57 protein-coding genes (1 of these 57 only partly in view) are annotated in these 55,423 nt (G+C 62.6%); 36 read left to right on the top strand and 21 right to left on the bottom strand.

The window, feature by feature from the left end; all coding sequences use genetic code 11:
- The first annotated feature begins 70 nt into the window (after positions 1-70).
- The 7 genes from BLT65_RS22025 to BLT65_RS21995 all read left to right on the top strand — a co-directional run bounded on the left by BLT65_RS22025 (position 71) and on the right by BLT65_RS21995 (position 5,488).
- Positions 71-1,183 (top strand): BMP family ABC transporter substrate-binding protein, encoded by a 1,113-nt coding sequence (locus BLT65_RS22025; RefSeq protein WP_042304432.1) that lies wholly within the window; start codon positions 71-73, stop codon positions 1,181-1,183.
- Positions 1,184-1,217: 34 nt separating this feature from the next.
- On the top strand, positions 1,218-1,760 hold the full coding sequence (locus BLT65_RS22020; RefSeq protein ID WP_091780894.1) for a nucleoside deaminase: 543 nt from the start codon (positions 1,218-1,220) through the stop codon (positions 1,758-1,760).
- A 166-nt stretch (positions 1,761-1,926) separates the two neighbouring features.
- Entirely contained in the window at positions 1,927-2,496 is a 570-nt protein-coding gene (locus BLT65_RS22015) for a cytochrome b (protein ID WP_091780892.1), read from the top strand.
- 54 nt (positions 2,497-2,550) lie between these two features.
- Positions 2,551-3,117 carry a YceI family protein gene (locus BLT65_RS22010; RefSeq protein ID WP_208545790.1) on the top strand — a complete coding sequence of 189 codons (567 nt, stop codon included), beginning with the start codon at positions 2,551-2,553 and terminating at the stop codon, positions 3,115-3,117.
- A gap of 36 nt (positions 3,118-3,153) precedes the next feature.
- On the top strand, positions 3,154-3,732 hold the full coding sequence (locus tag BLT65_RS22005; RefSeq protein ID WP_042304428.1) for a YceI family protein: 579 nt from the start codon (positions 3,154-3,156) through the stop codon (positions 3,730-3,732).
- 267 nt (positions 3,733-3,999) lie between these two features.
- The gene (locus BLT65_RS22000) at positions 4,000-4,188 is read left to right on the top strand and encodes a hypothetical protein (protein ID WP_091780889.1); all 189 of its coding nucleotides are present in this window, start codon (positions 4,000-4,002) and stop codon (positions 4,186-4,188) included.
- A gap of 79 nt (positions 4,189-4,267) precedes the next feature.
- The gene (locus tag BLT65_RS21995) at positions 4,268-5,488 is read left to right on the top strand and encodes an FAD-dependent oxidoreductase (RefSeq protein ID WP_091780886.1); all 1,221 of its coding nucleotides are present in this window, start codon (positions 4,268-4,270) and stop codon (positions 5,486-5,488) included.
- 4 nt (positions 5,489-5,492) lie between these two features.
- Here the strand turns inward: BLT65_RS21995 and BLT65_RS21990 are convergent, their stop codons facing one another.
- Together BLT65_RS21990 and BLT65_RS21985 are read right to left on the bottom strand one after the other, a co-directional pair.
- Positions 5,493-5,864, bottom strand: coding sequence for a nucleotide pyrophosphohydrolase (locus BLT65_RS21990; RefSeq protein ID WP_042304426.1), 372 nt, complete (start codon positions 5,862-5,864; stop codon positions 5,493-5,495).
- A 32-nt stretch (positions 5,865-5,896) separates the two neighbouring features.
- Positions 5,897-8,386, bottom strand: coding sequence for a penicillin acylase family protein (locus BLT65_RS21985; RefSeq protein WP_091780883.1), 2,490 nt, complete (start codon positions 8,384-8,386; stop codon positions 5,897-5,899).
- Positions 8,387-8,523: 137 nt separating this feature from the next.
- Here BLT65_RS21985 and BLT65_RS21980 point away from each other — a divergent pair, with 137 nt between their 5' ends.
- From BLT65_RS21980 to BLT65_RS21960, 5 genes are all read left to right on the top strand, one after another.
- Entirely contained in the window at positions 8,524-9,114 is a 591-nt protein-coding gene (locus tag BLT65_RS21980) for a helix-turn-helix domain-containing protein (RefSeq protein ID WP_042304424.1), read from the top strand.
- A complete protein-coding gene (locus tag BLT65_RS21975) occupies positions 9,111-9,638 on the top strand; it encodes a GNAT family N-acetyltransferase (RefSeq protein ID WP_091780880.1) in 528 nt (175 codons plus the stop codon). Before BLT65_RS21980 ends, BLT65_RS21975 begins: the two co-directional genes overlap by 4 nt.
- A gap of 136 nt (positions 9,639-9,774) precedes the next feature.
- Positions 9,775-10,239 carry a hypothetical protein gene (locus BLT65_RS21970; RefSeq protein WP_091780877.1) on the top strand — a complete coding sequence of 155 codons (465 nt, stop codon included), beginning with the start codon at positions 9,775-9,777 and terminating at the stop codon, positions 10,237-10,239.
- A gap of 203 nt (positions 10,240-10,442) precedes the next feature.
- Complete coding sequence (locus BLT65_RS21965; RefSeq protein ID WP_042304421.1) at positions 10,443-10,970, top strand: ankyrin repeat domain-containing protein; 528 nt, start codon at positions 10,443-10,445, stop codon at positions 10,968-10,970.
- Positions 10,967-11,833 (top strand): S66 peptidase family protein, encoded by an 867-nt coding sequence (locus BLT65_RS21960; RefSeq protein WP_091780875.1) that lies wholly within the window; start codon positions 10,967-10,969, stop codon positions 11,831-11,833. Before BLT65_RS21965 ends, BLT65_RS21960 begins: the two co-directional genes overlap by 4 nt.
- On the opposite strand, the gene BLT65_RS21955 is transcribed toward BLT65_RS21960, so the two are convergent.
- Together BLT65_RS21955 and BLT65_RS47265 are read right to left on the bottom strand one after the other, a co-directional pair.
- The gene (locus BLT65_RS21955; protein ID WP_091780872.1) at positions 11,830-12,360 is read right to left on the bottom strand and encodes a hypothetical protein; all 531 of its coding nucleotides are present in this window, start codon (positions 12,358-12,360) and stop codon (positions 11,830-11,832) included. The genes BLT65_RS21960 and BLT65_RS21955 overlap by 4 nt on opposite strands.
- The gene (locus BLT65_RS47265) at positions 12,353-12,583 is read right to left on the bottom strand and encodes a hypothetical protein (protein WP_167306518.1); all 231 of its coding nucleotides are present in this window, start codon (positions 12,581-12,583) and stop codon (positions 12,353-12,355) included. The genes BLT65_RS21955 and BLT65_RS47265 overlap by 8 nt, the downstream gene beginning before the upstream one ends.
- Positions 12,584-12,592: 9 nt before the next feature.
- Between BLT65_RS47265 and BLT65_RS21950 the strand changes: the two genes are divergently transcribed.
- The 3 genes from BLT65_RS21950 to hpnR all read left to right on the top strand — a co-directional run bounded on the left by BLT65_RS21950 (position 12,593) and on the right by hpnR (position 16,300).
- Positions 12,593-13,894 carry a sugar efflux transporter gene (locus BLT65_RS21950; RefSeq protein WP_042304417.1) on the top strand — a complete coding sequence of 434 codons (1,302 nt, stop codon included), beginning with the start codon at positions 12,593-12,595 and terminating at the stop codon, positions 13,892-13,894.
- 126 nt (positions 13,895-14,020) lie between these two features.
- The gene (locus tag BLT65_RS21945) at positions 14,021-14,503 is read left to right on the top strand and encodes a cupin domain-containing protein (protein WP_042304416.1); all 483 of its coding nucleotides are present in this window, start codon (positions 14,021-14,023) and stop codon (positions 14,501-14,503) included.
- A 255-nt stretch (positions 14,504-14,758) separates the two neighbouring features.
- Positions 14,759-16,300, top strand: a complete 1,542-nt coding sequence (gene hpnR, locus BLT65_RS21940) for a hopanoid C-3 methylase HpnR (RefSeq protein WP_091780869.1) — start codon at positions 14,759-14,761, stop codon at positions 16,298-16,300.
- Between the two features lie 29 nt (positions 16,301-16,329).
- On the opposite strand, the gene BLT65_RS21935 is transcribed toward hpnR, so the two are convergent.
- A complete protein-coding gene (locus BLT65_RS21935) occupies positions 16,330-17,070 on the bottom strand; it encodes an SDR family NAD(P)-dependent oxidoreductase (RefSeq protein WP_091780866.1) in 741 nt (246 codons plus the stop codon).
- A 424-nt stretch (positions 17,071-17,494) separates the two neighbouring features.
- Here BLT65_RS21935 and BLT65_RS21930 point away from each other — a divergent pair, with 424 nt between their 5' ends.
- The gene (locus BLT65_RS21930) at positions 17,495-19,084 is read left to right on the top strand and encodes a diguanylate cyclase domain-containing protein (RefSeq protein ID WP_091780864.1); all 1,590 of its coding nucleotides are present in this window, start codon (positions 17,495-17,497) and stop codon (positions 19,082-19,084) included.
- A gap of 21 nt (positions 19,085-19,105) precedes the next feature.
- Here the strand turns inward: BLT65_RS21930 and BLT65_RS21925 are convergent, their stop codons facing one another.
- On the bottom strand, positions 19,106-19,387 hold the full coding sequence (locus tag BLT65_RS21925; RefSeq protein WP_007732825.1) for a DUF6723 family protein: 282 nt from the start codon (positions 19,385-19,387) through the stop codon (positions 19,106-19,108).
- 318 nt (positions 19,388-19,705) lie between these two features.
- On the opposite strand from BLT65_RS21925, the gene BLT65_RS47260 reads away from it, so the two are divergent.
- Positions 19,706-19,855: a DUF6496 domain-containing protein gene (locus tag BLT65_RS47260; protein ID WP_167306517.1), complete on the top strand. Its 150-nt coding sequence runs from the start codon at positions 19,706-19,708 to the stop codon at positions 19,853-19,855.
- A 71-nt stretch (positions 19,856-19,926) separates the two neighbouring features.
- On the opposite strand, the gene BLT65_RS21920 is transcribed toward BLT65_RS47260, so the two are convergent.
- Positions 19,927-20,328, bottom strand: a complete 402-nt coding sequence (locus BLT65_RS21920; protein WP_042304412.1) for a GFA family protein — start codon at positions 20,326-20,328, stop codon at positions 19,927-19,929.
- Between the two features lie 173 nt (positions 20,329-20,501).
- Here BLT65_RS21920 and BLT65_RS21915 point away from each other — a divergent pair, with 173 nt between their 5' ends.
- Positions 20,502-22,289 carry a hybrid sensor histidine kinase/response regulator gene (locus BLT65_RS21915; protein WP_091780862.1) on the top strand — a complete coding sequence of 596 codons (1,788 nt, stop codon included), beginning with the start codon at positions 20,502-20,504 and terminating at the stop codon, positions 22,287-22,289.
- A 393-nt stretch (positions 22,290-22,682) separates the two neighbouring features.
- Positions 22,683-23,669, top strand: coding sequence for a zinc-dependent alcohol dehydrogenase family protein (locus BLT65_RS21905; RefSeq protein ID WP_091780855.1), 987 nt, complete (start codon positions 22,683-22,685; stop codon positions 23,667-23,669).
- Positions 23,670-23,684: 15 nt separating this feature from the next.
- On the opposite strand, the gene BLT65_RS21900 is transcribed toward BLT65_RS21905, so the two are convergent.
- The 4 genes from BLT65_RS21900 to BLT65_RS21885 all read right to left on the bottom strand — a co-directional run bounded on the left by BLT65_RS21900 (position 23,685) and on the right by BLT65_RS21885 (position 26,760).
- The gene (locus tag BLT65_RS21900; protein WP_054933261.1) at positions 23,685-24,554 is read right to left on the bottom strand and encodes a LysR family transcriptional regulator; all 870 of its coding nucleotides are present in this window, start codon (positions 24,552-24,554) and stop codon (positions 23,685-23,687) included.
- 334 nt (positions 24,555-24,888) lie between these two features.
- Entirely contained in the window at positions 24,889-25,416 is a 528-nt protein-coding gene (locus BLT65_RS21895) for a hypothetical protein (protein ID WP_091780852.1), read from the bottom strand.
- A 212-nt stretch (positions 25,417-25,628) separates the two neighbouring features.
- On the bottom strand, positions 25,629-26,105 hold the full coding sequence (locus BLT65_RS21890) for a nuclear transport factor 2 family protein (protein WP_042304409.1): 477 nt from the start codon (positions 26,103-26,105) through the stop codon (positions 25,629-25,631).
- Between the two features lie 22 nt (positions 26,106-26,127).
- On the bottom strand, positions 26,128-26,760 hold the full coding sequence (locus BLT65_RS21885) for a TetR/AcrR family transcriptional regulator (protein WP_091780849.1): 633 nt from the start codon (positions 26,758-26,760) through the stop codon (positions 26,128-26,130).
- 118 nt (positions 26,761-26,878) lie between these two features.
- Between BLT65_RS21885 and BLT65_RS21880 the strand changes: the two genes are divergently transcribed.
- On the top strand, positions 26,879-27,517 hold the full coding sequence (locus BLT65_RS21880) for a YceI family protein (protein WP_091780846.1): 639 nt from the start codon (positions 26,879-26,881) through the stop codon (positions 27,515-27,517).
- A 30-nt stretch (positions 27,518-27,547) separates the two neighbouring features.
- Here BLT65_RS21880 and tdh read toward each other — a convergent pair whose 3' ends face one another.
- Both tdh and BLT65_RS21870 read right to left on the bottom strand, forming a co-directional pair.
- Positions 27,548-28,576: an L-threonine 3-dehydrogenase gene (gene tdh, locus BLT65_RS21875; protein ID WP_091780843.1), complete on the bottom strand. Its 1,029-nt coding sequence runs from the start codon at positions 28,574-28,576 to the stop codon at positions 27,548-27,550.
- 18 nt (positions 28,577-28,594) lie between these two features.
- Positions 28,595-29,794: a glycine C-acetyltransferase gene (locus BLT65_RS21870; RefSeq protein WP_091780840.1), complete on the bottom strand. Its 1,200-nt coding sequence runs from the start codon at positions 29,792-29,794 to the stop codon at positions 28,595-28,597.
- A 143-nt stretch (positions 29,795-29,937) separates the two neighbouring features.
- Here BLT65_RS21870 and BLT65_RS21865 point away from each other — a divergent pair, with 143 nt between their 5' ends.
- The 3 genes from BLT65_RS21865 (at position 29,938) to BLT65_RS21855 (ending at position 32,248) form a co-directional block, all read left to right on the top strand.
- A complete protein-coding gene (locus BLT65_RS21865; RefSeq protein WP_042304405.1) occupies positions 29,938-30,552 on the top strand; it encodes a helix-turn-helix domain-containing protein in 615 nt (204 codons plus the stop codon).
- An 86-nt stretch (positions 30,553-30,638) separates the two neighbouring features.
- Complete coding sequence (locus tag BLT65_RS21860; RefSeq protein WP_091780837.1) at positions 30,639-31,037, top strand: DUF2471 family protein; 399 nt, start codon at positions 30,639-30,641, stop codon at positions 31,035-31,037.
- A 152-nt stretch (positions 31,038-31,189) separates the two neighbouring features.
- A complete protein-coding gene (locus tag BLT65_RS21855; RefSeq protein WP_091780833.1) occupies positions 31,190-32,248 on the top strand; it encodes a tyrosine-type recombinase/integrase in 1,059 nt (352 codons plus the stop codon).
- A gap of 81 nt (positions 32,249-32,329) precedes the next feature.
- On the opposite strand, the gene BLT65_RS21850 is transcribed toward BLT65_RS21855, so the two are convergent.
- Entirely contained in the window at positions 32,330-33,535 is a 1,206-nt protein-coding gene (locus tag BLT65_RS21850) for a DNA-binding protein (protein WP_091780830.1), read from the bottom strand.
- A 1,950-nt stretch (positions 33,536-35,485) separates the two neighbouring features.
- On the opposite strand from BLT65_RS21850, the gene BLT65_RS21845 reads away from it, so the two are divergent.
- Complete coding sequence (locus BLT65_RS21845; RefSeq protein WP_042304401.1) at positions 35,486-36,838, top strand: replication initiation protein; 1,353 nt, start codon at positions 35,486-35,488, stop codon at positions 36,836-36,838.
- A 66-nt stretch (positions 36,839-36,904) separates the two neighbouring features.
- On the opposite strand, the gene BLT65_RS21840 is transcribed toward BLT65_RS21845, so the two are convergent.
- The gene (locus BLT65_RS21840) at positions 36,905-37,969 is read right to left on the bottom strand and encodes a ParB/RepB/Spo0J family partition protein (RefSeq protein ID WP_091780828.1); all 1,065 of its coding nucleotides are present in this window, start codon (positions 37,967-37,969) and stop codon (positions 36,905-36,907) included.
- Positions 37,970-37,993: 24 nt separating this feature from the next.
- Positions 37,994-38,656 (bottom strand): ParA family partition ATPase, encoded by a 663-nt coding sequence (parA, locus tag BLT65_RS21835; RefSeq protein WP_042304399.1) that lies wholly within the window; start codon positions 38,654-38,656, stop codon positions 37,994-37,996.
- 696 nt (positions 38,657-39,352) lie between these two features.
- Between parA and arsC the strand changes: the two genes are divergently transcribed.
- Positions 39,353-39,724, top strand: coding sequence for an arsenate reductase (glutaredoxin) (arsC, locus tag BLT65_RS21830; RefSeq protein WP_091780825.1), 372 nt, complete (start codon positions 39,353-39,355; stop codon positions 39,722-39,724).
- Between the two features lie 54 nt (positions 39,725-39,778).
- Here arsC and BLT65_RS21825 read toward each other — a convergent pair whose 3' ends face one another.
- Positions 39,779-40,744 (bottom strand): sulfonate ABC transporter substrate-binding protein, encoded by a 966-nt coding sequence (locus BLT65_RS21825; protein WP_042304397.1) that lies wholly within the window; start codon positions 40,742-40,744, stop codon positions 39,779-39,781.
- A 257-nt stretch (positions 40,745-41,001) separates the two neighbouring features.
- Between BLT65_RS21825 and BLT65_RS21820 the strand changes: the two genes are divergently transcribed.
- Positions 41,002-41,292, top strand: coding sequence for a DUF1272 domain-containing protein (locus tag BLT65_RS21820; RefSeq protein WP_091780822.1), 291 nt, complete (start codon positions 41,002-41,004; stop codon positions 41,290-41,292).
- Positions 41,293-41,548: 256 nt separating this feature from the next.
- Positions 41,549-41,680 (top strand): hypothetical protein, encoded by a 132-nt coding sequence (locus tag BLT65_RS48450; protein ID WP_007732872.1) that lies wholly within the window; start codon positions 41,549-41,551, stop codon positions 41,678-41,680.
- Positions 41,681-41,752: 72 nt separating this feature from the next.
- On the opposite strand, the gene BLT65_RS21815 is transcribed toward BLT65_RS48450, so the two are convergent.
- Positions 41,753-41,959, bottom strand: a complete 207-nt coding sequence (locus BLT65_RS21815; RefSeq protein WP_035998753.1) for a hypothetical protein — start codon at positions 41,957-41,959, stop codon at positions 41,753-41,755.
- Between the two features lie 361 nt (positions 41,960-42,320).
- Between BLT65_RS21815 and BLT65_RS21810 the strand changes: the two genes are divergently transcribed.
- Positions 42,321-42,872 carry an NADPH-dependent FMN reductase gene (locus BLT65_RS21810; protein WP_091780819.1) on the top strand — a complete coding sequence of 184 codons (552 nt, stop codon included), beginning with the start codon at positions 42,321-42,323 and terminating at the stop codon, positions 42,870-42,872.
- An 82-nt stretch (positions 42,873-42,954) separates the two neighbouring features.
- On the opposite strand, the gene BLT65_RS21805 is transcribed toward BLT65_RS21810, so the two are convergent.
- Both BLT65_RS21805 and BLT65_RS21800 read right to left on the bottom strand, forming a co-directional pair.
- Positions 42,955-44,046, bottom strand: a complete 1,092-nt coding sequence (locus tag BLT65_RS21805; protein ID WP_091780816.1) for a hypothetical protein — start codon at positions 44,044-44,046, stop codon at positions 42,955-42,957.
- 219 nt (positions 44,047-44,265) lie between these two features.
- A complete protein-coding gene (locus tag BLT65_RS21800) occupies positions 44,266-46,548 on the bottom strand; it encodes a hybrid sensor histidine kinase/response regulator (protein WP_091780813.1) in 2,283 nt (760 codons plus the stop codon).
- A gap of 724 nt (positions 46,549-47,272) precedes the next feature.
- Between BLT65_RS21800 and BLT65_RS21795 the strand changes: the two genes are divergently transcribed.
- The 3 genes from BLT65_RS21795 to BLT65_RS21785 are packed head-to-tail and all read left to right on the top strand — an operon-like array spanning position 47,273 to position 49,192.
- Positions 47,273-47,641, top strand: coding sequence for a response regulator (locus tag BLT65_RS21795; RefSeq protein WP_042304392.1), 369 nt, complete (start codon positions 47,273-47,275; stop codon positions 47,639-47,641).
- Positions 47,634-48,257, top strand: coding sequence for a chemotaxis protein CheC (locus tag BLT65_RS21790; RefSeq protein ID WP_007582916.1), 624 nt, complete (start codon positions 47,634-47,636; stop codon positions 48,255-48,257). Before BLT65_RS21795 ends, BLT65_RS21790 begins: the two co-directional genes overlap by 8 nt.
- Entirely contained in the window at positions 48,254-49,192 is a 939-nt protein-coding gene (locus BLT65_RS21785) for a GGDEF domain-containing protein (RefSeq protein ID WP_091780810.1), read from the top strand. Before BLT65_RS21790 ends, BLT65_RS21785 begins: the two co-directional genes overlap by 4 nt.
- Positions 49,193-49,248: 56 nt before the next feature.
- Here the strand turns inward: BLT65_RS21785 and BLT65_RS21780 are convergent, their stop codons facing one another.
- A complete protein-coding gene (locus BLT65_RS21780) occupies positions 49,249-49,671 on the bottom strand; it encodes a nuclear transport factor 2 family protein (protein WP_091780807.1) in 423 nt (140 codons plus the stop codon).
- Positions 49,672-50,194: 523 nt separating this feature from the next.
- Here BLT65_RS21780 and hpnD point away from each other — a divergent pair.
- From hpnD to BLT65_RS21755, 5 genes are all read left to right on the top strand, one after another.
- Entirely contained in the window at positions 50,195-51,043 is an 849-nt protein-coding gene (gene hpnD, locus BLT65_RS21775; RefSeq protein ID WP_091780804.1) for a presqualene diphosphate synthase HpnD, read from the top strand.
- Positions 51,043-52,338: a hydroxysqualene dehydroxylase HpnE gene (gene hpnE, locus BLT65_RS21770; protein ID WP_091780801.1), complete on the top strand. Its 1,296-nt coding sequence runs from the start codon at positions 51,043-51,045 to the stop codon at positions 52,336-52,338. The genes hpnD and hpnE overlap by 1 nt, the downstream gene beginning before the upstream one ends.
- Positions 52,335-54,368 carry a squalene--hopene cyclase gene (gene shc / locus BLT65_RS21765; protein ID WP_091780798.1) on the top strand — a complete coding sequence of 678 codons (2,034 nt, stop codon included), beginning with the start codon at positions 52,335-52,337 and terminating at the stop codon, positions 54,366-54,368. Before hpnE ends, shc begins: the two co-directional genes overlap by 4 nt.
- Positions 54,368-55,081, top strand: coding sequence for a phosphorylase (locus BLT65_RS21760; RefSeq protein WP_091780795.1), 714 nt, complete (start codon positions 54,368-54,370; stop codon positions 55,079-55,081). The genes shc and BLT65_RS21760 overlap by 1 nt, the downstream gene beginning before the upstream one ends.
- 145 nt (positions 55,082-55,226) lie before the next feature.
- On the top strand, positions 55,227-55,423 hold the 5' end (the start) of the coding sequence (locus BLT65_RS21755; protein WP_091780793.1) for an acyl-CoA thioesterase. The gene runs 286 nt beyond the window's last position; 197 of the gene's 483 nt are visible here — the first part of the coding sequence; its start codon is at positions 55,227-55,229; the stop codon falls past the right edge of the window.

Below are 55,423 nucleotides of genomic sequence, written 5' to 3'. Positions count from 1 at the left end.
TTTCAATTTCGACCTCGATATTGGCTTACGACCATCTCCGCTGACTCCCCTTCCCGTCTCCGGAGATTTCATGAAAACAAGAATGGCCCGCGCAGTCATGCGTTCGCTGCGCGTCCCGGCTACGCTCCTCGCCACGCTCGGCGTCGCCGCCGCCCTTAGCACGTCTGCCACGGCCGCGGAGCCACTCGGCGTCGCCTTCGTCTACCTCGGCAATCCCGGCGACGCCGGCTGGACCTACGCGCACGAGCAAGGCGTGAAGGCGATCGAAACGAAGTTCGGCGACAAGATCAAGGTCACGCGCGTCGAGAACGTGCCGGAATCGGCGGATTCGGAGCGCGTATTCCGCGACCTCGCGAGCAAGGGCAACAAGATCATCGTTGGATCGAGCTTCGGCTTCCAGGACTTCGAACTGAAGACCGCCAAGGACTATCCCGATATCGTCTTCGAACACGCCACCGGCTACAAGAAAGCCGCGAACTTCGCTACTTACGATGTGCGCACCTATCAGAGCGCCTATCTCGCGGGGCTGGTCGGGGGCTATACGACGAAGACCAACACGCTCGGCTTCGTCGCGTCGGTGCCCGTGCCGGAAGTGGTGCGCAACATCAATGCATTCACGATGGGCGCGCGCTCAGTCAATCCGAATGCAAAGGTGAAGGTGGTGTGGATCAACACCTGGTTCGATCCGGGCAAGGAGAAGCAGGCAGCCGAAACGCTGATCGGCCAGGGCGCCGACGTGCTGATCCAGAACACCGATTCGACGGCCACGATGCAAACGGCCGAGCAGAAGAAGGTTCACGCGTTCGGCTGGGACTCGGACATGAAGCAGTTCGGCCCGAACGCGCAACTGGGCGCATGCGTGAGTTACTGGGGCGTCTACTATTCGCATCTGATCGAGCAGGTGCAGTCGGGCAAGTGGACCAACACGCCGACGTGGTGGGGCCTAAAGGAAAAAGCGATCGACCTCGCGAGCATCAATACGCAAGCCGTGTCGCCTACCGCGCAGAAAGCGCTGGCGCAAAAGCGCGACGACATCATCGCAGGCAAGTTCGACCCGTTCTCCGGGCCGATCAAGGATCAAGGCGGCGTGATCAAGGTGGCAGCGGGCAAGTCGCTGTCGGATGCGGATCTGTTGCGGCTGAACTGGTTCGTGCAGGGCGTCGACGGATCGCTGCCGAAGTAAGCGCGAACGCGAACATAAAAGGAGGGGACACCGTTTGACCCTAACCAATCCCTCGAAACAGAACGCGTCGGACTTCCCCGAGCAGGGGCTTGCGCCGACGCGCGAACAGATCGTGCGTCATCTGCGGCATGCGAGCGTCGTCGCGGAACGCGCGACGCTGATGGGCCATCATCCGTTCGGCGCGATTCTCGTCGGCCCGGATCAGGAGAGCGTGCTGATCGAACAAGGCAACGTCGATACCGTCAATCATGCGGAATCGGTGCTTGCGCGCATTGCTGCGCTCAACTTTACGCCGCAGTATCTATGGAGCTGCACGCTCTATACGACCGTCGAACCGTGCTGCATGTGTGCAGGTACAGCGTATTGGGCGAACATCGGCCGCGTGGTGTTCGGGATGACGGAGGAGCGCTTGCTGCAAGCCACTGGTAATCATGCTGAAAACCCGACAATGAGCGTGTCATCGCAATACGTCTTCGATCATTGTCAAAAGCGCGTCGAGCTGATCGGGCCTGTCGCCGAAGTCGAAGAAGAAATCATGCAGGTGCAGCGCGAGTTCTGGGCCTCGCGTTCGAACTGAATCGCATCGCATTGTTAAACGATTGCTCGCACCACCGCAACGATCTGTTCTCCCGCACATAGCTATTCATAGGCATATTCGCCCACTACCATTCGCGTCAATCGGAAGCGGCGTCATTACGTCGCACTCCACAGTGAACTGAACACGCGAAGGTCCTCGATTGCCTATGACGTCCCACGCTTCTTCTCCAAGCGCAGGTAAGAGTCTGCGCTACAGCCGCACGGCCATTGCGCTGCACTGGCTGATCGCGCTGCTGATGATCTGCGGCTTCTATCTCGGCTGGATCATGACGGACATTCCGGGCTTCACGCCGACGAAGCTCAAATACGTCTCGTGGCACAAGTGGATCGGCGTCACCGTGTTCGCGCTGGCCGTGCTGCGCGTCGTGTGGCGCGCAACGCATGCAGCGCCGCCGATGCCCGCTGCAATGCCCGCCTGGCAAAAGGCCGCCGCGCACGCGACGCACGCGCTGCTCTATGTACTGATGCTTGCCATTCCAATCACCGGCTACTTGTTCAGCTCGGCGGCGGGTGTGCAGGTCGTGTATCTCGGCGTGCTGCCGTTGCCGACTTTCATCGGCCCCGACCAGGCGCTGAAGGCGATCTTGCGCACCACGCATATCGCGTTGAATTACACGCTGCTCGTGCTGTTCGCCATGCATGTGCTCGCGGCGCTCAAGCATCAGTTCGTCGAACGCGACGGATTGCTGGCACGCATGATTCCCTTCCTCAAATGAGCGCGCTTTTCAGGGCGCTTTCACGTTGACCTTACGCTGGATCATCGAATGAACATGAAGAACAACTGTTATCGCCGCGTGCTGGCGGGCGCCGCCGCCGCCGTTCTGTTCGCCGCCGCGTTGCCGGCCTTCGCGCAGGTCGATGCGGGCAAGAGCACGGTAGTCGCGACATCGAAGCAGATGAACGTGCCCGTCGACGGCACGTTCAAGAAGTTCAACGCACAACTGACGTTCGATCCCGCGAAGCCAACGGCAGGCAGCGCGAATCTGTCGATCGACACCGACAGCTACGACCTCGGCGACCCCGAATACAACAAGCAGGTGCGCGGCAAGGAATGGTTCGACAGCGCAACGTTCCCGAAAGCGACTTTCGTTTCGACGGCGATCGCACCCGCAGGCGGCAATCAGTACAAGGTCACGGGCAAGCTGACCATCAAAGGCAAATCGCAGACGGTCACCGTGCCTGTTTCCATCACGCAGCAGGGCGCGACGCAGACGTTCGACGGCTCGCTGCCCATCAAACGCACGCAGTACGACATCGGCTCGGGCGAATGGAAAGATACGTCGGTAGTCGCCGACGACGTCGTCATCAAGTTTCACATCGTCGCCGCAAAGCATTGAGCGCGCGGGGCACACTCATCAACTTAGGAGAATAACGTGAAGAAACAACTGTTGATCGCAGCGGGCGCGCTGATCGCGGGTATGTCGTTCAATGCAATGGCAGCCGATACGTACCAGCTCGATCCGAACCACACGTACCCGAGCTTCGAAGCCGATCACTTCGGCGGCATCTCGGTATGGCGCGGCAAGTTCAAGAAGTCGAGCGGCACGGTGACGCTCGATCGCGCAGCGAAGACGGGCACGGTCGACGTGACGATCGACACGACCTCGATCGATACGGGCAACGACAAGCTCGACAAGCATCTGCAAACGCCGGAGTTCTTCGACGCAGCGAAGTACCCGACGGCGACCTACAAGGGCACGCAGATCCGCTTCGACGGCGACACGCCCGTCGAGGTGATCGGCACGCTGACGATGCATGGCGTGACGAAGCCGCTGAACCTGAAGATCGAATCGTTCAAGTGCTTCATCAACCCGATGCTCAAGCGCGAAGTGTGCGGCGCGGAATCGACGGCGACGTTCGACCGCGCGGACTTCGGCATCGACTGGGGCAAGTCGTACGGCTTCAATACGAAGACCGTGCTGCATATCCAGACGGAAGGCGTGAAGCAGTAAGCGCTTCTCGCGACGACTGCTATGCGAGCCGCCTTCGGGCGGCTTTTTTTATTGCTGCGACCCTGGCCTTGAACCAACACGAACCGCCCCCGTAAACGCTCACCTATGGACGGTTTGCGCCGACATGCGGTGAGCTTCTGTTGGTCCGCTTCCATCACTTCTGCGCTGACACTCCGGTCACGGCGTGATTGACGCGCCTGGCATGCTCTCTGCCTCTGAATGGTCATTCCCGCAAGCAAGCGGGCTTCGCGCCGAAGGAGCAAGATGATGAACACGCTCACCATCAAAGATCTGTCCGTCAACGCAACCCTCGACCGCGCCGCGCTCGCGAACGTACGCGGCGGCATCGGCAGAACGCCGCCGCAGATCGCCGCGTGGGAACTGTCCGGCAAGCCCGCGACATGGCAAGGCCTCGTACTAGGCGACGACGGTCGCCTGCATCCGCCGTCGCCGTAATCGCCCGATGCCCACGGTTGCAAAACGCGCGACGGATGTCCGTTCAACTGATAGCGGCTACCGTCGAGGATCGTCGAACATGGCACAAAGTCACTGGGATGTCGTGATAGCAGGCGGCGGCCTGGGCGGCGCAACGCTCGGCCGCGCGCTTGCGATGCACGGCGCTCGCGTGTTGATCGTCGAACACGAACTGGCGTTCAAGGACCGCGTGCGCGGCGAAGGCATGCTGCCGTGGGGCGTCGCCGAAGCGCGCGCGCTCGGCATCGACGCGCTGATGCGCGACAGCGGCGCGTGCGAAGTCCGCTGGTGGAAACGCTATCTGAACGGTACAGCCCGCGACACGCGCGATCTGATCGCCACCACGCCAACGAACAACGGCTGCTTCAACTTCTATCATCCGTCGATGCAGCAGACGCTGCTCGATGCGGCCTGCGATGCGGGCGCCGAAGTCCGGCGAGGCGTAACAGTGGTTGGACTCGAAACGGGCGACGCGCCGGCTCTGGTGATACACACGGAGAACGGCGACGAGCGCCTACGGGCGAAGCTCGTGGTCGGCGCGGATGGCCGCCGTTCCGTCATGCGACGGCTCGCACGCTTCACGCCAAATCAGGACGCGTCGCGGCTCATCATAGCCGGGGTGCTGCACGAAGATCTCGATGCGCCCGATGACACCGTGCAGTATTTCCAGCAGCCATCCATTGCACGAAGCGCGTTGATCTTTCCACTCGGCGAGCGGCGCTATCGCTCGTATTTCGTTTACGGCGCGGGGACGCGTGAGCATCCGTTGAGCGGCAGTCACAACGCGCAGACCTTTATCGACCTATCCGTCGAAACGGGCGTGCCGCGTGAATGGTACGCAGACGCACGCACGACGGGACCGCTCGCGGCTTATCCTGGCGCCGATTGCTGGGTCGAGCATCCGTATCGCGATGGCGTCGCGCTGATCGGCGACGCGGCGGCGACGTCCGATCCGTCATTCGGCTGCGGGCTCGCGTTGACGCTGCGCGACGTGCGCGTGCTGCGCGACTGCCTGCTGTCGAACGACGACTGGCACGCAGCCGCCGACGACTATGCGCGTCAGCACGATGCGTACTATGCAGCGCTGCATCGTATCGAAGACTGGCTGACGCAATTGATGTACGAAACAGGCCCACTCGCCGATGCGCGCAGGGCGCGAGTCTTCCCGCATCTCGCGAAAGAGCCGCAGCGCGTGCCCGACCTGCAGGGCCGCGGCCCCGACAATCCAACCGACGAACACGCGCGCCGCCGCTTCTTCGCGGAAGACATCGCGACGGTATAAACCGCTAATCGCCGCCGTACTCGGAGTACTTGCGCGAATCGCCGCGCACCTTGTGCGCCGGATACTTCGCGCGATTCAATTCGATCTTCTCCAGCACCGCCGCATACAGATCGACGTCGAGCCGGTCGGCGAGCATCACGAGATACGCGAGTACGTCGGCCATCTCGTGACGGATTGCGGTGAGCTTGTCGTCTGCGAGTTCGCTCTTTTCGCCCGACTGCAGCCATTGAAACGGCTCCAGCAATTCGCTCGCTTCGACGCTCAATGCCGTCGCGAGATTCTTCGGCGAATGAAAGCGCGACCAGTCACGCTCGTCGACGAACTGCCTCAACAGATCGCGCACCGCGAGCAGATCGCTGCTGCGTTCCTTCTCCATACGGACACTCCACTCAAACCTTCAATACGGAATCATTGCCCCGTCCGGCCAAGTATCAACCGATGCACGGGCGCGCCAGGCAGGAACGACGTCTTCTCGCCGCGCACCCATGCTTCATGACCGGCGAGAAAGTATGGCGACAGCGGATGGCCCGACTGTCCGCCCGGCATTTCGAAGATGCCGCTCTGCTCGCGTCCCGGCGACACGATCATCCGCTCCGATGCGCCGAAGCTCGGCCCCTGCACGCGCGGCATGTTGATATCGCCGGGCAACGGATCGTGCGGCGCGCCGAGCCAGCCGCGCACCCACGGCAGCCACGCCGGCACGATGCGCGCAAACGGATGCTCGATGGCCGCACGATTGCGCTCGCCCCAGCGCGCCTGTTCGATCGGCGTATCGGGTGGCAACTGGGCAATCGTGCGATCGACGCGGTCGAGCACGAACGCGCGCCAGTCCCTGAAGCCTTCCGGCATCCACGCGTGATGCTCGGCGAGCGTCTCCATCACGGCTTCATAGCGCGAGTTTGCAACGCGCAGACCAAGCGGCGGACTACCGTCTCCGCCGCCCGGCACCGCGCCCGCAAGTTCGGCGTCGAGCCTGCCGAACCACGCGTCGTACAGCGAGAAGAAGAAACCGCGCGTGAGCCGATAGCCGACGGCGTCGACATCCGCGCGTCCATTCCATGCGACCAGTTGCTGCCGGAACGCCGCGCGCTGCGGATGACCTTCGAGCGCACCGGCATCGAGCGCTTCGAGCGCCACGCGCCGCCAGACCTCGATCCATTGCGCGCGGTCGTCGGTCTGGATCGACAGCATGGCGTGTTCGTCGGGGCTCGGCGCGGCGAGCAGATCGTCGCGAATCTGCGACGCGCGCGCTCCGAGGTCCGCGCCCGAGTCGCCGATCAGCGCGGCGTCGCGCGACATCACCACGCGATTGTTCGCCGTCCACAGACGGCCGAGCGGCGGATCGACGCGCTTCGGATACGACGCAGGCGGCAGATAGTGTTGCCAGCCTTTATACGTCGCCGAATCGTACGGTGTGTCGCTGTCCGGGCCGTTTTGCACGTCAGCCGGATCGCGCTGCGGCAGCGGGCCCGCCAGCGTCCAGCCGATCTTGCCGCGTGAGTCCGCGACCATGATGTTCTGGGTCGGGAGGCCGCTGGTTTGCGCGACGCGCAGCGCTTCGCCGATCGTCTTCGCGTCTTCGAGCTTTTGCAGATTGAGGTTCACGGCCTCGCGATCGTGCGCGACCCAGCGCAACGCATACGCGCGCGCGCCGATCGTCAGTTCCGGTCCCCAGCGCGTTTCTGCCACCGGCAAGTCGACGCTCGCGCCGCCCTTCACGTCGATGCGCTCGTGATAGACGGTCGCACGCGCCCACGCGCCATCGGGCGTGCGGTACTGCAACCGGTCGGCAGCATTGCGATGCAACTCGATCAGGTCGATATAGCGGCCGTAGCTGTTCGTGAAGCTCCACGCGATCTTGCCGTTGCTGCCCGCAATCACGAGCGGCGCGCCGGGCAGGCTCACGCCCGTCAACGCGTGCATCGGCAATCCGTCGCCGGCGGGCCACATCAGCGATACGCGATACCAGATGTTCGGCAGCGACAGCCCGAGGTGCATGTCGCTCGCGAGGATCGCGCCGCCATGTGCGCTGTGCGCGCCGTCGACGACCCAGCCGTTGCTGCCCACGGCCGACTCGCTCACGTCCTCAGTCTGCTCGCTTGCGACGCTCGCGGGCTTCGGTGCCGCGAGCCAGTCGGGGCGCGTCGAAGGAATGCGTGCGGGTTCGACGGGCGGCGTCGATGCGCTGTCGAAAGGCGCATCCCAATGGCTCGCGGCGGGGAGCAGGAACGTATACAGATCGGCGTCCACACGGTCGCGCAACACGGCGCGTGCGAGGATGCGGCGCGTTTCGGACGACTGCAGATCGAAGTACATCGCGTAGACGACCAGCAGCGAATCTTCGGCACGCCACGGCTCGGGTTGCGTGCGCAGCATCCAGTATTCGAACGGCCGCGACGACAACGCGGCGAGCCCCGCATTGACGCCCGCCGTGTAGCGCTCGAGCAGTTGCCGCTGATCGGCGGGCATGGCTTCGACGATCGCATGCGCGCGGGCGCGAAAGCGGTGCAGCCGGTTGCGCCTGTCGAGTTCGAGCGCGTTCGGGCCGACCAGCGCCGACATTTCGCCCGCCGCGACGCGCCTGAGCAGGTCCATCTGAAGGAAGCGGTCCTGCGCGTGCAGGAAGCCCGTCGCGTACGCGACATCGTCGCGCGTCGCGCCGTGAATGGTCGGCACGCCGAGCGCGTCGCGCTCGATCGTCACCGCCGACGACAGCGACGGCGCACGCTGCGTGCCGTCCAGCTGCGCAAGACTGCCGCGCAGCAGCAGCCAGCCACCGAGCAGCGCCGCGCCCAGCAACACGACGATGAGTCCCGCCAGCACGGGCGCGACGAGGCCGACGGTTTTACCGATCGATCTGCTTGACGATTGACTTGCGACGACGGGACGACGGCTCATCGTTCGGGTTCGTAGTGGTTCAGGGAATCGGGACGTCCGGGCATTGTGCCCGAAGCAGTTTGCACGCTCGCATTCGACTGTAACGAAAGCGCTGCTCATCCAGCATTCTGGAATTTTGATCCAGTATGCTAGACGCCATGGATATCAACGCACTGATTGCGCGCCGCGTGCGCGAACTGCGCGACAGCCACGGGCTGTCGCTCGAAGCGCTCGCCGAACGCAGCGGCGTGAGCCGCTCGGCTATCTCGCTGATCGAGCGCGCACAAAGCAGCCCGACGGCAGCCGTGCTCGACAAGCTCGCCACCGCGCTCGGCGTCGTGCTCGCGTCGCTGTTCGAAGCCCCCGCGACGCCCGCCGAGGCGCCGTCGCCGCTCGCGCGCGCCGCCGAGCAGGCCGTCTGGACCGATCCGGGGTCTGGCTATGTGCGGCGCAATCTGTCGCCCGCGCTGCCGTCGCCAATCCAGTTAGTGGAGGTTCACTTTCCCGCCGGCCAGCGCGTCGCCTACGAGACCGGTGCGCGCGACGCCGAAATCCATCAGCAGATCTGGCTGATCGAAGGCGCGATGGAAATCAGCGCCGGCGACGCGCACTGGCGGCTCGAAGCGGGCGACTGCGTGGCAATGCGCCTCGATTGCCCGACCGTGTTTCACAACCCGACGCGCAACCCGGCGCGCTATCTGGTGGCGCTATCGGCGCTGCCCTTTTCATCTGTGAGGAGAAACGCATGACGGAGACGATCAGCGTGCGGCGCGTCGGCGCGCACGAGGCTGCGCAGTGCATCGACGGCCTTGCCGACGTGCTGATCGATTGCGTCGCGGGCGGCGCTTCCGTCAGCTTCATGTGGCCGCTCGCGCGCGACAAGGCGGTCGCCTTCTGGCAGATGGTGGCGGCGGGTGTCGAACGCGGTGAGCGCGCGCTGCTGGTCGCCGAAGATGCGGACGGACGCATCGCCGGTACGGTGCAGCTCGTGCTCGCGCAGCCCGACAACCAGCCGCATCGCGCCGATGTCGCGAAGATGCTCGTGCATCGCCGCGCGCGTCGGCAAGGCGTCGCGCATCGGCTGATGGCAGCCGCCGATGCCGTGGCCCGCGACGAAGGCAAGACCGTGCTCGTCCTCGACACCGTGACGGGCGGCGAGGCGGAGCGCGTGTACGAGCGTGCGGGTTGGCAGCGCGTCGGCGAAGTGCCGAACTATGCGTTGATGCCGGATGGATCGTTTTGCGGCACGACCTTCTATTTCAAGCATCTTTAATGCGGCCGTTCGACCGCTATGCAAAAGAAGGAAATATGAGATTTGACAAACGTTTGCGGTTTAGGGAAATCAGCCCTTAATCTTTTCCGCCTTGCGCCGTTATCGCTAGAGCATTCCCAATTTTTTCTCAGGCGATATGGCTAAGACCATTCCGTTTCCCGGCAGCAATCAGGCAGCGCGCGCGCGGCAGGCAAAAGCGATGCTTCTGCCCATCCCGCGCAGCATGGCTGTCGAACTGATCCTGCCCGTACACATTGCCCTCGACGCGCTGCGTCGCGGCGCAGGCAGCATGAGTGCCGCGCAGACGCTCACGCAGACGATGCTGCTGACCGGCTTTCTGTGCGATCTCGGCTACGGTGAGATGACATACGATCAGCTGCGCACCGCCGATCAGGCGCTCGCCGTCACGTTCGAGCGCGGCCGGTCGAGCGACGAGTGGCGTATCGACGAAGCGCATGTCGAACTGCTCTCGCACATCGTCAGCACTTACGACGCGCAATTGCAGCGCGCGCCGCTCAGCGCGCTGACGGATGCGAGCGCCCGGCTCGACCGCATCATGGCAAACGGCGACGCGGAGCCGACCATTCGCAAGCAGGCGTAACGGTTGCGGGATACGGCTCCCGAAAATCCTCACCGCTACTGAAGCATCTCAGCAAACGCTTTTGCTTATCCTCGTTGCGCATCTCTTTGCCGGGCAACGTGAGTCCCGGCCAAGGACAACATCAAACAGGCATTGCCTGTATCCTCTGCTGTACCTGACGCGCCGTGCGAATGGCGACGTTCGTTCGACAGTGGAGAAGCTTCATGACAGACGACAAGCGCAGCCCAGACGACATCGATCCTGATCTGCTCGAAGTGGCGCGCGAAATATTCGACGCAGCCCGGCGCGGCGAAGCGAACATGCTGGCTGCCGTCATCGAGAAAGGCGCGCCGCCGAATCTGCGCAACGAGAAAGGCGACAGCCTCGTGATGCTCGCCGCCTATCACGGCCATGCGGATGCCGTGCGCGTGCTGCTCGAGCGCGGCGCGGACCCGAACCTGCGTAACGACAACGGACAGACGCCCCTCGCGGGCGCGGCATTCAAGGGCTTCACAGATGTCGTGAAGACGCTGCTCGCGCATGGCGCGGATGTCGAAGGCGCGTCGCCGGACGGACGCACGGCGTTGATGGTTGCCGCAATGTTCAATCGCACGGAAATGGTCGAGCTGCTGCTCGCGCATGGCGCAAATCCCAACGCGCGCGATGCGAACGGCGTGTCGGCCGCCGACGCCGCAAGCCGCATGGGCGCACCGGAAACGGCCGCGCTGCTCGCGAAAAAGGCGGGCGCATGAAGCTGGAAGGCAAGACAGTCGCCGTCGTTGCGCCGGCGGGCGTGCCCGACATGCAGCACGTCGAGGAAAGCATCGCATTGCTCGAAAGCTGGGGCCTGCGCGTGCAGGTCGGCACGCATGTGCGCGACCGCTATCGCTATCACGCGGGCAAACATGAAGATCGCGCCGCCGATCTGCATCGCGCGTTGACCGATCCTTCCGTCGATATCGTCTGGGTGGCGCGCGGCGGCTACGGCAGCATTTATACGCTGCATGCGCTGCCCGATGCCGTGCCGTGCGCGAAAACGCTCGTGGGTTTTTCCGACGCGACTGCGCTATTCGGCGCGCTGCATGGCATGCCGAACGTGCGCGTGATTCACGGTCCGACGTTGAACGGGCTCGCGACCAAACTCGACGACGCTTCGCGCGCAAGCATGCTCGCAGAGCTGCACGAAGAGCGCGCCGCGCCCGAGCCGTTGCAGCTTCTGTATGGCTCGGATGCACGTCGTGTCGAAGGGCATCTTGCGGGCGGCAACATTACCGTGCTCGCGAGTCTTGCGGGCACACAATGGCAGGCGGGCTGCGACGGCGCAATCGTGCTGCTCGAAGACGTGACCGAGCTTGCCTATCGGATCGACCGCAGTGTCATGCAGTTGCGCGAAGCGGGCGTGTTCGACGGTGCGCGCGCCTTCGTGCTCGGCGACTTCATCCGCTGTCCGCTGCCTGAAAACGCGGACTTCACGTTGCACGACATGATGGTCGATCTGTTGAAGCCGTATGGCGTGCCGATTTACGCGGGTTTTCCGATCGGCCACGGTTCGCGCAATCATGCGTGGACGTATGGCGCGCCGGCAGCGCTCGAAGGCGACCAACTGGTGCGTTAGCGCGTCAGTTGCGTAACGACGCGCTGAACGGTTTCGATGCCGGGCGCGTCTTTACTCAGCGCGTCACGCGCGCACCACGGGTATGGCAAGCGGCTCGCCCACCGCAATATGCTTTCGGCAAACTCTGCGGGGAGTGTTGCCATTTCTTCGATCGTGATGTGCAGCCGCGTCACTCGCGACGATGCCGCATCGCTCGTCCATTCGTAGCGGCCATAACCGACGCGCGCCGCGCCAGTCGCCTTTTCCGTCATGCAGACGAGCCAGTCGCACGAGAACTCGCTTTGGTTAGCGGCGGGTATCGCGCCGACGCAAAACGTGTACACGTTCTCGTACTTCAGCGCGAAGTCGCTCACCAGCACGGACGCAATCGCATCGCGCCCGTGCGTTTCTTGCGGAAACGCGATGGCGGCTGTTTTCACGGTCATCGCCAAAGACGCATCGTGCGCGAATGCATCCGTCAACAGATGCGGACGGTTGCCGTCCTTCGCCAATATGTAGGATTCGATCGAGCCTTTGAGTTCAGTCATCTGTCAAAGCGTGCCAACGTAACGAGCCAATCAGTCTAAGCGCTTCACGTCGCTCATTTCGCTTGCCCTTGATGCCGGGCGGGCTTCTGCTGTTTTCACGCATGCGGCGCGCATTCTTTGCACAAGATGACGAAACTGCGTTGCGCGCGATGCGCTTTGCGTTCGACAATGCCCCTTGCGTGCGCGATTCCCCACTTGCGCCCGCATCCCACAGTTCGAACACGCGCCCTCGATGAACTCCCGCTTCGCCAGTCTCACGCGCATTCATTCTTTCATGCCGCTAGCCGGCGCGACGCTGATGCTGGGCATCGCGATGTCGTTCACCGCGCCGTATCTGTCGTTGTTCGGCGTCGAGCAGACGGGCATGTCGCCGTTGCAGCTCGGTCTGTTCATGACGCTGATTGCGGCGAGCGGCGTGGTCGCAAGCGCGTGGGCGGGCAAATGGTCCGATAAACATGGACATCATCGCGCGCTGTTGCTCGCGGCGTTGATCGCGGCCTCGCTCGGCTTTCTGCTGCTTTGTTTCGTGCGCAACTATCTGGCGCTGCTCGTGATCGGCGTGGCGTTTCTCGGCGCGGGCGGCTCGGCGATGTCGCTGGTGTTCTCGTTCGGTCGCGCGGCGCTGCCCGTGAACGACGAAGCAGAGCGCTCGTTCGCGCTGGCGACGCTGCGCACGGTGCTGTCGATGGCGTGGGTGTTCGGGCCGTCCGTCGGCGCGCTGGTGCTGGCGGGCGCAGGCTTTTACGGGCTCTTTCTGTTCGCGGCGGCGTGCTTCGCGGCATGCGGCGCGATCGTGTGGCGCATGCGCGAATCGCCCGCTGGCGATCCGCACAGCACGCCGGCGCACTATGCGGGCGACCCGGCTTCGTCGCTCGAAGTGACGACCGTCACCGAGCCCGCCGAGCCGCCGCCGCCCTCGCCGCCTCATGCGCCCGGCACGCAGCGGCAGATCTGGCGTTCCGTCGTCGCGCTAACCCTGATCGGCCTTGCCGCGAACGCGACGATGATCGTGCTGCCGCTTTACGTCGTGCATGGCCTGAAGGGCACGCGGCTCGATGTGTCGATCATGCTCGGACTCGGCGCGTTCCTCGAAATTCCGATGATGCTCGCGCTCGGCGCGCGCGGCTCGACGCTCAACAAGCTGAACTGGCTCGCGGCATGCGCGGCCGTTCATGTGGTGTATTTCATCGCAGTCGCGGCAGCGGGCACTGTCAGCGTGCTGATCCCCATGCAGGCTTTCAATGCATTCGTCGTGGCCGTCACGTCGTGTCTTGGCATGACGTATATGCAGGACCTGAATCCGCGTTCGCCCGGCGCGGCGACTGCGTTGTTCTTCAACGCTTCGCGCGTTGGGTCGATTCTGTCGGGCGTGTTGTCGGGCGTGCTGGTCGCGGGCCTTGGCTATCGGGGGACGTTTCTCGTCTGTGGATGCCTCGCGCTTGGGGCGCTGATTCTGTTTGCTGATCCGCCGTGGAAGCGTATTGCGCTGCGGGTGCGGGATGCGTGGGAGGACTGGCGGCATCCTGCTCAGTGAGGGAGGGAACTCTGTGCATCGCTTGCGATCTTGCTGCGAATGCGTAAAGGCGCCAATAGAGGCGAACGCGTCTCGTCCTCCCCCCAAGCCGCTATTATCGATTTTCAATCCAAAGGAGAGCAACTGATGAGCCGACCGGATTTCATCAAACACTGGACTGAACTCGAACAACCGGATGCGCACTCCTATCCCGGCGATACCGAGCCAATGGCGCTGGACGCGCCGCTTTCCGCCGCGCTCGGCATTACGCGCATCGGCATTCATCACATACGGCTTCTGCCTGGCCGAAGGACGTCGTATCCACATGCCGAAAGTACCGAGCAGGAGTTCGTGTACGTGCTCGAAGGCAAGCCCGACGTATGGATCGACGGGACGCTTTATCCCATCGCTGAAGGCGATTCCGTCGCGTTTCCGGCAGGCACTGGCATCTGCCATACCTTCATCAACAATACGAAGGAGGACGTCAGGCTGATGGTGATCGGCGAACGTCCGCGCGACGATAACCGTATTCGTTATCCGCTCAACGAAGCCTATGAACTTACCCGCCCCGATCGCTGGGTGGACTGGCCGACCAGACCGCTCGGCGACCATGACGGGAGGCCGGACTGAGTTTGACGCGAAGGGTTGCCCCGCCGGCGCCCGCCACATGCAAGCCAGCCTTTGACTCCCGAAAACCCTCACCTCCCCACTACGCCCCCCACCGAGCACACCCACCCGATGACAAGTAGAATCGTATAGAGCCCACTGCGGTGAGGTCCGGCAGGACGCACAGGCTCAGCAGTCGACCCGTACCAGGGATACCAGCACGAAAGCCCGGCACGCAGCGTCCCAGCGCGCGCGCCCTTTCCGCCGCAAGGAGATCTCATGAAGGTGCTCGCTGTTCACCCCAGTGGCCTGATGTACACCCGCGTATATCTGCGCCTCGAGCCGCTCGGTCTCGAAACGGTCGCCGCCGTGATACGCGAAGCCGGCCACGATATCCGCCTGATCGACCTGCAGGTCGAATCCCATCGCGCGCTGCACAATCTTGTCCGCACGTGGCGGCCCGACGTGGTCTGTTTCTCGGCCAACTATCTCGCCAATATCCCCGAAATCATCGATCTGTCGAAGGCGATCAAGGCGCATTTGCCGGGCTGCTTCGTGTTCGTCGGCGGACATAGCGCATCGTTCACCGCACGCGACATGCTGAAACACGCGGAAGGTGCGATCGATTGCATCCTCAAGGGCGAAGGCGAAGCGAAGGTCGTCGAGCTGCTCACTGCCGTTGCGCGCAAGGACGAACTGTTGCGCATTCCGGGCGTCGTCACGAGCAAGGGCGAAGGGCCGTCGCCCGGCTTCACCGAAAGCCTCGACCAGATTCGCCCCGCGCGCGATCTGCTGCGGCACCGGCGCAAGTACTTCATCGGCGTGCTCGATCCGTGCGCGTCGATCGAGTTCGCGCGTGGCTGCCCGTGGGACTGCACGTTCTGCAGCGCGTGGACGTTCTATGGACGCAGCTATCGTTCGCGCAGCCCCGAGGTCATTGCCGACGAACTGGCGTCGATTCGCGAGCCGGGCGTGTTCATCGTCGACGACGTCGCCTTCGTGCATGCCGATCACGGCATGGCGATCGGTCGTGAAGTGGAGCGGCGCGGCATCCGCAAGAAGTATTACCTCGAGACGCGCGGCGACGTGCTGTTGCGCAACAAGGAAGTGTTCGAGTATTGGCGCACGCTCGGTCTGCAATACATGTTCATCGGACTCGAAGCCGTCGACGCCGAAGGGCTGAAGGCGTTTCGCAAGCGCATCGACGTCGACAAGAACTTCGAGGCGCTCGCGTTCGCGCGCTCGCTCGGCATCACGGTCGCGATCAATCTGATCGCCGATCCCGACTGGGATCACGAGCGCTTCGAAACGATCCGGCAATGGTGTCTGGAGATTCCAGAGATTGTGAACATCAGCGTGACCACGCCGTATCCGGGCACGGAAATCTGGTTGCGCGAACAACGGCGACTGACGAGCCTCGACTATCGGCTCTACGACATCCAGCATGCCGTGCTGCCGACGAAGCTGCCGCTAGCCGAGTTCTACGCAGAACTGGTGCGCACGCAGCAGGTGCTCAACCGCAAGCATCTCGGCTGGGGTGCGTTGTATCGCGCGGCGGGCGAAGCGGCTTCACTGCTGATGCGCGGACAGACGAACTTCGTGCGGATGCTGTGGCGCTTCAACTCGGTGTTCAATCCGAATCTGCAATTGAGCGATCACGCACGCGAAGTGCGCTACGAGATGACGCCGCCACCTGCGCAACCGCCGGAAGAGAGCAACGTCAAGGTGCTGTACGTGCATGGTCCGGCGGGACGCAAAGGCCGCAAGATCGACGACGCAACCGAAAAATTCGTCGATCAGACCCGTATGGGTACGGGCTGATCGCAACTGCGCGCGCCTCGTCCGTACGGTCAGAACGGCTCTTTAAAAGGACGCAGATCGATCTCGTGCGTCCATGCGGACGGATGCTGAAGATGGAGTTGCCAGTACGCTTCGGCAATGGCGTCGACATTCAGCAGTCCGTTTTCGCCGCGCTCGGCGGCAGCCTGCGGACGCGACACATGCAAGCGCTCGCCGTCAATGCCGCCGTCGATCACCACATGCGCGACATGCAGCCCGAGCGGCCCGAACTCGCGCGCCATGCTTTGCGCGACCATCCGCAGCCCGGCTTTTGCCGCGGCAAAATGCGCGAAGCCGGGCTTGCCGCGCAGGCTCGCCGATGCGCCCGTGAAGATCACCGTGCCACGGCCGAGCGGCGCGAGACGCCGTGCCGCTTCGCGCCCCACCAGAAAGCCGCCGACCGGCCCGGAGCGCAAAAAGTCCTGCATCTGCGCTTCCGTCAGGTCGCGAAACGGAACATGCCGGTTGTTGCCGACGTTATAGACGACGAGCGATGGCACATCGATATCGTCGGGCGGCGACATCGCCCGGTCGAAAAGACGCATGATGTCCGCTTCCGATGTGCCGTCCATCGCGAACGATTCGGCCGATCCGCCGCCGCCCGTAATGCCGTTCGTCACGATGTCGAGTTTGGCCTGCGTGCGGCCCGCGACATACACGTGATACCCGTTCGCGGCGATCTTCCTGCACAGCGCCGCGCCCAGTCCGAGTTCGGCGCCGACGCCGATCACCAGTGCGCTGTTTCGCTTCATCGTGTGTCTCCGTTGTCCTCTCGCGCATGCGGCGCGGGAATCGTCGCGTGATTATAGGCAGCGGATGCAAGCGGCTGCCCGTGAACTGCACGCTCGCATAAGCGCCTCGAATCTGACCTGTGTCTGCGAGAGCGCACCGCGTATGCACGCAGTGTCCGCGAAGGTGACAAAAATCATTGAGCGCTGCCCGATTTTTCGTCAATCTCATGTTCGCTCGATGCCGTCCGCGCCTGTTCGCGGGGGGAATGAAAGGGTCAGCTCGCAAAGACCCTCGTAAGCGGCACGATCGCGATGCGAACAGCGACGCCTCTCGCGGCCTTGCACCACACGCACTGACACTCTGGCCTTTTCGACCGTACCGACGCAAGCCGTGAGCGGACTGCGCGCCGCCGCGCACCGTATTGCCCTCGCCTTTAGACATTGCATGAAAACCATCACGCGTCTCTACCGCTTCCGGATTGCCGGCATATTGTTCGCCAGCGTCGCCGTACTGATTGCGCTCGCGAGTTGCGGCCTGGCGGGGCTCTCCAGACTCGACGCGTACACGGACACGCTGTATCGGGGGAACATGCTTCCCATCGCGCAATTGAACGAACTCCGCGCGGCCTCGCTCGATGCGCGCCGCGAATTCTGGAAGGCGAACCAGTTTCGCGATCCCGTGAGGACGGCCGCATCGCTGAAGGTGGTCCAGGCAGACGAGGTGCGCATCGAGAACGCATGGAGGGCGTATTTTCCGTCCGGCGTCAGCTCCCCGCCCGAAGCATTGCTCGCTGGCAAGATCGCGAACAGTCTGCCGACGTTCCGCGCGATTCTCCGGAAAGCTGTCGCGTTGCTGGAACGAGGCGATTACGAAGCGGCGGCTAAGTGGTTCGATGGCAATATCGAGTTTCTCAACGGTTTCGATGTGCTGATAGGCAAGTGCATCGACACCAACACGTTGCAGGCGACGGAGCTTGCAGGCAAAAGCGAATCCATCTTTCGCGCGATGTTCTGGGCGACGTTCGCGTGCATCGTGATCTGTGTGACGGGCGCGGTCAGCGTGTCGATCTGGCTCATGCGCCAGCGCGACGACGCATTGAGCGAATCGCGCTATCACTTGTGGCTGGCCAATCGCGTGTTCGACCTGACGCGCGACGGCGTGATGATCACCGACTCGCACGGCAATATCGAGCGGGTCAATCCTGCCTTCACGCGGGTCACGGGCTACACGCAACAGGAAGTGCTGGGGCGCAATCCGAGGCTGCTGAGTTCGGGCCGTCAGTCGCCCGAGTTCTATCGCGCGTTCTGGCGAAGCCTGAAAGAAACGGGCCACTGGCATGGCGAAGTGTGGAACCGCAAGAAGAGCGGCGACATCTATCTGGAGGCGCTGTCCATTGCAGGCGTGCAAGGACGCGATGGCGGACACACACATTACGTCGCGATTCTCAGCGACATCACGCAGCGCCATCAGCACGAGCAGCGTCTGCGCAACCTCGCCACGCACGACGTGCTAACGGGACTGCCCAACCGTGTGCTGCTCGACGAGCGTCTGAAGCACGCCATCTCCCGCGCGAAACGCCATGGAATGCACGTCGCCGTCATGTTCATCGATCTCGACGGCTTCAAGCAGGTCAACGACACGCTCGGGCACGCCGTCGGCGACGACGTGTTGAAAGCCGTCGCCGAGCGGCTCGTGCATAGCGTCCGCGAAAGCGATACGGTCGCGCGGCTCGGCGGGGATGAGTTCGTCGTCATTCTGGAAGAGGTCGGGAGCATGCTGCAGATCGAACCCGTGGCGCGGGCAGTTCTCGATGCAGTCGGCCGGCCGATTGCGCTCCCCAGCGAAGCAGTGAGCGTCACGCCGAGCATCGGCATCAGCCTGTATCCCGACGACGCTGCCAACGCGGAACAGTTGCTACTTCGGGCGGACCGCGCGATGTATGTGGCGAAGAACATGGGCAAGAACAACCTCTGCTTTTTCTCGACCCTCGAAGCGGCCAGCCATCCACAGCCGGCGATGACTGCGACGGCCTAGTGGCCGTTTAGTGCCGGGACCTCACGGTTCAGGATTGTCGAGATCCGACTGAACGACGGTTTCGCCGTGACGTTGCGCGGCTTCGCGCGCCTGGTCGCCGTCTGTGAACGGGCCGATGTCGGGTGCGCCCGTGAACGGAAACAGCAAGCGGCCATCCGTCTTGCGCACGACCTTCAACTGGCCCATGTACGAACCTTCCGTCGTGCGGCGGTAGGTGGCGTAAATCTGATAGTCGTCCGTCGACTCGGGTTTCGAGGCCACAGCATTGCGCGCTTTCGGGAAAATCATCCGTGGCCTTGTCATCTTGCAACTCCCCTCCTGTGGATGCCGGGCTCGGCGCTTTCGCCGGCATACCGGTTGAAATGACGCATTCCTTTGCGCAGTGAATGCGCACGAATGCGCGACCGTTCCTACCAACGCGGCAAAAATTGCCGCTGTCGCAACGCCGCGAGTCGCTCCTGTGCTCGACGTCCTCGCATTCCCTTTCAGCAAGCGACGTACCGCTTTTCGGCCGACGCTTCACGAGCGCGATGCGCGGCACGCGTCGGGAACGGCGCATGCTGAAATACACGAGCCGCGGCGCAAGGCCACGCGTCTTTGCAATGGGAAAAGGAGAGCGACATGCCACTCAAGCGAGGCACATCGAAGGAAACCATCGGGCACAACATCAAGGCCGAAAAGAAGGCGGGCAAATCGCAGAAGCAATCTGTCGCCATCGCGCTGAATCAGGCGCGCAAGTCAGGCGCAAAGATTCCGAAGAAGCACAGCTAGATATCGACGGGACGCTGCGCGGGCGGATCGATCGCGTCGCGCAGCGCCTGCGTGAAGTGGTTCCGCACAGGCTAGTGCGCACGCTCCTCGTCGTATTCGGGGCGCACGCCGCGCGGCAGCCACGGTTCCTTGTGCTTGCACCAGAGTTCATACGTGGGCTCGAACAGTCCCGTCTCGTCAAAAGCGCCAAGCGGTAAAGCGATTTCCTCGCGATCGGCATACCTCATGAACGCCACCGATCCGCACAGCGGACAGAAATGACGCCGGCCCTGCTCCGAGCTTTGCCATTCGCGCGTGTTGCCCGTCAACGTGACGGCGCTGCGGTCGAATATCGCGTAAGAGCTGAAGGCCGATCCATGCACCTGCCGACACGTCATGCAATGACACATCCCGACGCGCATCGGCGAGCCGATCGCGCGGAAACGCACGGCGCCGCACGCGCACCCGCCTCCATACGTCTTTTGCTGGTTCATCGCGTCTCTCCATTGAGGTTGAGCTTTGTTGACACGCAGGGAACATACCAATGATGATGCCGCGAAATTCCGCAGCAATCATCCCGGACGCAACGCCTATACTGCATCGATAAACTCCGGTTCGCCGGGTGCCGGCGCGACGGCACGCTGCGAACCATTCTCCATCGATCAATATGAGTGACGGTATCGAAAGCGCCCGCCGGGCGGGCGTACTGCGCACGGACGATCTGAAGGACCGGCCGGCGCGCGCACCCGATCATGCCGCCGAAGTCCGCACGCTCGTCACCGTCGCAAGCGCGCAAACGGGACGCCGCGACACCTTGCTGCAAGCCATCGCCGATGCGGCGCTCGGCGCGTGCCGCGCAGGCAGCGCGGGCATCAGCCTGCTTGAAACGACGAGCGAAGGCGCGGCCGTGTTCCGCTGGCGCGCGGTCGCCGGCGCGTGCGCGGCGTTCGAAGGCAAAACCACGGCGTGGGCCGAATGTCCGTGCGGGATGACGCTCGAACTCGGCGCGCCGCAGCTGTTCGTCGAGCCGCACACCTTCTTCAAGAGCCTTCGCGATGCGGGCGCGGTCATCACGGAAGGCATCATCACGCCGATTCCGATTCGTTGCCCCGCGTCGAAGCCGCTCGGCGCGATCTGGGTCGCGTCACACGATACACATCGTTTCGATCGCGAGGACCTGCGCCTGCTCGGCAATCTTGCCGTTCTCGCGGGCGCGGCGCTCACGCTGCTCGACGCGCAACAGGCCGCCGAAGCGGAAACCGAGGCCGCGCAACAGGCGCGGCGCGCGCTCGAAGACGCGGCGCATCGGCGCGACGAATTCATCGCGATGCTCGGCCATGAACTGCGCAATCCGATGGCGCCCATCGACAGTTCCATCGCCGCGCTCAAGGTGCTCTGCGCAGGCCAGGAGCAGGCCAACGATGTCCTCGCCATCGCGCAGCGGCAGATGCGCCAGTTGCGCACGCTCGTCGACGATCTGCTCGATGCCGCGCGCCTGCGACACGGCAAGCTCGCGATCAAGTACAGCCGCACGTCGCTGAACGAAATCGTGTACGACGCGATCACGGCGCTCAAGCATCACATCGACGCACGCAAGCATCGCCTCGTAATCGAAGGGCTCGACCAGCCCGTTTATGTGCGCGCCGATCATGTACGCCTGAGCCAGGTGGTCGGCAACCTGCTGTCGAATGCGGCCAAATACACGCCTGCGGGCGGCACGCTGCAACTGCGCGTGCAAACGGACACGGACAGCGCCGCCGATGAGGCAGCGCACAGCGGCATGGTGTCGATCGTCATCGAGGACAACGGCGTCGGCATGAGTCCCGACGCGCTCGAGCATGTGTTCGAACTGTTCGCGCAGTCGCCATCGAGCGCGCGCCGCTCGGAAGGCGGACTCGGCATCGGGCTCGCGGTCGCGAAGCGGCTCATCGAACTGCACGACGGCACCATTACGCTCGACAGCCAGGGCGTCGGGCTCGGCACGCGCGTCGTTCTGCGGCTGCCGATACTCGACCGTGAGACGCGCATCGCGCCCGATGCGACGGCGGCGGCGGCCGCGGCGAGCGCCGAGCCGAGCCGCATCCTGCTCGTCGACGACAACGCCGACGCGCTCGACGCGTTGCATCTGCTGCTCGAACTCGAAGGTCACGATGTGATCGTCGCGCGCAGCGGCCGCGATGCGTTGAAGGTCGCGGCGCAGGCGTTGCCCGAGGTGGGCATCATCGATATCGGCATGCCGGAGATGGATGGCTTCGAAGTGGCGCGCGCGATCCGCTCGAACAAGGCGCTGGCGCACATGTTCCTGATCGCGCTGACCGGCTACTCCTCCGAATCCGATAAGTCACGCGCGCTCGCGGCAGGCTTCGACTATCACCTGACGAAGCCTGTTTCGATGGAACGGCTCGCCGACGTGCTGTCGCATCGCGACGGCCGGAACATCAGCGGTCTTGTCTGACGTTAATCCCGCTTGCGCTAAAGGTGAGCCGGGACGTGCGCACCGACGTCACTTTGCAGAGGTCCCGCAAACTCTCACCATTGATCGCTCCGCACTCGTCACGGCATCTTTGACGATGCCCGCAAAGCCTTATCCATCAAGGGCTTGCGCTTTGTGGCGGTGCGCGTTCAGAGGGCTTTCCGCTCACTCCCGTAAGTTCTCACCTTTACGCCACACGGCGCGCTTGCCGCTGTCTTCTGTTCGTAGACCCAGGTAACGAACTGCGCTTCCACCTGCTTGTCCACGGCCATGCATTTCTGTTTGGTCGTCGTGCTAAATCGTTGATTTACCAGGGTTCTGCATTCGTCGATCATGTCTTCCGTCAACTGCGTTCATCTTCTGCCGGAGCACACCATGTCCATGCAAGCCCTCGTTCTCAGCCAGTACAAAGGTCCCCTCGTACCGACCATGATGCCCATTCCCGAACCGGCACGCGGCGAGGTGCTCGTGCGGATCAGCGCAAGCGGCCTCAATCCACTCGACACGAAGATTCGCGCGGGCAGCGCCGCGCATGCGCGTCATCCGCTGCCGCTCGTGCTCGGCATCGATCTCGCGGGCGTGGTCGTCGCGCTCGGTGCGGACGTGACGCGCTTCAAGATCGGCGACGAGGTCTACGGGATGACGGGCGGCGTCGGCGGCATTCAGGGTTCGCTTGCGCAATACGCGGCCGTCGACGCGCAACTGCTCGCACACAAGCCGTCCAATCTGTCGATGCGCGAAGCCGCCGCGGTGCCGCTCGCGTTCATCACGTCGTATGCGGGTATCGTCGACCGCGCGCACTTGCAGGCGGGTCAAACCGTGCTCGTGCAAGGCGGTGCGGGCGGTGTCGGGCATGTATCGGTGCAGTTGGCGCGCGCGCTCGGCGCACGGGTCTTCGCGACGGCGAGCGCGCGCGATCAGGATCTCGTCGCGCGATTCGGCGCGACGCCGATCGACTACGCGGCGCGTACCGTCGAACAGTATGTTGGTGAACTGACCGCGGGCGAAGGTTTCGATCTCGTCGTCGATACGGTTGGTGGCGCAACGCTCGATGCATCGTTCGCGGCCGTCAAGCATTTTGGGCATGTCGTGAGCGCGCTCGGCTGGGGCACGCATGCGCTCGCGCCGCTGTCATTCCGCGAGGCCACGTATTCCGGTGTGTTCACGCTGCATCCGTTGCTCACCGGTCAGCATCGCGCGCATCACGGCGAGATGCTCGCCGAGGCGACACGCCTTGCCGAACAGGGCAAGCTTGCGCCGTATCTCGATCCGCGCCACTTCGATCTCGCATCGGCGGAACGCGCGTATGACGCGATCACGGAGCGGACTGCACGCGGCAAGATCGTGGTTGAAATCGAATGAGAGTGGTGGGTCGGCTCACACGTTCGCGAGCCGCTCGATCACGACATCGAGCAACGCGCGCAGACGTGCGAGACGTTTGAGGTCGCGATGGTAGCCAAGCCAAACGTCGCGGCCCGGCGGCGCTTCGCCCAGATCGATGCGCCGCAGGCCCGGCGTGTTGTCGCCAAGCGGACATGGCAGCACCGCGAAACCGCCGCCCTCGGCGCACATGCGCGCCTGCACGCCGCGATTGTTGCTTGCGTACGCGATGTGCGCGTTCGGCAGCATCTGCCGGATCCACGCGACGTCGGGCAACTCGCCGAACGCGGTATCCATGGTGATGAGCGACTGGCCTGCGCCATCACCGCGCGCGGGCGCGACGAGATCGATGCGCCCATAGAGCGCGTAGTCCATGTGCATCAGCTTGCGCTGAATGACGTCGGGTTCGTCGAACGGCGTGATGCGGAACACCAGATCGGCTTCGCGGCGCGCGAGGTTGTAGCGGCGCGAATCGGTGATCAGTTCGATCGACATCTGCGGATGGCGCGCAAGAAAACCAGCGAACACCGGCGTCAGCACATGAATGCCGTACCAGTCCGACGACGAGACACGCAGCGCGCCCGTTAGTTGCTGCTCGTTGCCCGCAAGCGAACGCATGAACGCGTGCGCTTCTTCTTCCATGCGCTCGGCGTACGTGAGTACGGCATGACCTTCGTCGGTCAGTACGAAGCCTTCCGCCGTGCGCTGAAACAGCGTATGACCGACGGCTTCCTCGAGCGCGCGCAGACGCCGGCCCATGGTCGGCTGCGTCTGTCCTAGCTGGCGCGCGGCCGCGCCCAGCGTGCCGCAGCGCGCGACGGCAAGGAAGATCCGCACGTCGCTCCAGTCCAGTTTCGAATCGTTCATAGACGCCTTCAGCCGCATGCGATAGGTCGCGTTGCCTGCGATTATGAACGGCGTCGGCGGGCTTGCGGTGATCGTCGTGCTCGCTGGATTTGCACAGTTGCCTCGTGAAGGTGAGAGGTTTCAGGAGCGCGTCGGACGCGTATCTGACATCCCGCAAAACCTCACCTTTGATGAGCGCAGGCTCGTTGCGAGGCCACCTGTTTGAATGCCGCGCGTGCTTTTCCAGCCTTTATAGCGGGGTTTTGGCGCTTCAGGTGATGCAACGACTGCATCTCCGGTTCACCGCACGCGTGACTCCCGAAAACCCTCACCCATCACGACGAGTGAACCGATCTCAGAACTTCACCTTCACCTGAAACCCGATTGTGAACGGCAGGTTATCCGAAGGAATAGGCGGAATCAGAATGAAGTTCGCACCGACGCGCTTGTACTCGACCATCACGATAGGCGCGGCGACTGGCCCGATCGTGTGATCGTGGCCGAGTCCCCAGTTGCCGTAGTTGTAGCCGGAGATAATGCCGCCCATCACGGCAAGGCGGATGAAGCCCCAGTGTACGAACTCGGGCGCCCACACACCGCCGCCGTACCACGATGGACGACGCAACGAATTGCGGAAGCCGCCCGCCGTCAGCGCCCATTGCCCGTTGAGCCAGCACTCGACGCCAAGACCAGGATTGAACTGCTCGAAGTCGGTGCCCGGGTCCGGATCGATATGATATGAGCCGAGCATCGCATCGACCCACACGCCGCCGCTGCACCAGTCGGCTGCCTGCGCACCCGACGCTCCCATCAAACCAATGCCTGCTACCGCTGCCGCCACGCATGCTCGACGAATCTTGTTCTTGATCTTTCCAAACGGCATGTGCTCTCCGCAACCGGTCGCGCGCCGGCGTCTGAATGTCGCGATTAGTGTCGAATTCCTCTCCAGTCGCGCACTCTACCCCACAAATCTTGCAGTGAGATGGAGTGTGCGCTCGGAACGACAATACGCGCGCAGATGTCGACGATAGCGGACAAACGGTTACGGTCCGGTGAACGCGCCGCGCGCGCGTTCACCGTCAATTTGACTGCGGATTACAGGCCCAGCTCCGACAGCCCCGGATGATCGTCCGGACGGCGGCCCAGCGGCCAGCGATAGAGCCGATCTTCTTCGCGGATCGGCTTGTCGTTGATGCTCGCGTGGCGATACGCCATCAGTCCGTTCTCGTCGAACTCCCAGTTCTCGTTGCCGTACGAACGGAACCAGTTGCCCGAATCGTCGTGCCACTCGTAGGCGAAGCGCACCGCGATGCGATTGTCAGTGAAGGCCCACAGTTCCTTGATCAGCCGGTAGTCGAGTTCCCTCGCCCATTTGCGCTGCAAGAACGCGACGATTTCCGGACGCCCCGTGGGGAAATCCGCACGATTGCGCCATTTGCTATCCGGCGTGTAAGCCAGCGACACGCGCTCGGGCTCGCGCGTATTCCATGCATCTTCAGCGGCGCGCACTTTCTGGATGGCCGTCTCGCGCGTGAACGGCGGGACGGGAGGGCGTCTTTCGATATCAGCCATGATGGTTCCTCGTTGAACTGCGTCAGGTGGACGCTCGCCCGTTGGACGAGCGGGTGCTTGCACTATTGGAATCGAGCAGATGCCCGGCTGCGGCGCGCGCGTCGAGCGCGGCATCGGCGTCGCCGCTCACGAGCGCGACACTGATCGCGCCGTCGATCAGGATCAGCCACTGCCGCGACAGCCGCGCCGCGCGCCGGCTATCGCCGCCCGTCGAGGCGACGTATTCGTCGCATTGCGCGCGCACGAACTCGAGCAGGCGCTCCTTGTGTTCGCGCGCAACGACGCGAATCGGATCGTCAGGCGAAGCGATCTCGCCCGCGGCGTTGAGAAACGCGCAGCCATGAAAATCTTCCGATACGAACCATTCGCGCAATACGTCGAACATGGCGAGCATGCGCGCGCGCGGATGCTTGCCACGGCGTAAGGTTCCTTCGATAAACCATTTCATCCAGCGTTCGTCGCGCCGCTCGAGCGCGGCCGCCACCAACGCATCTTTCGATTCGAAATGCGTGTAGAAACTTTTGCGCGCCGTGCCCGATTGCCGGACGATCGCATCGACGCCCGTTGCGTGAATGCCGCCCGCGTAAATCAGTGCTTCCGCGGCGTCGAGCAGCCGCTCGCGCGCGCTGCCAGTCGTGTCGTCGAGAGTAGCCATGCGCGAAGGGTAGAACGATCATTCTCCTTCGTCAAGTATTCACTCGCTTCGCATTTGCGGTCACTTCGGCGCTTCAGGCATTATCGTGTTGGAGAATCGTTTTAAAAGGATGAGTGTCATGAGCATCATTTTTCGCCGCGCCGTGGCCGCGATTGCGATTACGGCGGCGTTAGGCGCATGTACGCCGTTGCAGGTCGTCACGCATACCGTCACGCAAACGGAAGCGCGCGTGCCCGTCGGCCAGTACAAGCTCGATCCGCATCACACGAGCGTCACGTTCAACGTCGATCACTTCAAGTACACGCGCTTCACGATGCGCTTCGATCGCGTGGCGGGGGAGATCGACTGGAAGGAAGGCGGGCTCGACAAGAGCCAGGTCGCGGTGACGATCGACGCGGCGAGCATCGACACGAATGTCCCGCAGCTGGACAAGATGGTGAAGGGGACGGATATGCTGGACGCGGAGCGCAATCCGCAGATCCGCTTTGTCAGCACGCGCTTCGAGCGCACGGGCGATGCGCGCGGCAAGCTGACGGGCGATCTGACGATACGCGGCGTGACGCAGCCCGTGACGCTCGATGTGACGTTCAATGGCTACGGCGTCGATCCGCTGACGAAAGCCGATACGCTCGGCTTTTCAGCGGACGGCCAGTTCAGCCGCTCGAAGTTCGGTCTGACGACGTGGTATCCCGCAGTGGGCGACGATATTCACGTCATCATTCAGGCAGAGGCTGAGCGGCCGCGCGCTGCGAGTTGATTCTATTTGTATGCGCGCGGCGAGACGCGGTCATACGGTCCAGTCGAGGATCACTTTGCCGCTTTCGCCCGACAGCATCGTGGCGAACGCCTGTTCGTATTCGTCGACGGCGAAGCGGTGCGTGAGAATCGGCGAAAGATCCAGTCCGCTTTGCAGCATCGCGACCATCTTGTACCAGGTCTCGAACATCTCGCGGCCATAAATGCCCTTGATTTCGAGGCCCTTGAAGATGACCTGGGTCCAGTCGATCGCCGTTTGCGCAGGCGGAATGCCGAGCAACGCGATCTTGCCGCCGTGGTTCATCGCTTCGAGCATCGACGTGAACGCGCTCGGCACGCCCGACATTTCGAGGCCCACGTCGAAGCCTTCCGTCATGTGCAGATCGCTCATCACGTCGCGCAGCGATTCGCGCGACACATTCACCGCGCGCGTCGCGCCCATCTTGCGCGCGAGTTCCAGGCGGTAATCGTTGACGTCGGTGATCACGACGTTGCGCGCGCCCACGTGTTTCGCGATCGCGACGGCCATGATGCCGATCGGTCCCGCGCCCGTGATCAGCACGTCTTCGCCAACCAGATTGAACGACAGCGCCGTGTGCGTCGCGTTGCCGAACGGATCGAAGATCGCGGCGAGATCGTCGGAGATTTCGGGCGGAATCTTGAACGCGTTGAACGCGGGAATCACGAGATATTCCGCAAACGCGCCTTCGCGATTCACGCCAACGCCAACGGTATTGCGGCACAAATGACGACGTCCCGCGCGACAGTTGCGACAGAAGCCGCACGTGATATGCCCTTCGCCCGACACGCGGTCGCCGATCGAAAAGCCGCGCACTTCCTGGCCCATTTCGACGATTTCGCCAACGTATTCATGACCGACGTGCATCGGCACGGGAATGGTTTTCTGCGCCCAGTCGTCCCACTTCCAGATATGGATGTCGGTACCGCAAATGGCCGTGCGCGTGATGCGGATCATCACGTCGTTGTGGCCCACTTCGGGTTTCTTCACGCGGGTCAACGTGAGTCCCGGTGCGCGTTCGAGTTTTGCCAGTGCTTTCATTGCTAGTGATGCCCCGTTTCAAATCACGCCAAGCGAACGGCCGACGCGCGCGAATGCATCGACGGCCCGATCGATCTGTTCCGCCGTGTGCGCAGCGCTCATCTGCGTGCGAATGCGCGCGCGGCCTTTCGGCACGACGGGATACGAAAAGCCGATCACGTACACGCCTTCCTTGAGCAGCGCGTCGGCCATGTTCGATGCCAGTTGCGCATCGCCGAGCATCACGGGAATGATGGGATGTTCGCCCGGCACGAGCGTGAAGCCGTGCGCGCTCATCGCCTGACGGAAATGCGCGCCGTTTGCGCGTACGCGTTCGCGCAACTGCTTGCCTTCGTCGCTGGCGAGCAGGTCGAGCACCTTCAGCGATGCGGCGGCAATACTCGGCGTCAGTGTGTTCGAGAACAGATAGGGACGCGAGCGCTGCCGCAACAGATCGACGACCTCCTGGCGCGCCGCGATGTAACCGCCCGATGCGCCACCCAGTGCCTTGCCCAGCGTGCCCGTGATGATGTCGACGCGTTCGAGCACGCCGCAATGCTCGGGCGTGCCGCGCCCGTGTTCGCCGATAAAGCCGACGGCGTGCGAGTCGTCGACCATCACGAGTGCGCCGTAGCGGTCCGCGAGATCGCAGATGCCCGCGAGATCGGCAATGATGCCGTCCATCGAAAACACGCCGTCCGTCGCGATCAGCTTGAAGCGCGCGCCCGCTGCATCGGCTTCGCGCAGCTTCGCTTCGAGATCGGCGAGGTCGTTGTTCTTGTAGCGGTAACGCTTCGCTTTCGACAGACGCACGCCGTCGATGATGCTCGCGTGATTGAGTTCGTCGCTGATGATGGCGTCGTTATCGTCGAGCAGCGTCTCGAACAGGCCGCCGTTTGCATCGAAGCAGCTCGAGTAGAGGATGCAGTCGTCCGTCTTCAGGAATGCGGACAGCGCGCGTTCGAGTTGTTTGTGTACGGTCTGCGTGCCGCAGATGAAACGCACCGACGCCATGCCGAAGCCGTCCTGGTCGAGCCCGTCTTTCGCGGCGGCGATCAGGCGCGCGTCGTTGGCGAGGCCGAGATAGTTGTTCGCGCAGAAGTTCAGCACGTCGGCGCCGCTCTCGAGACGAATGTCGGACGATTGCTGGCTCGCGATCACGCGCTCGGTCTTGTGGAAACCATCGGCGCGAATCTGGTCGAGCGTGCTGCGCAGATGCGCGAGAAATGGGTCACGCATGAAACGGCTCCTTGAATGGGCGGCTTTGCAGCGCACCATGCGGCGCGGCGGCCTGTTATAGTCGGCTTCAGTTTTATCGGAAATTTTCGTTTTTTCGAACTAAAGTTCGATATGTCGAACAACTCTAAACGATAGGTCAGGAAATGGCAAGTTCGGGAACGCGCAGGAGTTCGTCGTCTACGGCGGCGACGGCAGCGCAGTCGGTTGCGGCGCCGCCGCGCGTTGGTGAGCAGATTCAACGATTGCGCAGTGAACGCAAAATGACGCTCGACGATCTGTCGCGCGCGGCCGGGGTGTCGAAATCGATGCTGTCGGAAATCGAACGCGACAAGGCGAATCCGACGATCGCCGTCGCGTGGCGGCTGACAAACGCGTTGGGCGTCAGTCTCGATTCGCTGTTTGCACCGCAGAAAGCGCCGGAGCCGATTGCCGTGTCCGGCCCGCATGAAATTCCGACGCTGAGCGGCCACGACGCGCGATACCAGTTGCGCGTGTGGGGGCCGATCGATCTGGCGGGGAAATTCGAATGGTACGAACTGACGCTGCAAGCGGGTGGTGCGTTGGTGTCGAGCGCGCACGAACCGGGGACGCGCGAGCATCTGACGGTACTGCACGGCGCCATCGATATCGAAGCGGCAGGAACCACGAAGCGCCTGAAGGTGGCCGACACCGCACGCTACGTCGCCGACGAGCCGCATGCGATCCGCAACGCGGGGAAAGGCGAGGCCAAAGCCTTGCTCGTCGTCATTCACGGCTAGCCTGAATCGCAATTCTTCGGCGTACAACCGGCTTGCAGCAACTACTGTATGTTTGTACAGTATACGCAGTCCGATGGAGCCGAAGAATGAACGAACTGAGCAAGGAACAGGATCTGGCTGCGCTGCGCTTCAAGTCCGCGGCGCGTGACCTCGAACACATCGTCCGGCACGTTGCGGCGCGATACATCGTTCAGGAGGTGCCGCTCACCTGGCGGCTTCTGCATGCGATCGAAGCGGAAGCGCTCGCGGATCTCGGTTTTGCCAGCCGGCACGATCCCGTGATGCTTGGGTTGTTTCAACGGCCCGACGACTTTCAGTTCCCCGAGACCGATGATCCCGTCAACTTTGGCCGGTCGAATGCGTTGCCGGCTGTGTTTGCGTTCGCTGTCGCGGCTTACGACGCTGCGGAGAAGTCGAAGGCTTCAACGACCAGAAGTCGAGTTGCGAGCGATGAGCGCGGCGCTGGGCGAGCATGGGGCGGATGACGCGTTGATTGGACGTCACTGCAGGCGGCGGGAGTTTATGCGCGTAAAGTCTGCGCGGTCGGCCGAACCGGGACGCCGGCAGTTTCCAACACAAAGTGTTCCGCCCGTTGACCGACTACAATCGTTCCATGCAACTAACGGAAAAACAGACTATGGTCTCCACCGATCCTGTTGGCCCCACTGGTCTATCCGCAGCTGGCGCCGATCTATTCGATAGCGAACGTCAAGACTGGCTGATCGATCCGCGCGCCGCGTTCGATGCATGGCTCGCCGGACAAAACTTTCGCCATTCGTCGGCGGAAGTGTATCGGGCGCAGTGGGGGCTTTTTCTCGAATGGCTACAGGCGCGTCACAAGAATCTCGTGACGGTCGACATGCGATCGATAGCGGAATTCGTCGGCGGACTGTCGATCCGAAAGCCGCAACGCGCCCGATATCTCCGGTTGATCGAGCGCGTACTCGACCACGTGCGCGAGATCGAACTTGCATCGACCAACCCCGCCCGATTCATTGCTCAGGATGGCGAAGCCGAATGGCGTAACGCGCGCGACAACGAGCCGACAGGGTTTCTGACCGTCGCCGAGCGTTCGGCCTTAATCGCTTATCTTTCTTCGCCCGTGACAAATCTGACGTCGGCCCAACGCTGGCGCGAGCGCCGCGATCGCGCGTTGATTGCTGTTTTTCTTGGCGGCGGTATCAAGACAGGCGAAGCCCGCACGATTTCGGTTGATTGCATGACAGCGGGTTCGCCGTGGGTGGTGATCGAAGCGACCAATCCATTGTTCACGCGGAGAACACGGCTCGCACCATTTGCCGTGTCCGTTCTGGACGCCTGGCTCGACGAACGCAAGCAAGCGGAGCTGCCCGGCGAACTGGTTTTCCCCGCGTCGCCATCGGGTCGTCCAATGCATAAGGCGACGATGCTTCGCGCCGTCGACGCTCTTGTCGAAGCGGCCGGAATCAGTCGATCGCGCGAAGCACGTGCAAGTCCGCACACTTTGCGTAACTCGTTCGCTGCCGATCTGTTCGAAAGCGGGGTGGAACCGGAGGTCGTCGGACAATGGCTTGGATTCGCGCAGGCTGTTTCCGCGAACCGATTGTATCGCGCGTGGAAGATGTGGAATGACCAGGAAAAGTTTGACGCTGAAACGCGCCTCGCAGAAACACCTGCGTCTTCTGAAGATCCCGAGCAGACGCAGGACCGCGGCTAGACGGCTCCCGTAAACCTTCACCTTGGAAGCCCCGTAAACCCTCACCTCGAGCGCTTTCGGAGAAACCAGTTCGTTTTGCGATCAGGTCAACGCCGACGTTTGCGTCGTAGACATAAAGCGGGTCACCGCCGCCAACCGCGAACCACCCGTTCCCGACGAGTGCTCGCATTCGGGACAAAGGAGCTCGTAGCGGTGATCGACCTGCGAAAGCTCCGGCTCACCTTCGGCGCATTTCGGACAGCGTGTCGGCACCGCAACATGCCCATCGGCGGCCGTTCCGATCGACTCCAATTCCTGCGTGCTCAGCCTGCCGGCACTTGCCAGCTGACAGAGCAATTCCGCGACGGCGGGGTCGATGCCTTGCTGGGCGCGCAGCGCAGTCATCTGGCGCGTCAGCAGATCGAGTTCGTCCGATTGTTCGCGCCATTGCGCCTCCAGCCTGTCGCCACGCGCCTTGGCAGCCGCTAGTTGCTGGATGAAATCGAATTCCTTCCGGCTCGCATCGCGTACTCCCGTCTGATACGTCGCAGCCGTCGCACGCAGGGAGTCCAGTTCCACGAGCATCGGCTTGACGCGACGCTCGGCCTCGGCCACGGCATCCTTGATCTGTTGCGCGTAGTGTTCGGCGTTTTGCCGCATTTCGGCATGCAACCCATCGAGACGGTCACGCAGGCCCGCGTTCGTCGACTGTTCGGTATCAAGACGCTTGTGCAACGATTCGTTCTCGGCTTCCAGGCGCCGGACGGACGCCTTCAATCCTTCCTTATGAGCCGATCCACTGGTATTCACTGCGGCAAGTTGAGTCTCAAGAAGACGGACGCGTTCCCAGGCGGCGTCGGCGCGTGCCTCGCTGCGCTGTATAGCTTCTTCGGAAACTTCTTTTCGAATTTTGCCTTCGTGAGAATCGCGCTCGGCCGCAGCGCGCAATGCATGGAGCTCTTTGCGCTCTTCGTCGAGCGATGCCTTCGCGTGTAACAGCGCATCTTCGAAAAGCGCACCCAATAGTTCACCCGCTTTTTCTTCTAACGCTTTGGGAATTACGCCGGCGCCGACACGCACGCGCGAGGCGGAGCGAATGCGCTCCCAGAAACTGTCGATGTCTTTTGGGATGTCGCTCGCACTGCCCGTTTGCGTCAAGTCACGCACCGCAGCCATGGACGGGCGGATACCGAGGTCGAAGAAGAGCCGTTTGCAGGCATGAAGCGACAGTTCCTGGCGACGCGCCCCATTGGCACGCAGTGTATCGAGTTCTTTTCGGATGGCTTGGCGTTCTTCGTCCAGGTTCATGATTGTCTCTACGCTACGTGAGTTCGACGAATCATAACAATTTACGTAGTGTTTGATACGTTTTTAGGGCTTGATGCGTCTTTCTCGCCACAGACGGTGGGATCAAGCCAAATTTGGTGCGTAGGTATCAACGACGTGGGTTGATCCGTGAAACAAATCGAAGAATACCTGCTAAGTCGTTGTTAACAAATATATTTATGTGCTAGCAGGATGTTTTGGCACTGTTTCACGATGCAGTGCGGGAGCTTTCCCGATGTTGGTGTGATCGTTTTTTTGGAAGCTCGCGGGGCCCGTTGTTGAGAGTAATAAAAGTAAACACCTTTGAACCTTAGTTAAAAACGTTAACGCCAGGCGGAAGCCTTACTGGATATGGCGTAGCGCCCGATCAGGTGAAGGTTTACGGGACGGATGGTGAGCTTCGGCAGGATACCGCAGTGATGGAGTTCAGGGACACGGGTGAGCAGGCTCGGGAAAGATCGTGAGTGCCTTCGGGAGCACCGTGAAAGTGGCCGCTGATTATAGGTGAAGGTTTTCGGGAGCCATCGGTTGATTGCGGCCCGTATACGCTGGCTGCCTCGATTTCGCACTCGCCGAAGGGTGGTGAGGGGATTCAGGAGAGGGAATCGAGGGCGATTTGAGTCGATTTTAAGAGCTCGAAGAGTGCTTGGTGAGCGCTCACGGGAGAAAACAGGAGTCGAAGGTGAGACTTTTCGGGGCCGGGAAGCCGTTTTGAGGCGATTTTTGACGCGCAATGCACAAAGGTGAGGCTTTACGGGAGCGCAGAGCGCGCTTCTTTTTTAGAGCAGGAGAAGAAAAACGACGTTTGCACCAACCCAAGTATCAAAGGTGAGCGGATTCAGGATTCGCAAAATGCACGCATATCTTGCGCCAGAATCGTCACGGAAAGCCGAAAGGTGAGATGTTACGGGAGGGATTAAGCGTGCATCGGAGCAAAAAGGTGAGGAAATGCGGGACTCGCCCTGCAAAAATCGCCGCCGCAGGCAGTTCCGGTGCGGCCCGATGCGAGCCGTCGATCACCCAGCGTTTTTGCTTAGGTGAGGATTTTCGGGAGGGCTGTTCGTCCAGTTTTTAGGCATCGTTTCATGCCGCCACTAGCTAAAGGTGAGTCTTTTCAGGAGACTAACGTCTTGCCCGCGGACCAGCCGGGCAGATAGACATGAGCTAAGTGCCTAAATTGATTAGGTTTTTGTCGATTGTTGTCAAAAGGTGAGCGTATTCGGGGGCTGACGGGCTGGTGCTGAGCGATCCATTCATTACGAGCGATCGCCGTTCAAGGTGAGAACATTCGGGAGCATTTTTCCGTCGGCAATTTATCGATGGGGCGTGAAATGCCGCCAGACCTCGGCTTGCGCGCGGCCAAAGGTGAGGATATTCGGGTATCAGTGCTTGTGTCGAGGTCTGAAGACCGCTCGTCAGAGTTGCGATGCGGTGCTCGGATTTAACATTCCGCCTTCTGGGTGCCATTCATGACGGGTGGAACGCTCCGCGTTGTGGATCGGAGCACGCAGATCGGACGTCGCGTTGAACCGCGCGACGTACATGTGTGGATCCTCTGTTCCTACAGCTTCGGACGCGTCAAGGGAAAGGCACGTCTTACAAGAGTGCGCGCGCGTTTGTCCGCGCTGTGCCCCGGTGATGCTGGCAGCCCAAACCGGCGTCGCGGATTTGCGACGCTCGCAATGGTGAGAATCTTCGGGAAATCATTCGGGACCTTCTGGATCGGCCGGTTCGATGCCGTTTACGCCTGGTCCGCGACCATCAACGCAGCCGGAAGAGGCTTCTCGCCGCGAACGGTGAGGGTTTTCGGGACCCGCGCCTGGTGAGTCAGGCAGGGTAAACTGATTTCACCCAACGTAGGTGAGAGAGGTGCTATAGACGCGCATCACCACAGCCGGTATGCTTTCGCGAAATCTCTTCCTGACTCGACGCATGGCCACGACGAAGCGCGCGAAAAAAACCGATGTGGTGAGCCCAAGCTCCGCCGAATTGCGCAAAGCCGTCGAGGCGATCGCCATTCAGCCCAAGAGCGGCAAGATCACGCTGCTCACACGCAAACTGTTCAACGTTCTGCTCACGGTTGCCCAGCAAGCGGACGAATCGGGCGACACCTATCGTGCGCTGCTGTCGGACATCGTTGCAAACTCGGCTTTCGATTCGAACGACACCGCCCTCGTCAAGGAGCACTTGCGTCGTATGGTCTCCGTGCAGGTCGAATGGAGCCAGGGAACGTCGAGCCAGAAACCCGGCCGCAAATGGGGCATTTCCACCCTTATCGCCGACGCCGAAATTCTCGAAGATCCGACGACGCGTCGCGTCTGGGTCGAATTCTCGTTCGCGCCGAAGATCAAAAAGAAACTGCTCGATCCCGTGCAATACGCGCGATTGAGCTTGCAATTCCAAAGCCAGTTGCGCAGCAGCGCGGGTCTCGCGCTCTATGAAATCTGCGTGCGTTACCTGACCAATCCGAGCCATCTGACCATGCGTGAGGCGTGGGAATGGTGGCGGCCCATCCTGTCAGGCACGCCCGACACGGAAGCCGGCGATGAAGCCAAGCGCGAGTACAAGTATTTCAAGCGCGACTACCTGCGTCCCGCGATCGCGGAAGTGAATGCCGTCACCAATATCTTCGTCGAACTCATCGAGCATCGCGAAGGTCGCCGGGTCGCCGAAATCCAGTTTCGGGTGACTGAGCGCAAGCAGCCGATGCTCGCGCTCGATGAGCATCCGAATGTGTTCGACAGCACGCTCGTCGATCGGATGGTGAAGATCGGCATTCCGCTCAAAGAGGCGCAAACGCTGTACGCCGATAGCGAGGAAAACCGGATTCGTGCGGCGCTGCAAATGACCGAGCAGCGGATGCGCAGCACGACCCTGCCGCCCGTGCGCAGCGCGCCGGCGCTGTTCAAGGACGCGCTGAAGAAGGGCTATGCGCCGCCCGTCGATGCATTGCCTTCAGCGGCGGCTGGCAAAGGTTCGGCGGGCGCGCCTGCCGACGATCCGAAGGCGAGACTCCTGGACGAGTACATGGCGCATCGGCGCAAGGAAGCGCAGGCGCTGTACCAGGAACAGGGCGAAGCGGAGCGCGAGCTGGCTCGTCGTTCGTTCGAAGAGGATGAATTGCCGGGTCTCGGCGCTCACATGCGCGACGATTGGCGACGACGCGGCCTCGAGTCGAAGCTGACGGAAACCGCATTCTTTGACTGGCTCGCGCGCAAGACCTGGGGCGAGCCGACGGACGGCGATTTGCTTTCGTTCACGCTGAGCCAATCGCGGGCCGCTTGACTCCTGCTTAATTCCTGTTTGATTCTGTGAAGCGCGCCATCGTCGGCGCGCTATTCCTTGCGTAACTTAGTTCTGCTCCGACAGCATCTGCTCGATCTGTCGGAGAATTTCATCGCGCTTGTCACGCGTCAATCCCCGCAATTTCAGTTCGAGCCTGTCTTCTCCATATGACTTCAGGTCGCCGACCGATACCCCGGCTAGCTTGATGTCGAGCCGCTGCGCGTAACGCTGACGTCCTGCCGGCTTCGCGCTTTCCTGTGCTGTCGCCCTTCCCTTCACGATGTCGGCGACCTGGCGCGTACTCAGATCGTCGGAGAGGATTTTGTTGATAAGACGCAGCGTCGAATCCGTGCCCCGCGCCGAGTGATACCGGCCGACCTGATACGCCATATTCGAGCCGAAGCGATCCGGCCGCGCGACCATCTCCTGCATCACCGTCTCCGGCAGTTTCGCGATCGAGAGTGCCACGGCGATCGTCGATTCATCGAGACCAAGATGTTCAGCGAGTTCCTTCTGGCTCTGAAAGTGTTTTTCGTCCAGAAAGCGTCGCCACACGATCGCGTTATCGAACACCGTCTGTGAATCGCGCTGGACGTTGAGATCGTAGCCAAGTTTGTAGCTCTGAATGCCGATCGGGAGATCGATGACGATCGCCTTTACCGTCTCCTTGTTCGCTTCTTTCAATGCCCGGACACGTCGGCCGCCATCGCTGACGAAATAGCTTCCTGGATTGTCGTAGTCGGGAATGACGTGAATGGCTTGCTGCTGCCCCTGCTTTGCGAGGTTGACCGCGAGCTCGGCAATCGACGACTTCAGATAGAAATACCGTGGATTGAATGGACTCGGCTTGATCGCCTTCAGTGGAAGCTCAACGATCTGTCCGGTGCGATAGCTGTGCTCGGCTCGCCACGCGCGGTATTCAACCGATTCGTTCGTGGATTCGGCCGGCTCCGCTTCGCTCGGCGAAGTTGGCGCTACAACGGGGCTCTTGAATGCGGCGACGTTCGTGCTCTTCGCTGCGTTTTGCACCAGCCCGTCGATCGCGTTCAGCCGATCGAGCGCCGTGCGCTTTTCGCTGCTGGTCGTATCGGGACGTGCCTGGAAGCCTTTGGCGAATTGGGATGGTTTCATTCAAGTACCTTTATGCGCATAAATTCAGGGGAGCAGAGCGGCGATCTCGTCAGCGCAGGCGCGAACTTCGAGAGCGGCCAGCTTCGCGCCTCGATCGTTCATCTGCAAGACTGTCTGACCAAGCGCCATCGCCTGTTTATAGGCCTCGCGCGTGGGCATCTGGGTGCGCAGAAGCGGGAAGCCGAGTTCTTCCAAGGCTCGCTTTAACTCACGCGTCAGCATTCGCTTCTCTTCGGTCTTGTTGAGGAGAAAGACGGCACGAAGATCTTCGTTCATGACTTGCGCCTGCTGGACCAGCTTGACGAGACCCACGCTCGACCAGTAATCGGCTGGCGACGAGGACGTCGGCATCACGGCGACCGTTGCCGCGAGAAGGACCACGCCAGAGACCTTTTCCGTGATCGACGGCGGGCAGTCGACGACGATCAGATCGTAGTCCGCAACGAACTTCTTGATCTCGCGATGGATCTGCGAGCCCGCCTCGGAGAGATTGACGACTGGGAATGGAATGCCGGACTCACTATCCGAAGATGCGCTCGCCCAGTGAATGAGGGTGTTTTGACCATCGGCGTCGACGACGAGGACGCGCTTGCCTCTTTCATGGAAGGCCGCGCCGAGGTGCATCGCAATCGTGCTCTTACCGACTCCGCCCTTCTGCTGTGTCACTGCGATGATTTCTGCTGCCAATGTTCACCTCCTCTTTTTGGACGCCGCTGAATTTTACCTTGGCGTTTTTCTAATTCAAACATTTTTGGTTACATGCAACGGTTATAAGCCGTTTGACGTGGCTTTATGCGCATAAAGCCGAAGAGTGGAATGGCGAATGCGGATGCGTCGCAGGAGGCTGTGCGGTTTTTGCTGCCCGCAGGTCACCAGGGTTCAGTCGATAGGAAGGGGGTGTTGCGTAACAGGTGCGCGCAAGCGATCAACCATCGAGTCTTTGGCGGACCGTGGAGCGGTAGCTAACTACTGGCAGCAGCGTGACGGAAACGACTGTGGGTTTATGCGCATAAACCTGGTTGGGCACCAGCATGCCGTCGACTGGATACGACGCACCGCTACCGCCGCGCGGCAGAGGCATATCGAAGTTATGCGCATAAACTCGACCGGGTAATGAGATGCGTGGCGGTGGAAGCGCCGCCCATGCGAATCTGCACGTCCATCAGCATTAGTCCCCACGCCGCTGGCATGTTCGCGAAGGCCGCGATGGCGAAGATCAGAGTTGCTGTGACTGAACAGCACGTGCATGCGGCGCAGCGCCTCGAACCTGTCCTCAAGCACAAGCCGCAATCATCGGCCGCTAGTTGAGCGACAACCGCCACGCCAGGCAAACGCAGCAGCTAAAATCCTCAACCTCACCCGGTCACTTCCTGCATAACGCCCATGATCACCGTCTACCACAACCCACGCTGCTCGAAATCCCGCGGCGCTTGCGAACTCATTAGCGACGTCTACAACCCGTCGAACGAACCAGTGGAGGTGGTCGAGTACCTTCGTACGTCACCTTCCGTGGCGCAGTTGAAGGAGCTGAATCAAATGTTGGGGTGCCCCGTTCGCGAGATGATTCGCGACTCAGAAGCCATCTATAAAGAACTGGGTCTAGCTGACGCCTCGTTGACCGACGATCAGTTATACGAAGCGATCGCTGCGAATCCGATCCTGCTTCAACGTCCGATTGTCGTTCGCAATGGACGCGCGGTGATCGGTCGGCCGCCCGAGAATGTCAAAGCGCTGTTTCCCGATCTGGCGAAGTAACGTGACGCGCGCGACAACGGGAGGCCGTATCGCGCGCCGGCATTAGGCGGGCACTTACGCTTTCACTCCGAGAACCGCTTCCTTCGTGACGATCTTCGTCGGGATGATGCGAAGCTCGGTGAACGCATCGGCAATCCTCTGCTGCTCGGCGAGTACGCCTGCATCGATGGGCTTATAGACGTGTGCATAGTGTCGCAGGCTCGCTTCGACCACGCTGGCGTCGAGTCCCTGAATCGGTGCGAGCTGCGCAGCCGCTTCCGCGTAGTGATCGCGGACCCAGACGCCCTCTTTGCCAACCTCGGCAACAACGGCATCGATCAGCTCAGCGTTTTGCTGAGCAAACGGGCGCGCGCTGAGAAAGAACTGGTGATGGCTGACGATGCCCGCACCGTCGGTCAACAGTCTCGCGTTCGATTGGCGCTTTGCAGCTTCGAGAAAGGGATCCCAGACAGCCCAGGCATCGATTGCGCCGCGCTCGAATGCGGCGCGCGCGTCAGCGGGCGGCAAGAACACAGTTTGAATATCGGTGTATTTCACACCTGCTTTCTGAAGCGCGGCGACCAGGAACCAGTGCACGTCGGAGCCCTTGTTCAACGCCACCCGTTTTCCCTTCAGATCCGCAACGGATTGAATCGGCGCATCGCGATGGACAAGAATGCCTTCGGCTTGCGGCGTCGGGATTTCGTACGCGGTGTACACGAAGTTGGCACCAGCAGCTTGCGCGATGACAGGCGGCGCCTCTCCGACGTAGCCGAAATCGATCGAACCGACGTTCAGTCCTTCCAGCAATTGCGGGCCCGCCGGAAACTCCGTCCACTTCACCCCCACCCCCAGTGGTGCGAAGCGCTTTTCAAGCGTCCCATGTGCTTTCAGCAACACGAGCGTGCTTGCGGCCTTTTGATAACCGATGCGGATTTCTTTTGCGCGCGTCTGCGCGAATGAGGGCAAAGCAGTCGACGCGAGGAGTGCGCCGGCTCCGGCCAGGAATGCGCGGCGTGTGAAATTGGAATGTTGAGACATATACGGATTCGATGTAGCGAATACGGTCGCAACAGGGACCGATTGCGCTCAACGATAAGCCGATGACGGATCTCCGCGAACCGATAAATTCGCATAAGCAAATCACACCGAGTCTGTGCGGTAGTTCGGTTCATCCCGCGTGGCAGGAATTGACGCCGCGCTGACACATTTGCCGAATCCGGCTTCCATAGACTTCAATCATTCACCGCTCCCCCAAACGGGCGGAACGAACGCCAAATCGATTATGGAGGCAGGACATGCTCGAACTAAGACCGTCATGCGAAGGTTGTGGCAAGGCACTGCCACCTGACTCGAAAGACGCGATGATCTGCAGTTTTGAATGTACGTTTTGCGAAGTCTGCGCGCTGACCGCGCTGCGCAATGTGTGTCCGAACTGTGGTGGAAATTTCCAACATCGGCCGATTCGTCCCGTGGCAATGCTGGAGAAACATCCCGCCTCGTCTGCACGTCATGCTGTCAGCGTGGACGAGGCCGCACACGGTGCATACCTGGCGCGTTATCGCGAGATCCCTCCAGCAGAGCGTTAGGCGGCCGGAAACGTCATCGCAATCCGCAATTGATTGTTGCTAATCCTGAAAGACGCAAAACGGATCGAACTCGTCCGTCGGCGAACCTGCACGCCGTCTACATCCCTAGTCCGCCACCTGAGCCGTTCGTCGATTATTACAGTCGACGAAAAAATCTCTTGGCAATCCGGCTATTCCAGGACGCGCGCTCCGTGGATATTCTCCGCCTCAACGATCGCGAGGCGATCGCATCAACGCTGAGAATCCAGGAGTCATCATGAAACGCCTTCTTTCCGCCCTCGTTGCATCCATTGCGCTTTTGGCCGGTGCGACGGGAGTTGCCCATGCCGACAGCAACCAGAAGTGCGAAGGTCCCGCCTCGTATTGCAACGTGTTCTTCGGCAACTAACGTTCGCAATTGCAGTCGATTAAAACGAAAGGGCGCTCCGATGCGCCCTTTCTTATATGCGGCCCGCGCGGATCAGACCTTTCCACCTCCATCGAGTCCGCTGCCCGTCCGCCAGACCTGCTTTCCGCGCTCGGAAAGTTCGCCGCAACTGTGTGTTTCATCCGCTTGTGTGCCTTCGACGGCCATTTCGCCGCCCGGCTGTTCCAGTGCGCGCGGCTTGTGCTCCTTTCGCGCGGCCACCGCTTCATCGTGAGATTTGCCAGAGTGGTGCAAAGTCATGATCTATCCCTCCTGGTTGATCCTCAAACGTCCGATAGCGCGTGTACGACGCCCAGCACGTCGAAATCGCTATCCACCGGCTCAACGCAAAGCTGTAACGGCAAGTGAGGTTGCACGCCGTTTGTTGCGTATGGCGACAGCCCGACGACGCGCTTGATTGATAAGGCAAAGATTCGACCTATCCACAGGGTTATCCAGAAAATCTGTGGATAACTTTTGCGTACCCCGGTTTATCCACTGCAGGTAACAAAAACGTCACATCAAGGGCACTAACGCCGTGTTTCGGGACGGCCGATCGGCCGTTATGATTGACAGGCCGCATCCCCTTTTGCGCGTTTCGCGCCAACCGAGGAAGGAACATATGGCCTATCAAATTGCAGTGGTCGTCGGCAGCTTGCGCCGCGACTCGACCAATCGCCAGCTGGCAACGGCGTTGATTTCACTTGCGCCCTCAGACTTTTCTTTCGAGTTTCTCGACATCGGTTCTCTCCCGCTCTACAGCCAGGACTACGACCACGATTTCCCAGAAGTCGCGCGTCACTTTAAGCAGCAGATCCACGCTGCCAACGGGCTGCTGTTCGTCACGCCCGAATACAACCGCTCGATGCCCGGCGTACTGAAGAACGCGCTCGACTGGGGTTCACGCCCTTGGGGCCATAGCGTCTGGGGCGGCAAGCCGGGTGCCGTAATCGGCACATCGCCGGGGGCGACGGGCACGGCGCTCGCGCAACAGCATCTGCGCAACGTGCTGGCGTATCTCGACGTGGAGACGCTTGGTCAGCCCGAGATGTTCATCAAGCACGCGGCTGGCCAGATCGATGAGAACGGCAACATCGCGAGCGACGACACGCGCAAGTTCCTGCAGAAATTCGTCGATCGATATGTCGACTGGGTGAAGCGGCACGCGGGCTGAATCCGCACCGTCTACATACACAGCGGCGCCCGATCAAGGGCGCCGCATCATTTCCGGTCCTTTGCCAGTCGAAGCACGACGACTAGTGATGGTGATGCCCCGTCACGCGATCCCACCCATGCTGCACGGCGGACTTGAAACGCTCCCAGCTACCGACAGCCTTGTCGCGCTCCCAATCCTCCCGCACTTCCGGTTCGACCTCGTCCCACGATTTGTCCTGATAGCGGATTTCGCGGGCCATCGTCGCGCCGTAGTGATAGGCCGGAACGTACTCGTCATAGCGCAATCCTTCGTGCGCGTATTCCGCGTCATAGTGGGTGCGGAAATCCTCTTCGTATTCGAGATATTCATCCGGCACCTGTTGGGGCATCGCTCGCGCGGGCGCGGCGGTGTCGGGCGTCATCACGGCGCCTGAGCCGGCGATGCCTGCTGACGCAATCGCCGCGGCCGCGGGCGTATCGCCCTGAGGCGCGGCCGGCCGGCTGGCGGATGTGGGCACACCGTAGTCGGGATACTGGGCCGCCTCGCCGGGAAGCGCCGTCGAGGGTTCCGGCGGCGGTACATCTGGCCGCATCACCGCTCCGGCGCCCGGTGCGGCTGCGGCGGCAAGCGCCTGCGCCGACGGTTCGTCGACGGGCGGCACGCCGTGCAGCGCATCCATGCGCGCACGGTTGCGCGCTTCTTCCTCAGCGAGTAACGCCGCGCTCGACGACTGCGCCGCCGTCGTCGGCGTGACGGCCGCTTTGCCAATCCCCCCAATACCCAACTCGTCGAGCACCGAGTGCTCGCGTCTCGTCTCCGCCGCGGGCATCGCGGCATCGGGCACCCGCTCGCTCACTTCGATCGCTCCAAGCTTGCTCAGCGAACTCCGCGCAAGTTCCGCATGCGACTCGCTCGCGGCGTTGACAGCTACGAGTACAGCGCCGCGTCGAACCGCGTCCGTGTAGCGCTCGGCTTCAGGAGCGGTCGGGCCGGAGGTCGAGAACAGGCTCGACAGGAATCGTTCGATATTGGCGATCACGCCGGGAGACTCCTCGGCGGCTGCGTCGGCGGGCGTTTCGGGGTGCGCCTGCAGATTGATGTCGGTGGACGCGAAGCCGGTCTGCACAAGCATGTTGCGCGCGCTTTCAGCCTGCGCGTAGGTGGCGAAAAGACCAATCACGGTGTGTCGCATGTCTGTCTCCGTCGGCTTTATGGGTGGATGCGGCAGTGCATCACTGCATCCTCTGTGACGGTATACGCGCAACCTTCATGCCGGGCTTCGCGAGCGCGGGTCGACGGGAACTGTCGGAAGAGACAGGCGACAGCGGGAAGCCGTCGCCCACGGCAAGCGCGCCCGTCGCATGGCGCGCTTTTTACAAATATAGTCGGTAATCCCCGGCAAAACGGCCGCTCAACTGGCGGGGTGAGTCGGCGTATGCGCGAGATCGCGCTGCAGCGTCTGCAGGAATTTATCGAGCAGCGCGATATCGAACGGCTTCGACAGCACGCGCACATCGACATGACGCGCGCGCTCCAACTCTTCCGCATAGCCGGTGACGAGAATCACCGGGAGCTTCGTCTCGAAAGCCTGCACGCGTTCCGCGAGATCGATGCCGTTCAGCGTGCCGGGCATATGGATGTCGGAAATCACCAGGTCGAAGGGCAAGGGCTCGCCCGTCTCCTTTTGCCTCGCGTGCGCGGCGTCGAAGCGTTCCATCGCCGCGTCGGCGTTGAACACGCAGGTGACGTCGTGGCCCATCATCTGCAGCAACGCTTCCGTGCCCGCCGCGACTTCGTCGTTGTCCTCGACGAGCAGAATGCGCAGGCCATGTGGCGCGCCCGCCTCTTCCGCGATGGGCTCGGCAGGCCGCTCGACTTCGGGCGCCTGCGTCGCGCGCGGCAGATAGAGCCGCACCGACGTGCCCGCGCCGATCGCGCTGTCGATCGCGGCCAGCCCGCCCGAGCGCTCGCAGAACGCAAACACCTGAGGCAGGCCGAGCCCTGTGCCCATGCCCTTCGGCTTGGTCGTGAAAAGCGGCTCGAACGCGCGCGATAGTATCTCCGGCGGCATCCCGACGCCCGTATCTTCCAGCGACAACTGCACGAACGCGCCCGTGATCGGAAAGCCGTCTTCGTGACGGAAGGTCACGTTGTTCGCGCGCACCGTGAAGCGTCCGCCGTTCGGCATCGCATCGCGGGCATTGACGGCGACGTTGATCAGCGCAAGTTCGAGTTCCGCGACGTCGACCTGCATCGGCCACACGCCCGTGCCGACATCCATCACCAGCGCGACCTTCGCGCCGAGCGAAGCGCGCAGCAGATCGCGGCAGCCCGGCAGCCAGCGTTCGACGTCGAGCGTCTCGTTGCGCAAGGGCTGCTTGCGCGCCACGCCGAGCAATTGCCGCGTGAGCGACTGGCCGCTCTTGAGCGCGCGCTCGACGGCGGACAGCTCGCGGTCGAACGCCGCCGCGCCGCGCCGCCGCACGATCTGCACATTGGCCGAGACGATCATCAGCAGGTTGTTGAAGTCGTGCGCGACGCTGCCGACCAGATTGCCGAGCGCTTCCATCTTGCGCGACTGCCGGTAGGCCGATTCGATCGAGCGACGCATCGACGCTTCCGCCTGCCAGCGCTCCCACGCTTCCTCTTCTGCGCCGAGGCGCCTGAGCGACAGCCAGATCACGCACCACAGCACGATGGACGGCACGAACGTCGACAGGATGAGCACGCTCAGATGGCGATACCACGCGGCCCAGATCGCGGACGTCCGATAGCCGACCGTCACATACACGGGATACGAGCCGACGCGGCGAAACGCGACGATCAACTTTTCGCCATCGAGCGGCGAGCGCACCCGCACGACGCCCGCGCGCCGTCCTTCGGCGAGCGCGTCGGTGTACTCGTTGTGGCGTATGGGCTCTTCAGCCTTCAAAGGCATGCCGACGGGATAGCGCGCGAGCACGGCGGCGTCGGAGCGTGTCAGCGCCATGGTCATCGGCGAGTCGTTGCCGCCCAGCAGTTCTCGATAGAACGCAGCGAAGTAGCTGGGCCGCAGCGCCACCGACACCACGCCCGCGAACCCGCCGTCCTCGCCGCGCCGCGCGACGCCCGTGTTGAACACGATCTCGCCCGCGACATGCCCGACCATCACCTTCGAGACATGCTCTAGCACCTGACCGTCGCGAATGCCGACGAAATCTTCGCGATGATCGATCGACACGGCCGGCGCCGGATAGAAACGGCTGCTGGCGAGCAGCGTGCCGTCATGCCCGAAGATCGAAACAGCCGCGACCTGCGGATAGCCGCCGCCCATCGTCTGCAGCTTTTCGTGGATCGCGGCTTCGCCTTCGCGTATGCCGTCGTCGTCCAGTCCTTGCACCAGATCGACGACGCGCGCGTCGAGCGCCTCGTTCATATCGAACACTTTCAGCGCGTGCTCTTCGGCGACGCGCACGGTGCGCAGAGTGAGATCGGTGGCGTCGGCCTCGCGCGTGCGCAGGTCGCTGAACGCCATCGCCGCGACGAACACGCACGGCAGCACGACGGCCGCCACCAGCAGCGCGATCAGCGTCATGCGGCGGACGGCAAAGTTCTGCTCGGGTACGGCGGGAAAAAGCGCTTCGTCGGGTCGCGTGCCGGTGACACGTTCGTCCGGGGTGTTCGCGTCGGCGGAATCGGGCCGGTCAGCAGTCATGGCGCAAGCCGCGCGCGCGGCCGGTTGAAAGAGTGTGTGTTCTCATCATAGGTTTAGTGGACCATCCGCTCGCGTGCAATGCAACCAGGCGGACGCCGCGGCCGCGCCCATGCGGGCTGGACGCTTTAGTCATACGAGTTCGTGAATCAGCGACGAATCCGGAAGCGCAAACGTACACAAAAGTATAAAGATGATCTTTTATCTGACGAATGCTTACGTTTCGACTCGAATCTGACTCAAACGAGTTAAATTCGTTCGACGAATGCATTCTGGCGAGTTGCCTTTCCGCCAATTTGCTTCGAAAATTGCGGCAAGATAAATAATTAGCCCGCCATGATCGGGCGAATTTCGCGCGAGGGACCGGGCATTGCATGCCATGCAAGACTGGGCAGACCCTCGCGTAGACCAGCGGCGCACCACGGAGCCATGAACGCCGTCTTGCCGCCGCAGCACTATCTACGGGGTAGGCTTCGAAAATGCCGGTCATTGCCGTTGTCCATTGCGTGCATGCTGCAGCGGCCGCACGCCGCGCGCGCAGCACCTGCCACCGGGTGCGCCTGTCGCCGCGCCACGTGGGGTCAGCATCGCTCGTGCCGACCGTTCCGGGTTCCCGCTTCGTCGCTGCTGGAGAGGCCGCTTCGCGCGATTGCGCGAGCGGGCACTCAAGTTCGCCCATGCAGCGCCGTTAACACGCAAGAACCCACTCCGTTTCCAGCCCGCCGCCATGCCTTTGCCCATTGTGATCGCCGATGACTCGCTGCTTGCCCGCAAGGTGCTCACGAAAGCATTGCCGCAGGACTGGGACGTCGACATTACCTACGCGTCCAACGGACGCGAAGCGCTCGAGCATTATCGCAAGGGGCGCGCATCGGTGATGTTTCTTGACCTGACGATGCCCGACATGACGGGCTATCAGGTTCTGGAGGCCCTGCAGCACGAGGACCTGAATACCTTCGTGATCGTCGTGTCCGCCGATGTCCAGCCGATGGCAAGGGAACGCGTGCGCGCGCTCGGCGCGGTCGCATTCATCGCCAAGCCCGTGACTACCGAGGCGGTGCTTCCCATCCTCAAGGAGTACGGGTTGTATGTCTGAGCCAGTCCTCAACGAAGATCAGCGCGACGCGCTGCAAGAGGTCGCCAATCTGGCGATGGGCCAGGCCGCGACGCGCCTCGCTCTGCTGCTGGATGCGTTCATCGAACTGTCCGTGCCGCGCGTGCGCGTGGTCGCCGTGCGCGAGGCTGCGTCAGCGCTGCGCGAGATGACGGGGATCAACGAGCCCGTGAGCGCCGTGCGACAGGGATTCCGCTCGGACATCAAGGGCGAGGCGCTGGTGATCTGCCGCAGCGGCAGCATCGAGCAGCTGTGCTCGCTGGTGAGCGACCCGTACGCGAAGTCCGCATACGAGGCGACCACCCAGGAAGAGCTCGTGTTCGACGTCGCGAACATCCTGACGGGCGCGTGTGTGTCGTGCATTCTCGACCAGCTTGGGCGCATGCCCGTGTTCTCGCAGCCGGGCCTGCTCGGCTCGGCGATGTCGCTCGATGACGTGTTCCAGCCGAACGTGCTCGCCTGGGAAGTCGCGCTGCTGGTCGAAGTGAATTTCGCGTTAGAGGATCAGAGTTTCCGCGCCCACCTCGTGATGCTGATGGCGGAAGACTCGATCCGTCATCTCAGTTCCGCGCTGGACGCGCTGCTTTCCAGCATATGAATGGCCCGCTTCCCACGCTGAGCGATCTGGTCGTCGAACGGGTCGGCTTCGGCATTTTCGTGCTCGACCGTCAGATGAACGTGCTGATGTGGAATCGCTTCATGCACGATCACAGCGGCCTGTCGGCGCAACAGGTGGTCGGCAAGTCGATTTTTGCGAGCTTTCCGGAGCTGCCGCGCGTGTGGCTCACGCGCAAGCTCGAAAGCGTGTTCCAGCTCGGCAGCTTCGCGTTCAGTTCGTGGGAGCAGCGCCCCTATCTGTTCAAGTTCGATCACGACCGGCCGATCACGGGCGGCGTCGATTTCATGCAGCAGGACTGCACGTTCATGCCGATCATGCGCGATCGCGAGGTCGAGGCCGTTTGCGTGACGGTCTCCGACGTGACGCACGTGAGCATCATGCAGCGCGAGCGCGAAGAGGCCGTGGCGAAACTGCAGGAATACGCGGACCGCGATGGGCTGACGGGCATCGCGAACCGGCGTTACTTCGAAGCGCGTCTGCGCGACGAGTACACCCGCTGGCAGCGTTACGGCGGCGAACTGTCGATCCTGCTGTTCGATCTCGATCACTTCAAGAAGATCAACGACCAGTTCGGTCACGTGGTCGGCGATACCGTGCTGCGCGATATGGCGCAGCGCGTGTCGCATGTCGTGCGCGCGCAGGATACGTTCGGGCGCTTCGGCGGGGAGGAGTTTGCGCTGCTGCTGCCATGCACGCCGCTCGAAGACGCGATGCTGGTCGCGGAGAAAATCCGCAATACGATTGGCGACACGCCGGTTGACGTGCAAGGCGTCGATGTGCCCGTGACGGCGAGTGTCGGCGGCGCGTCCGCGCGGGCGGGCGTGCCTGCCTACGAGGCGCTCATCAACGAGGCGGATGCGGCGCTGTACAGCGCGAAGCGGCAGGGACGCAACCGGTCGGTTGCGTTTATCTGAACGGGTTTTGGCGTTTTTGCCGGCGAGCGGGTACACGCCCGCTGCGGCGAATCGATTTACTTGCGGCTCATCCACGAGCCCACGACGCGCCACTGGCCGTTGTGGCGTGCGAAGTCGTCCTTGAAGGCGAACACGGCTTGCTGGCCGTCCGGCGCCATGAAGCGGTTCTCTCCGATCACCACGGCCTGATCGCCGTCGACATGAACGTTCACGTACTGCAGCGTCTGCGTCGAACCTGACGGCGCCGGCGATGCGTTCAGCACGTCGCTTTTCGAGCGCGCCGTACCGGACGGCGTGATTTCGCGGTACGAGTCATCGAGCAGCAGTTTCAGCGTGTCGCGATCGTGATGCATGCTCGCCTGGACCCAGGCTTCTTCCATCTGGCGGATCACGGCTTCGTCGTTTTTGGTGGCGAAGGCCGGCGTCGCGAGTGCAAAAGCGGCGAGAACGGGAGCGATAAACAGCATATACAGTTTCATCTTTTTTCCTTGATACGATTTAAATCAATAATCCGATTCAATGAATTTGAAAGCGGCAAATTAAAAATGTAATCCGTGCTATTTTAAAATTGAGGCAAACGAGACTTTTATTGCGTGCAGTTAATTCAAATGGCTCAAAGGCATGCTGCGAGCGCCGTACGCGGTTATCTGGCAGCTGGCTTCGTTTCATTGTGGGATTAAATGTAGTCTGTATTTAAATCGAGGTATCTCGGATAACTCTTAAATTTGAGATAGCATTTCGAGATCCTTTGAATGTCTGTGCGCAGGCAAATCGGTATTTTTGTTGCCGTTACACTTCGTTCTTCGGCGAGGCATATCGGCGGTGCTCGCCGCTGCGGCTTCCGTCGTTCCTGCGTCCGCTATGAAAGGTTGGTATACTTTTGCCCGTTTTCCGGTCTTTTCGGCCGGCGTTTCGCGCGTGTCCGCGCGCGCGGGCGGCTTGCCCTGCGGGTAGGCATGACTTCTTGATCGCCCCTTCGGGGGTGTCTCAGCGGAGATCGTCTTGGCCGTTTCCAATCTCGTCGTGGACGACACACAAACTGACGCAGCTGCCGCCAGTTCAGGCAGCTCGTTTTATCTCGCGATGCGCATCTTGCCGCCTGCGCAGCGCGATGCGATGTACCAGGTCTACGCTTTCTGCCGCGCCGTCGACGACATCGCCGACAGCGACCTGCCGCGCGCCGAGCGCGACGCGGGCCTCGAGCGCTGGCGGGCGGACATCGACGCGTGCTATGCCGGCTCGCCGCGCGCGTCGCTGCTCGAGCTGACCCGGCACATCCACACGTTTCATCTGCAGCGCGAAGACTTCCACGCGATGATCGACGGCATGGCGATGGATGCCGCCGCCGACATCTGCGCGCCCGATGAAGCCACGCTCGACCTGTACTGCGACCGTGTCGCGAGCGCAGCGGGCCGGTTATCGGTGAGGATATTCGGGATGGAGGAGCAGCCGGGCATCGAGCTGTCGCACCATCTGGGCCGCGCGCTGCAACTGACGAACATCCTGCGCGACATCGACGAGGACGCGGAGATCAACCGCTGCTATCTGCCGTACGAGCTGCTGGCGCGCGAAGGCATCGCGGCGACGAATCCGCTCACGATCGCCGACGATCCGTCGCTGCCGCGCGTCTGCGCGACGCTCGCGGAGCGTGCGAAGCAGCACTTCGCCGCCGCCGACGCGATCATGGACGCGCAGCCGCGCGCCCAGGTCAAGGCGCCGCGCATCATGTCGGGCGTCTATCGCCTGCTGCTCGAGCGCACGCTGGAACGCGGCTTCGACATCCCGCGCACGAAAGTCAGCAAGCCGAAGCTGCGGATGCTGGCGATCGTGGCGCGCTACGCTTTCTTTTGATGCGAAAGCTGGTTCACGTGATCGGTGCTGGCCTGGCCGGTCTTGCCGCCGCCGTGCAACTGCAACGGCGCGGCGCGCAGGTCGTGCTGTACGAGGCGGCCGAACAGGCGGGCGGCCGCTGCCGCACGTACTACGACCGCGCGCTAGCCGCGACCATCGACAGCGGCAATCATCTGGTGCTGTCCGGCCAGCAGGCCACGTTGAACTACGTGCGCGCGATCGGTTCCGCCGACGAACTCGTCGGGCCGACGCAGCCCGAATACCCGTTCGTCGATCTGGCGACGAACCGGCGCTGGACCGTGCGCGTGTCGCCGGGACGGTTTCCGGCGTGGATTTTCGAGGCCGGTGCGCGCGTGCCGGATACGCAATGGACGGATTACCTGTCCGTCGTGCCGCTGCTGCTGGCGAAGCCCGGCCGCACCGTCGCGCAGTCGATGCGCAGCAACGGCCCGCTGTGGGACCGCATGCTGCATCCGCTCCTGCTGGCAATGACCAACATCGAGCCGCGTCAGGCGACGGCTGGACTGGTGGGCGCGGTGTTGCGCGACACGCTCGCGGCGGGTGGCCCTTCGAGCCGGCCGCTGATCGCGCGCAACGGGCTGGGGTCCGCGTTCGTCGAACCGGCGCTGCGGCTGTTGCAGCATGGCGGCGCGGCGATCCGGCTCGCCGCGCGGATCGACGCGTTGGAGTTTGCCGATACCAATAGCCCGGAAGGCCGCCGCGTTGCCGCGCTGCGTCTGGACGGCGGGGAACGCGTCGAAATCGGCGCGAGCGAAGCCGTCGTGCTGGCCGTGACGCCGGATGTCACGCAGGCGCTGGTGCCCGGCGTGCAGGCACCGCGCCGCTTTTCGGCCATCGTTACGGCGAATTTCGCGGTCGAGCCGCCGCTCGGCCATCCGCCGCTGATGGGGCTCGTCAATGCGAGCGCAAGCTGGCTGATTGCGTCGGATGGACGCCTGTCGGTGACCGTGTACGACGCGGCGAACCGTGCAGCGAACCTCGCCGACATGCCGCGCGACGAACTCGCGCGCAAGCTGTGGGCCGACGTCGCGCAAGTGACGGGCTTGTCGGCCGATCTGCCACTGAAGTGGCAACTGAGCGTCGAGCCGCGCGCGACTTTCGCCGCGCAACCCGACGACGAGATGCGCCGCCCGGCCACGCGCACTCGCTGGAACAACCTGATGCTTGCGGGCGACTGGACGGCAACCGGTCTGCCGCCGGGCATCGAAGGCGCGATCCGCTCCGGCCAGAAGGCCGCGGATACGCTATTGAACGAACCGATGGAACGCCGATGAACGATTTATCAATGACCCAGACGCTGGGCGACGCACTGCCTCAAACGCTGATCGACGACCACGCTCCCGTGGCCGCCGCGCTGGCGACAGGCGCCGCGCCCGTCGACGCGCTCGACGCAGCCGTTGCGCGCGCGACGGACGCCATCCTCGCCGCTCAGCAGGACGACGGCCACTGGGTCTACGAACTCGAAGCCGACGCGACGATTCCCGCGGAATATGTGCTGCTCGTCCACTACCTGGGCGAAACGCCCAACGTCGAGCTGGAACAGAAGATCGGGCGCTACCTGCGCCGCATCCAGCTGGCCGACGGTGGCTGGCCGCTCTTCACCGACGGTGCGATGGACGTCAGCGCGAGCGTGAAGGCGTACTTCGCGCTGAAGATGATCGGCGATTCCGTCGACGCCGAGCACATGGTCCGCGCACGCGAATGCATTCTCGCGCACGGCGGCGCGGAAGCGGCGAACGTGTTCACGCGTATCCTGCTCGCGCTGTTCGGCGTCGTGACGTGGTACGCGGTGCCGATGATGCCCGTCGAAATCATGCTGCTGCCCAAGTGGTTCCCGTTCCATCTGTCGAAGGTGTCGTACTGGGCCCGCACCGTGATCGTCCCGCTGCTGGTGCTGAACGCGAAGCGGCCTGTTGCGCGCAATCCGCGCGGCGTGCGCATCGACGAGCTGTTCCGCGGCGCCCCCGTCACGACGGGCCTGCTGCCGCGCTCGGGTCATCAGAGCAAGAGCTGGTTTGCGTTTTTCCGTGCTGTCGACGGCGTGCTGCGCGTGACGGACGGCCTGTTCCCGAAGCGCTCGCGCGAACGCGCGATCAAGGCGGCCGTCGATTTCGTCGATGAGCGCCTGAACGGCGAAGACGGTCTCGGCGCGATTTTCCCGGCGATGGCCAACTCCGTGATGATGTACGACGTGCTCGGCTATCCCGCCGATCACCCGAAGCGCGCGATCGCCCGTCAGTCGATCGACAAGCTGCTCGTCATCCACGAAGACGAAGCGTATTGCCAGCCGTGCCTGTCGCCCGTGTGGGACACGTCGCTCGCGGCACACGCGCTGCTCGAAACGGGCGACACGCGCGCCGAGGAAGCCGCCGAGCGTGGCCTCGCATGGCTGCGTCCGCTGCAGATTCTCGATGTGCGCGGCGACTGGATTTCGCGTCGTCCCGACGTGCGTCCGGGCGGCTGGGCGTTCCAGTACAACAACGCGCATTACCCTGACGTAGACGATACGGCTGTGGTCGCGCTGGCGATGCATCGCTCAGCGGCGCTGACGCAATCGGACGTCGACGCGAACGCGATTGCGCGCGCCCGCGAATGGGTGGTCGGCATGCAGAGCAGCGACGGCGGCTGGGGCGCGTTCGAGCCGGAAAACACGCAGTACTACCTGAACAACATCCCGTTCTCCGATCACGGCGCCTTGCTCGATCCGCCGACCGCCGACGTGTCCGGCCGCTGCCTGTCGATGCTCGCGCAACTCGGCGAAATGCCCGCAACGAGCGAGCCGGCGCGCCGCGCCTACGACTATCTGCTGAAAGAGCAGGAAGACGATGGCAGCTGGTACGGCCGCTGGGGCATGAACTACATCTACGGCACGTGGACGGCGCTGTGCGCGCTGAACGCTGCGGGCATCTCGCATGACGACGCGCGCGTCAAGCGCGCCGCGCAGTGGCTCGTGTCGATTCAGAACGCGGACGGCGGCTGGGGCGAAGACGGCACCAGCTACAAGCTCGACTATCGCGGCTACGAAAAGGCGGCCAGCATCCCGTCGCAGACGGCATGGGCGCTGCTCGGGCTGATGGCGGTCGGCTATGTCGACCATCCCGCCGTCGCGCGCGGCATCGAATACCTGAAGAGCGAGCAGCGCGATCACGGCCTGTGGGACGAAACGCGCTTCTCGGCAACCGGCTTCCCGCGCGTGTTCTATCTGCGCTACCACGGCTATCGAAAGTTCTTCCCGCTGTGGGCGCTCGCGCGTTATCGCAATCTGACGCGCACGGGCCAGAAGCGCGTCGCTTTCGGCCTGTGATGGCAGCCCGGCCTGATCTGATGAACGCCAAGCTGCCCGTCATCGCCGTGACGGGCATGGCGTTCGAAGCGCGTATCGCGCGTGGCAAGGGTGTCGAAGCGGTGTACGCGGCGCGCGCCGATCTGCTCGAACGCGCGCTGAACGAGGCGATCGCGCGCGGTTGCGCGGGCATCATCAGCTTCGGGACGGCAGGCGGACTGGCGCCCGATCTCGCGCCCGGCACCTTGATCGTCGCGAGCAGCGTGCATAGCCCGCTTGGCGTCGTCGAGACCGATCTGCGCTGGGCGGGACGCATCGCCACCGCGCTCGGCGCGGCGCCGCTGGCGTCGAAGCTGCGGCGCGGGCCGATCGCGGGCGTGACGGCGCCGCTGGTCGGCGCTGCCGACAAGGCGGCGCTGCACGCCTCGACAGGTGCGCTCGCCGTCGACATGGAATCTCACCTTGCGGGCGCGATCGCCGAGGCGAACGGCCTGCCGTTCGTCGTTTGCCGGGCGATCGTCGATCCGGCGTGGCGCACGCTGCCGTCCGCTGCGACGGCCGGTCTGCGCGACGACGGCACGACGGCCATCGGCCCCATCCTGCGCGAACTGGCGCGCGAGCCATCCCAACTCGGCGGACTGCTGCAAGTCGCCGCCGACGCCCGCGCGGCGCGCGCTTCCCTCGTCGCTGCTCGCCAGGTGCTGGAGCGCTCGGGTGCGCTCCTCGCCATTTAAGCCGGGCGCGCAGGCTACGCGGATAGCGAAATAGTGTGTTGGTCTTGAAGACCTAGGGAAAACCCTTATCTCTGATATAGTGCTAGGTGTTAACCCTAGGTCGCGCGAAGAAGCGCGACCACGCTATTTCCAAAGAGGGACCGCAATGAATTTCCACACACGCAAATGGGTCAAGCCCGAAGACCTGAACCCCAACGGCACGCTGTTCGGCGGCAGCCTGCTGCGCTGGATCGATGAAGAAGCCGCCATCTACGCAATCTGCCAGCTCGACAACCAGCGCGTCGTGACCAAGTTCATGTCGGAGATCAACTTCGTCAGCTCGGCGCGTCAGGGCGACATCAT

It is taken from the genome of Paraburkholderia steynii, from assembly GCF_900100565.1.
GTDB classification, from domain to species: Bacteria; Pseudomonadota; Gammaproteobacteria; order Burkholderiales; family Burkholderiaceae; genus Paraburkholderia; species Paraburkholderia terrae.
Note: the sequence above shows the minus strand (reverse complement) of the source record. Positions and strands in the feature narration are given on the sequence as shown.

Bases quoted from the DNA above. Each gene is read 5' to 3' on its own strand.
- shc (WP_091780798.1), top strand. From the start codon at position 52,335: ATGAACGATTTATCAATGACCCAGACGCTGGGCGACGCACTGCCTCAA.
- BLT65_RS21900 (WP_054933261.1), bottom strand. From the start codon at position 24,554: ATGAACGATTCGAAACTGGACTGGAGCGACGTGCGGATCTTCCTTGCC.
- BLT65_RS21810 (WP_091780819.1), top strand. From the start codon at position 42,321: ATGGCCTATCAAATTGCAGTGGTCGTCGGCAGCTTGCGCCGCGACTCG.
- BLT65_RS21995 (WP_091780886.1), top strand. From the start codon at position 4,268: ATGGCACAAAGTCACTGGGATGTCGTGATAGCAGGCGGCGGCCTGGGC.
- BLT65_RS21955 (WP_091780872.1), bottom strand. From the start codon at position 12,360: ATGACTGAACTCAAAGGCTCGATCGAATCCTACATATTGGCGAAGGAC.
- BLT65_RS21975 (WP_091780880.1), top strand. From the start codon at position 9,111: ATGACGGAGACGATCAGCGTGCGGCGCGTCGGCGCGCACGAGGCTGCG.
- BLT65_RS21980 (WP_042304424.1), top strand. From the start codon at position 8,524: ATGGATATCAACGCACTGATTGCGCGCCGCGTGCGCGAACTGCGCGAC.
- BLT65_RS22010 (WP_208545790.1), top strand. From the start codon at position 2,551: ATGAAGAACAACTGTTATCGCCGCGTGCTGGCGGGCGCCGCCGCCGCC.
- BLT65_RS21890 (WP_042304409.1), bottom strand. From the start codon at position 26,105: ATGGCTGATATCGAAAGACGCCCTCCCGTCCCGCCGTTCACGCGCGAG.
- BLT65_RS21825 (WP_042304397.1), bottom strand. From the start codon at position 40,744: ATGTCTCAACATTCCAATTTCACACGCCGCGCATTCCTGGCCGGAGCC.
- hpnR (WP_091780869.1), top strand. From the start codon at position 14,759: ATGAAGGTGCTCGCTGTTCACCCCAGTGGCCTGATGTACACCCGCGTA.
- BLT65_RS22015 (WP_091780892.1), top strand. From the start codon at position 1,927: ATGACGTCCCACGCTTCTTCTCCAAGCGCAGGTAAGAGTCTGCGCTAC.
- BLT65_RS48450 (WP_007732872.1), top strand. From the start codon at position 41,549: ATGAAACGCCTTCTTTCCGCCCTCGTTGCATCCATTGCGCTTTTGGCC.
- BLT65_RS22025 (WP_042304432.1), top strand. From the start codon at position 71: ATGAAAACAAGAATGGCCCGCGCAGTCATGCGTTCGCTGCGCGTCCCG.
- BLT65_RS21860 (WP_091780837.1), top strand. From the start codon at position 30,639: ATGAACGAACTGAGCAAGGAACAGGATCTGGCTGCGCTGCGCTTCAAG.
- BLT65_RS21920 (WP_042304412.1), bottom strand. From the start codon at position 20,328: ATGAACCAGCAAAAGACGTATGGAGGCGGGTGCGCGTGCGGCGCCGTG.
- BLT65_RS21985 (WP_091780883.1), bottom strand. From the start codon at position 8,386: ATGAGCCGTCGTCCCGTCGTCGCAAGTCAATCGTCAAGCAGATCGATC.
- BLT65_RS21855 (WP_091780833.1), top strand. From the start codon at position 31,190: ATGGTCTCCACCGATCCTGTTGGCCCCACTGGTCTATCCGCAGCTGGC.
- BLT65_RS21815 (WP_035998753.1), bottom strand. From the start codon at position 41,959: ATGACTTTGCACCACTCTGGCAAATCTCACGATGAAGCGGTGGCCGCG.
- BLT65_RS21970 (WP_091780877.1), top strand. From the start codon at position 9,775: ATGGCTAAGACCATTCCGTTTCCCGGCAGCAATCAGGCAGCGCGCGCG.
- BLT65_RS21780 (WP_091780807.1), bottom strand. From the start codon at position 49,671: ATGAAACTGTATATGCTGTTTATCGCTCCCGTTCTCGCCGCTTTTGCA.
- BLT65_RS21820 (WP_091780822.1), top strand. From the start codon at position 41,002: ATGCTCGAACTAAGACCGTCATGCGAAGGTTGTGGCAAGGCACTGCCA.
- BLT65_RS21800 (WP_091780813.1), bottom strand. From the start codon at position 46,548: ATGACTGCTGACCGGCCCGATTCCGCCGACGCGAACACCCCGGACGAA.
- BLT65_RS21895 (WP_091780852.1), bottom strand. From the start codon at position 25,416: ATGCCGTTTGGAAAGATCAAGAACAAGATTCGTCGAGCATGCGTGGCG.
- BLT65_RS21950 (WP_042304417.1), top strand. From the start codon at position 12,593: ATGAACTCCCGCTTCGCCAGTCTCACGCGCATTCATTCTTTCATGCCG.
- BLT65_RS21785 (WP_091780810.1), top strand. From the start codon at position 48,254: ATGAATGGCCCGCTTCCCACGCTGAGCGATCTGGTCGTCGAACGGGTC.
- BLT65_RS21935 (WP_091780866.1), bottom strand. From the start codon at position 17,070: ATGAAGCGAAACAGCGCACTGGTGATCGGCGTCGGCGCCGAACTCGGA.
- BLT65_RS21805 (WP_091780816.1), bottom strand. From the start codon at position 44,046: ATGCGACACACCGTGATTGGTCTTTTCGCCACCTACGCGCAGGCTGAA.
- BLT65_RS21925 (WP_007732825.1), bottom strand. From the start codon at position 19,387: ATGACAAGGCCACGGATGATTTTCCCGAAAGCGCGCAATGCTGTGGCC.
- tdh (WP_091780843.1), bottom strand. From the start codon at position 28,576: ATGAAAGCACTGGCAAAACTCGAACGCGCACCGGGACTCACGTTGACC.
- BLT65_RS21845 (WP_042304401.1), top strand. From the start codon at position 35,486: ATGGCCACGACGAAGCGCGCGAAAAAAACCGATGTGGTGAGCCCAAGC.
- BLT65_RS21880 (WP_091780846.1), top strand. From the start codon at position 26,879: ATGAGCATCATTTTTCGCCGCGCCGTGGCCGCGATTGCGATTACGGCG.
- BLT65_RS21790 (WP_007582916.1), top strand. From the start codon at position 47,634: ATGTCTGAGCCAGTCCTCAACGAAGATCAGCGCGACGCGCTGCAAGAG.
- BLT65_RS21960 (WP_091780875.1), top strand. From the start codon at position 10,967: ATGAAGCTGGAAGGCAAGACAGTCGCCGTCGTTGCGCCGGCGGGCGTG.
- BLT65_RS21850 (WP_091780830.1), bottom strand. From the start codon at position 33,535: ATGAACCTGGACGAAGAACGCCAAGCCATCCGAAAAGAACTCGATACA.
- BLT65_RS21915 (WP_091780862.1), top strand. From the start codon at position 20,502: ATGAGTGACGGTATCGAAAGCGCCCGCCGGGCGGGCGTACTGCGCACG.
- BLT65_RS21905 (WP_091780855.1), top strand. From the start codon at position 22,683: ATGTCCATGCAAGCCCTCGTTCTCAGCCAGTACAAAGGTCCCCTCGTA.
- hpnE (WP_091780801.1), top strand. From the start codon at position 51,043: ATGCGAAAGCTGGTTCACGTGATCGGTGCTGGCCTGGCCGGTCTTGCC.
- BLT65_RS21760 (WP_091780795.1), top strand. From the start codon at position 54,368: ATGGCAGCCCGGCCTGATCTGATGAACGCCAAGCTGCCCGTCATCGCC.
- BLT65_RS21930 (WP_091780864.1), top strand. From the start codon at position 17,495: ATGAAAACCATCACGCGTCTCTACCGCTTCCGGATTGCCGGCATATTG.
- BLT65_RS22000 (WP_091780889.1), top strand. From the start codon at position 4,000: ATGAACACGCTCACCATCAAAGATCTGTCCGTCAACGCAACCCTCGAC.
- BLT65_RS21870 (WP_091780840.1), bottom strand. From the start codon at position 29,794: ATGCGTGACCCATTTCTCGCGCATCTGCGCAGCACGCTCGACCAGATT.
- arsC (WP_091780825.1), top strand. From the start codon at position 39,353: ATGATCACCGTCTACCACAACCCACGCTGCTCGAAATCCCGCGGCGCT.
- BLT65_RS21965 (WP_042304421.1), top strand. From the start codon at position 10,443: ATGACAGACGACAAGCGCAGCCCAGACGACATCGATCCTGATCTGCTC.
- BLT65_RS21990 (WP_042304426.1), bottom strand. From the start codon at position 5,864: ATGGAGAAGGAACGCAGCAGCGATCTGCTCGCGGTGCGCGATCTGTTG.
- BLT65_RS21795 (WP_042304392.1), top strand. From the start codon at position 47,273: ATGCCTTTGCCCATTGTGATCGCCGATGACTCGCTGCTTGCCCGCAAG.
- BLT65_RS21840 (WP_091780828.1), bottom strand. From the start codon at position 37,969: ATGAAACCATCCCAATTCGCCAAAGGCTTCCAGGCACGTCCCGATACG.
- BLT65_RS47260 (WP_167306517.1), top strand. From the start codon at position 19,706: ATGCCACTCAAGCGAGGCACATCGAAGGAAACCATCGGGCACAACATC.
- BLT65_RS21865 (WP_042304405.1), top strand. From the start codon at position 29,938: ATGGCAAGTTCGGGAACGCGCAGGAGTTCGTCGTCTACGGCGGCGACG.
- BLT65_RS21945 (WP_042304416.1), top strand. From the start codon at position 14,021: ATGAGCCGACCGGATTTCATCAAACACTGGACTGAACTCGAACAACCG.
- BLT65_RS21885 (WP_091780849.1), bottom strand. From the start codon at position 26,760: ATGGCTACTCTCGACGACACGACTGGCAGCGCGCGCGAGCGGCTGCTC.